This is a genomic window from Streptomyces sp. NPDC091371, assembly GCF_040684275.1.
Lineage (GTDB): Bacteria > Actinomycetota > Actinomycetes > Streptomycetales > Streptomycetaceae > Streptomyces.
On the sequence record NZ_JBFBFP010000017.1, the window covers coordinates 1 to 57,215 of the forward strand.

48 protein-coding genes and 1 pseudogene (1 of these 49 running past the window's edge) are annotated in these 57,215 nt (G+C 72.1%); 27 read left to right on the forward strand and 22 right to left on the reverse strand.

All coding sequences use genetic code 11. The features are described 5' to 3' along the window. Positions 1–523 precede the first annotated feature (523 nt). Together AB0O21_RS19820 and AB0O21_RS19825 are read left to right on the forward strand one after the other, a co-directional pair. Complete coding sequence (locus AB0O21_RS19820; RefSeq protein ID WP_365172436.1) at positions 524–1,165, forward strand: hypothetical protein; 642 nt, start codon at positions 524–526, stop codon at positions 1,163–1,165. After that, positions 1,162–1,968 carry a hypothetical protein gene (locus AB0O21_RS19825; protein WP_365172437.1) on the forward strand — a complete coding sequence of 269 codons (807 nt, stop codon included), beginning with the start codon at positions 1,162–1,164 and terminating at the stop codon, positions 1,966–1,968. Before AB0O21_RS19820 ends, AB0O21_RS19825 begins: the two co-directional genes overlap by 4 nt. A gap of 497 nt (positions 1,969–2,465) precedes the next feature. Here AB0O21_RS19825 and AB0O21_RS19830 read toward each other — a convergent pair whose 3' ends face one another. From AB0O21_RS19830 to AB0O21_RS19845, 4 genes and pseudogenes are all read right to left on the reverse strand, one after another. After that, on the reverse strand, positions 2,466–3,869 hold the full coding sequence (locus tag AB0O21_RS19830) for an FtsW/RodA/SpoVE family cell cycle protein (RefSeq protein ID WP_365172438.1): 1,404 nt from the start codon (positions 3,867–3,869) through the stop codon (positions 2,466–2,468). A 449-nt stretch (positions 3,870–4,318) separates the two neighbouring features. Then, positions 4,319–4,486, reverse strand: a pseudogene (locus AB0O21_RS19835) (RNA-guided endonuclease TnpB family protein); the annotation flags it as partial. A 265-nt stretch (positions 4,487–4,751) separates the two neighbouring features. Beyond that, complete coding sequence (locus tag AB0O21_RS19840) at positions 4,752–5,216, reverse strand: DUF6234 family protein (protein WP_365172439.1); 465 nt, start codon at positions 5,214–5,216, stop codon at positions 4,752–4,754. Positions 5,217–5,410: 194 nt separating this feature from the next. After that, the gene (locus AB0O21_RS19845; protein WP_365172440.1) at positions 5,411–5,890 is read right to left on the reverse strand and encodes a hypothetical protein; all 480 of its coding nucleotides are present in this window, start codon (positions 5,888–5,890) and stop codon (positions 5,411–5,413) included. 256 nt (positions 5,891–6,146) lie between these two features. Between AB0O21_RS19845 and groES the strand changes: the two genes are divergently transcribed. Together groES and groL are read left to right on the forward strand one after the other, a co-directional pair. Beyond that, on the forward strand, positions 6,147–6,455 hold the full coding sequence (gene groES / locus AB0O21_RS19850) for a co-chaperone GroES (protein WP_007265952.1): 309 nt from the start codon (positions 6,147–6,149) through the stop codon (positions 6,453–6,455). Between the two features lie 112 nt (positions 6,456–6,567). Then, positions 6,568–8,196 (forward strand): chaperonin GroEL, encoded by a 1,629-nt coding sequence (gene groL, locus AB0O21_RS19855; RefSeq protein ID WP_365172441.1) that lies wholly within the window; start codon positions 6,568–6,570, stop codon positions 8,194–8,196. A 90-nt stretch (positions 8,197–8,286) separates the two neighbouring features. Here groL and AB0O21_RS19860 read toward each other — a convergent pair whose 3' ends face one another. The 3 genes from AB0O21_RS19860 to AB0O21_RS19870 form a co-directional block, all read right to left on the reverse strand. Then, the gene (locus AB0O21_RS19860; RefSeq protein WP_365172442.1) at positions 8,287–8,979 is read right to left on the reverse strand and encodes an ester cyclase; all 693 of its coding nucleotides are present in this window, start codon (positions 8,977–8,979) and stop codon (positions 8,287–8,289) included. A 65-nt stretch (positions 8,980–9,044) separates the two neighbouring features. Next, the gene (locus AB0O21_RS19865; RefSeq protein ID WP_365172443.1) at positions 9,045–9,818 is read right to left on the reverse strand and encodes an SDR family oxidoreductase; all 774 of its coding nucleotides are present in this window, start codon (positions 9,816–9,818) and stop codon (positions 9,045–9,047) included. A 31-nt stretch (positions 9,819–9,849) separates the two neighbouring features. Beyond that, complete coding sequence (locus AB0O21_RS19870) at positions 9,850–10,536, reverse strand: MOSC domain-containing protein (protein WP_365172554.1); 687 nt, start codon at positions 10,534–10,536, stop codon at positions 9,850–9,852. 89 nt (positions 10,537–10,625) lie between these two features. On the opposite strand from AB0O21_RS19870, the gene AB0O21_RS19875 reads away from it, so the two are divergent. Continuing rightward, positions 10,626–11,525 (forward strand): LysR family transcriptional regulator, encoded by a 900-nt coding sequence (locus tag AB0O21_RS19875; RefSeq protein WP_365172444.1) that lies wholly within the window; start codon positions 10,626–10,628, stop codon positions 11,523–11,525. Between the two features lie 163 nt (positions 11,526–11,688). On the opposite strand, the gene AB0O21_RS19880 is transcribed toward AB0O21_RS19875, so the two are convergent. Next, positions 11,689–12,015 (reverse strand): WhiB family transcriptional regulator, encoded by a 327-nt coding sequence (locus tag AB0O21_RS19880; protein WP_030027725.1) that lies wholly within the window; start codon positions 12,013–12,015, stop codon positions 11,689–11,691. A 379-nt stretch (positions 12,016–12,394) separates the two neighbouring features. Here AB0O21_RS19880 and AB0O21_RS19885 point away from each other — a divergent pair, with 379 nt between their 5' ends. The 4 genes from AB0O21_RS19885 (at position 12,395) to AB0O21_RS19900 (ending at position 16,801) form a co-directional block, all read left to right on the forward strand. Next, entirely contained in the window at positions 12,395–13,006 is a 612-nt protein-coding gene (locus tag AB0O21_RS19885) for a response regulator transcription factor (protein ID WP_003948568.1), read from the forward strand. Between the two features lie 273 nt (positions 13,007–13,279). Next, positions 13,280–13,909: a sigma-70 family RNA polymerase sigma factor gene (locus AB0O21_RS19890; protein ID WP_266574431.1), complete on the forward strand. Its 630-nt coding sequence runs from the start codon at positions 13,280–13,282 to the stop codon at positions 13,907–13,909. Between the two features lie 123 nt (positions 13,910–14,032). Beyond that, entirely contained in the window at positions 14,033–15,532 is a 1,500-nt protein-coding gene (guaB, locus tag AB0O21_RS19895; RefSeq protein WP_365172445.1) for an IMP dehydrogenase, read from the forward strand. A gap of 144 nt (positions 15,533–15,676) precedes the next feature. Further along, a complete protein-coding gene (locus AB0O21_RS19900; RefSeq protein WP_365172446.1) occupies positions 15,677–16,801 on the forward strand; it encodes a GuaB3 family IMP dehydrogenase-related protein in 1,125 nt (374 codons plus the stop codon). A gap of 78 nt (positions 16,802–16,879) precedes the next feature. Here AB0O21_RS19900 and AB0O21_RS19905 read toward each other — a convergent pair whose 3' ends face one another. Both AB0O21_RS19905 and AB0O21_RS19910 read right to left on the reverse strand, forming a co-directional pair. Next, complete coding sequence (locus tag AB0O21_RS19905) at positions 16,880–17,350, reverse strand: hypothetical protein (RefSeq protein WP_365172447.1); 471 nt, start codon at positions 17,348–17,350, stop codon at positions 16,880–16,882. Between the two features lie 123 nt (positions 17,351–17,473). After that, complete coding sequence (locus AB0O21_RS19910; RefSeq protein ID WP_365172448.1) at positions 17,474–18,703, reverse strand: nucleotide sugar dehydrogenase; 1,230 nt, start codon at positions 18,701–18,703, stop codon at positions 17,474–17,476. Positions 18,704–18,975: 272 nt separating this feature from the next. Between AB0O21_RS19910 and AB0O21_RS19915 the strand changes: the two genes are divergently transcribed. The 7 genes from AB0O21_RS19915 (at position 18,976) to AB0O21_RS19945 (ending at position 33,341) form a co-directional block, all read left to right on the forward strand. Continuing rightward, positions 18,976–20,682: a glycerol-3-phosphate dehydrogenase/oxidase gene (locus AB0O21_RS19915; protein ID WP_365172449.1), complete on the forward strand. Its 1,707-nt coding sequence runs from the start codon at positions 18,976–18,978 to the stop codon at positions 20,680–20,682. Positions 20,683–21,332: 650 nt separating this feature from the next. Then, a complete protein-coding gene (locus AB0O21_RS19920; protein WP_365172555.1) occupies positions 21,333–23,276 on the forward strand; it encodes a serine/threonine-protein kinase in 1,944 nt (647 codons plus the stop codon). A 78-nt stretch (positions 23,277–23,354) separates the two neighbouring features. Continuing rightward, positions 23,355–26,210 (forward strand): protein kinase, encoded by a 2,856-nt coding sequence (locus tag AB0O21_RS19925; RefSeq protein ID WP_365172450.1) that lies wholly within the window; start codon positions 23,355–23,357, stop codon positions 26,208–26,210. 128 nt (positions 26,211–26,338) lie between these two features. Continuing rightward, a complete protein-coding gene (locus AB0O21_RS19930; protein WP_365172451.1) occupies positions 26,339–27,997 on the forward strand; it encodes a protein kinase in 1,659 nt (552 codons plus the stop codon). Between the two features lie 92 nt (positions 27,998–28,089). Beyond that, positions 28,090–29,721, forward strand: coding sequence for a succinic semialdehyde dehydrogenase (locus AB0O21_RS19935; RefSeq protein ID WP_365172452.1), 1,632 nt, complete (start codon positions 28,090–28,092; stop codon positions 29,719–29,721). A 12-nt stretch (positions 29,722–29,733) separates the two neighbouring features. Further along, complete coding sequence (locus AB0O21_RS19940; RefSeq protein WP_365172453.1) at positions 29,734–31,515, forward strand: GMC family oxidoreductase; 1,782 nt, start codon at positions 29,734–29,736, stop codon at positions 31,513–31,515. A gap of 185 nt (positions 31,516–31,700) precedes the next feature. Continuing rightward, on the forward strand, positions 31,701–33,341 hold the full coding sequence (locus tag AB0O21_RS19945; protein ID WP_365172454.1) for a peptidase: 1,641 nt from the start codon (positions 31,701–31,703) through the stop codon (positions 33,339–33,341). A gap of 270 nt (positions 33,342–33,611) precedes the next feature. Here the strand turns inward: AB0O21_RS19945 and AB0O21_RS19950 are convergent, their stop codons facing one another. Next, a complete protein-coding gene (locus tag AB0O21_RS19950) occupies positions 33,612–33,884 on the reverse strand; it encodes a chorismate mutase (protein ID WP_365172455.1) in 273 nt (90 codons plus the stop codon). A 289-nt stretch (positions 33,885–34,173) separates the two neighbouring features. On the opposite strand from AB0O21_RS19950, the gene guaA reads away from it, so the two are divergent. The 4 genes from guaA to AB0O21_RS19970 all read left to right on the forward strand — a co-directional run bounded on the left by guaA (position 34,174) and on the right by AB0O21_RS19970 (position 38,525). Continuing rightward, positions 34,174–35,760 (forward strand): glutamine-hydrolyzing GMP synthase, encoded by a 1,587-nt coding sequence (gene guaA / locus AB0O21_RS19955; protein ID WP_365172456.1) that lies wholly within the window; start codon positions 34,174–34,176, stop codon positions 35,758–35,760. A gap of 119 nt (positions 35,761–35,879) precedes the next feature. Further along, complete coding sequence (locus AB0O21_RS19960) at positions 35,880–36,641, forward strand: class II aldolase/adducin family protein (RefSeq protein WP_365172457.1); 762 nt, start codon at positions 35,880–35,882, stop codon at positions 36,639–36,641. 102 nt (positions 36,642–36,743) lie between these two features. Beyond that, positions 36,744–38,000, forward strand: coding sequence for a hypothetical protein (locus AB0O21_RS19965; RefSeq protein WP_365172458.1), 1,257 nt, complete (start codon positions 36,744–36,746; stop codon positions 37,998–38,000). 18 nt (positions 38,001–38,018) lie between these two features. Beyond that, the gene (locus tag AB0O21_RS19970) at positions 38,019–38,525 is read left to right on the forward strand and encodes a DoxX family protein (protein ID WP_365172459.1); all 507 of its coding nucleotides are present in this window, start codon (positions 38,019–38,021) and stop codon (positions 38,523–38,525) included. On the opposite strand, the gene AB0O21_RS19975 is transcribed toward AB0O21_RS19970, so the two are convergent. Both AB0O21_RS19975 and AB0O21_RS19980 read right to left on the reverse strand, forming a co-directional pair. Next, a complete protein-coding gene (locus tag AB0O21_RS19975) occupies positions 38,471–38,695 on the reverse strand; it encodes a hypothetical protein (protein ID WP_365172460.1) in 225 nt (74 codons plus the stop codon). The two genes, AB0O21_RS19970 and AB0O21_RS19975, sit on opposite strands and share 55 nt — an antisense overlap. Then, complete coding sequence (locus AB0O21_RS19980; RefSeq protein ID WP_365172461.1) at positions 38,682–39,983, reverse strand: PspC domain-containing protein; 1,302 nt, start codon at positions 39,981–39,983, stop codon at positions 38,682–38,684. Before AB0O21_RS19980 ends, AB0O21_RS19975 begins: the two co-directional genes overlap by 14 nt. Positions 39,984–40,114: 131 nt before the next feature. Between AB0O21_RS19980 and AB0O21_RS19985 the strand changes: the two genes are divergently transcribed. Genes AB0O21_RS19985 through AB0O21_RS19995 form a run of 3 tightly spaced genes read left to right on the forward strand, consistent with a single transcriptional unit; the run spans position 40,115 to position 43,263 of the window. Beyond that, complete coding sequence (locus AB0O21_RS19985) at positions 40,115–41,404, forward strand: PspC domain-containing protein (protein ID WP_365172462.1); 1,290 nt, start codon at positions 40,115–40,117, stop codon at positions 41,402–41,404. Beyond that, on the forward strand, positions 41,401–42,090 hold the full coding sequence (locus AB0O21_RS19990) for a response regulator transcription factor (protein ID WP_365172463.1): 690 nt from the start codon (positions 41,401–41,403) through the stop codon (positions 42,088–42,090). Before AB0O21_RS19985 ends, AB0O21_RS19990 begins: the two co-directional genes overlap by 4 nt. Positions 42,091–42,150: 60 nt before the next feature. Beyond that, the gene (locus AB0O21_RS19995) at positions 42,151–43,263 is read left to right on the forward strand and encodes an alpha/beta hydrolase-fold protein (RefSeq protein WP_365172464.1); all 1,113 of its coding nucleotides are present in this window, start codon (positions 42,151–42,153) and stop codon (positions 43,261–43,263) included. Here AB0O21_RS19995 and AB0O21_RS20000 read toward each other — a convergent pair. The 5 genes from AB0O21_RS20000 to AB0O21_RS20020 all read right to left on the reverse strand — a co-directional run bounded on the left by AB0O21_RS20000 (position 43,260) and on the right by AB0O21_RS20020 (position 47,223). Next, positions 43,260–44,303, reverse strand: coding sequence for an NlpC/P60 family protein (locus AB0O21_RS20000; protein WP_365172465.1), 1,044 nt, complete (start codon positions 44,301–44,303; stop codon positions 43,260–43,262). The two genes, AB0O21_RS19995 and AB0O21_RS20000, sit on opposite strands and share 4 nt — an antisense overlap. A gap of 116 nt (positions 44,304–44,419) precedes the next feature. Next, positions 44,420–44,773, reverse strand: coding sequence for a hypothetical protein (locus tag AB0O21_RS20005; RefSeq protein ID WP_365172466.1), 354 nt, complete (start codon positions 44,771–44,773; stop codon positions 44,420–44,422). A 21-nt stretch (positions 44,774–44,794) separates the two neighbouring features. Next, entirely contained in the window at positions 44,795–45,448 is a 654-nt protein-coding gene (locus tag AB0O21_RS20010) for a class F sortase (protein ID WP_365172467.1), read from the reverse strand. Between the two features lie 86 nt (positions 45,449–45,534). Then, complete coding sequence (locus AB0O21_RS20015; protein ID WP_365172468.1) at positions 45,535–46,068, reverse strand: hypothetical protein; 534 nt, start codon at positions 46,066–46,068, stop codon at positions 45,535–45,537. Between the two features lie 252 nt (positions 46,069–46,320). Beyond that, complete coding sequence (locus tag AB0O21_RS20020) at positions 46,321–47,223, reverse strand: alpha/beta hydrolase (protein WP_365172469.1); 903 nt, start codon at positions 47,221–47,223, stop codon at positions 46,321–46,323. A 110-nt stretch (positions 47,224–47,333) separates the two neighbouring features. On the opposite strand from AB0O21_RS20020, the gene AB0O21_RS20025 reads away from it, so the two are divergent. Then, positions 47,334–47,675: a helix-turn-helix domain-containing protein gene (locus tag AB0O21_RS20025; protein WP_365172470.1), complete on the forward strand. Its 342-nt coding sequence runs from the start codon at positions 47,334–47,336 to the stop codon at positions 47,673–47,675. Further along, positions 47,659–50,160, forward strand: a complete 2,502-nt coding sequence (gene pcrA, locus AB0O21_RS20030; protein WP_365172471.1) for a DNA helicase PcrA — start codon at positions 47,659–47,661, stop codon at positions 50,158–50,160. The genes AB0O21_RS20025 and pcrA overlap by 17 nt, the downstream gene beginning before the upstream one ends. A gap of 66 nt (positions 50,161–50,226) precedes the next feature. Here pcrA and AB0O21_RS20035 read toward each other — a convergent pair whose 3' ends face one another. Beyond that, on the reverse strand, positions 50,227–51,750 hold the full coding sequence (locus AB0O21_RS20035; RefSeq protein WP_365172472.1) for a M23 family metallopeptidase: 1,524 nt from the start codon (positions 51,748–51,750) through the stop codon (positions 50,227–50,229). A 221-nt stretch (positions 51,751–51,971) separates the two neighbouring features. After that, entirely contained in the window at positions 51,972–52,736 is a 765-nt protein-coding gene (locus AB0O21_RS20040) for an alpha/beta fold hydrolase (RefSeq protein ID WP_365172473.1), read from the reverse strand. Between the two features lie 203 nt (positions 52,737–52,939). Between AB0O21_RS20040 and AB0O21_RS20045 the strand changes: the two genes are divergently transcribed. Continuing rightward, complete coding sequence (locus tag AB0O21_RS20045; RefSeq protein WP_365172474.1) at positions 52,940–53,341, forward strand: cobalamin B12-binding domain-containing protein; 402 nt, start codon at positions 52,940–52,942, stop codon at positions 53,339–53,341. A 120-nt stretch (positions 53,342–53,461) separates the two neighbouring features. Here AB0O21_RS20045 and AB0O21_RS20050 read toward each other — a convergent pair whose 3' ends face one another. Beyond that, a complete protein-coding gene (locus AB0O21_RS20050) occupies positions 53,462–55,048 on the reverse strand; it encodes a DUF5691 domain-containing protein (protein WP_365172475.1) in 1,587 nt (528 codons plus the stop codon). Between the two features lie 273 nt (positions 55,049–55,321). After that, positions 55,322–56,665 (reverse strand): SWIM zinc finger family protein, encoded by a 1,344-nt coding sequence (locus AB0O21_RS20055; RefSeq protein ID WP_365172476.1) that lies wholly within the window; start codon positions 56,663–56,665, stop codon positions 55,322–55,324. Between the two features lie 134 nt (positions 56,666–56,799). On the opposite strand from AB0O21_RS20055, the gene AB0O21_RS20060 reads away from it, so the two are divergent. Further along, positions 56,800–57,215, forward strand: the 5' portion of a protein-coding gene (locus tag AB0O21_RS20060; protein WP_365172477.1) for an AAA family ATPase. It continues 691 nt past the right edge of the window; the window shows 416 of its 1,107 coding nt (coding positions 1–416); the start codon lies at positions 56,800–56,802; its stop codon lies beyond the right edge, outside the window.

Here is a 57,215-nt window from a genome sequence, read left to right on the forward strand (position 1 = left end):
GTTCGTCGCCCGCGAGATCTACCGCCACCTACCGCACACGACCCCCACCACCACAAAGCACCCACAGACCACTTGACGATCTATAGGAGCTTCAGGCCGGCCCGACACGGAAAGACAAGAGACTGCCGGGAAACCCCCAAAAGAACGGGCCGGGCAGAAAGAGGCAGAAGCGGGTCAGTCAGGGATGTCCGACCCCGTGGGCGAGGGGGCACGCCCCGCCTCGGGCCCTTCCGGGCCGGTTCCCGGACCTGGCAGGCGGCCAGCCTCCGCCAAACCTCGACCACACGGACCTCAGGGCCGGTGGGCGCGTCAAATCGCTACGCGCTCCTCATCGACGGCGTCTGCGACGGTCTGTGGCTGGTCATAGGCCGCCAACGATCGCTACGCGCTTCTCGACGATGGCGTCCGACGGCTGCTCCCGGGGAAGTAGTCCAACGGCCGCTGGCTGTAGGACGATCGCTGACGCTCCGGTCCGTAGCGTCCATGGCAACGCACCAGTCCGCCTGATGACGAGGAGCACGCCATGCGCACCGACGCCACGTCCGCCCCTGCCGCAGCCGTTTCCCGGACGGGAAACACGGCGCCCCGCCGGGCGCTTTTCGCCGGAGTCGGCTTCGCCGTGCTCTTCATCGGCGGGTTAGTGCTGTCCAGCCTGTTGGGAACGGGCATGTACCCGTCGCCGTTCGACTCAGAGGCGGTAGCCGCGTCCTACGTCGCCGCCAACGGGGGCACGGTTCTGGCCCAGGGCGTCATGCACGTGCTGGCGGCCGTCTCGCTGGCGCTGTTCGCGGGATCGGCGGGCAATCGGCGAGTGCGTACGGCGGGTTGGGCGGCTGCGGCCGCACTGGCCGCGTCGGGTCTGCTCAACGTGGTCATCCCGGCCGTCACCGGTGACACCCTGCACACGCTGCACTACCTGACCTTCCTCGCCGGCGGCCAGATCCATGTTCCGCTGCTCGGCCTCCTGGTCGCCGTGGGAACCCGCGCCGCGACGGGGCCGCGCTGGACCACGGTGCTGGGGGTGGTCGCGGCCGGACTGGCCCTGCTGTCGCTCGCCTCGTTCGCGACCGAGGCGGCCATGCTGCTGCTCCCGCTGGGCCGCTTCACCGCGATCCTGTGGATCGTGATCACGGCCGTACGCACCCCGATTACCATCGCCCGGTGATACTCGACGCGGCCTTGGCCGACCTTCAGGGCAAGGGCAGCTCGGAGACCGGTGTGGAACGGGTCCTCGCTGCCGTGATCGACCAGGGCGTGTACGTGCCGGTGCACGACAACGGCTCGCTGTACCTCCTGCTGCGCACCGAGGGCGGCGCTCCGACCCTGCCCGCCTGCGTGAGCGAGGCATGCTGCGCCGAGCACCTGCCGGATGCCGCGGGCAGCGTCTACTGCGACGCGCTGCGGCTGATGGACATCGCCCGGCAGACCGAGGCGGAGCACCTGCTGCTGTTCGCCTCGGACGGGTCGTCCGTCGCCCTCCCGGTCGCGTCACTGTTCCAGGCGATGGCCCAGCGCGGCCTGCAGGGCAACGGGCAGCGGCTCAAACTGACCTGGTCCACCCACCCGCTCGCCGTGGCCCTCCGGGACGCAGCCGCACGCCGACTGCGGGAGTTCCCGAACATCCACTGCGTCTGGGTCTCGCAGGCCCGTTGGCTGGACACCGGTATCGAGAACCTCATGGTGCACATGGCTGTGGACGATGAGCTCCCGTCACAGGCCTCGCAGCAGTTCATGCAGACCCTGCTGGAAGAGGAAGTGACGATGGGCGAGGGGGATCCGGCGATCTCGGCGCTCGCGCTCCATCAGGTCGCCCACGCGGCCGAGATCGCCAACGTCGACCGGAGGGGACTGGACACCATCCGGATCGACCATTCCAGCGGGCGCATCGAGGTGATCTCTCAGCAGTACGACGCCGAAGGGGCTCCCGAGGCCGAGCAGCCTCCGCGCCGTTGGTGGCGCCGGTCCTAGGGTGCGTTGCCGCGCGATCCCGATCGGCCACGGACGGCCGTCGGCCGCCGTCGTCGAGGAGCGCGTAGCGATCGTTGGCGGCTTATGACCAGCCACAGAGCGGTCGCAGACGCCTGATCGAGGAGCGCGTAGCGATTTGATGCGCCCACCCGCCTTGAGGTCCTTGTGGTCGAGGTTTGGCGGTGGTTGGCCGCCTGCCTGGTCCGGGAACCGGCCCGGGAGGGCCCGAGGCAAGGCGCGCCCCCTCGCCCACGGGGCCGGACATCCCTGACTGGGCCGTTGGTCTCTTTCTGCCCGGCCCGTTCTTTTGGGGGTTTCCCGGCAGTCTTCGTTTTTCCGTGGCGGGACGGTCGGTCAAGGGCGGCCGAAGGCCGTCGCGCAGCGACGCGAACGAAGTGAGCGCCCTTGAGGGACCGGCCCGACGCGGAAGGACGATGAGACTGACGGGAAACCCCCAGGACTTCTCTGATTCCGCCCGGCCCGGACCCCGCCAACCCCTACCCCGCCCCCGCCCCCACCACCGGGGTGATCGTGGTTTCCGCCGGGCCCCTTGCGTCCGCCTCGCGTTGGCGTTCCGCGCTGTCGCTGATGCGGAGGAGGAGGGCGATCATGATCCAGTTGGCCAGGAGGGACGAGCCGCCCTTCGCTAGGAAGGGGAGCGCCTTGCCCGTCAGGGGGATCAGGCCCGTGACGCCGCCCGCCACCACGAAGACCTGGAGGGCCAGCGCCGAGGCCAGGCCCACCGCCAGGAGTTTGCCGAAGGGGTCGCGGGCGCCGAGGGCCATGCGCAGGCCGCGTTGCACGAGGAGGGCGTAGATGAGGAGGACGGCCATGACGCCGGCCAGGCCGAGTTCCTCGCCGACCGTGGTGAGGATGAAGTCGCTGCGGCCCGCGAACGCGATGAGCTCCGGATGGCCCATGCCGAGGCCCGTGCCGGTGACGCCGCCCGTGCCGAAGCTGAAGAGGGCCTGTGCGGACTGGTCCGAGGTCACGCCCGGCGGGCGCACCTCCCAGTAGTAGGACAGCGGGTTGAGCCAGGCCGCGACGCGTGCCTTCACGTGCGGCTCCGTCGAGCCCACGACGAAGGCGCCCACCGCCGCCATGAAGAGACCGCACACGATCCAGCTCGTGCGCGCGGTGGCCACGTACAGCATCACCACGAAGACGCCGAAGAAGATCAGCGAGGTGCCCAGGTCGCGCTCGAAGACCAGGACCAGCATCGAGACGATCCACACCGTGATGATGGGGCCGAGCTGGCGCATCGGGGGCAGGCGCATGCCCAGGAACTTGCGGCCGGTGAGGGCCAGGGAGTCCCGGTGGATGACGAGGTAGCCGGCGAAGAAGACCGCGATCATGATCTTCACGAACTCGCCGGGCTGAAGTGAGAAGCCGAAGAGTTTGATCCAGCGCTTCGCGCCGTAGGTGTCGGCACCGAAGAACGCCGGTGCGATCAGCAGCACCAGCGAGACGGCCATCGTGATGTAGATGAACCGCTGCAGCAGCCGGTGGTCGCGCAGCAGGGCCAGCACCACCAGGCAGGCCGCGACCCCGACCACCGTCCACAGCAGCTGCCCGGGCGCGTTCGCGTCGGAGTTGTACCGCTCGATGTAGCCCTGGTCGAGGCGGTGCAGCAGCACCAGGCCCAGCCCCGTGAGCAGCATGGCGAGCGGGAAGATCAGCGGGTCCGCGTAGGCCGCGAACCGGCGCACGCCCAGGTGTCCCACCAGCGACAGCAGCGTCAGGCTGATGGTGAAGCCGGCCAGGTTGGGCGGCAGCTCGTCGTTCATGGCGAGGCCCGCCGCGGCATGGCCGAACACCGCGATGGCGACGACGAAGACGAGGAGCAGCGCCTCGGTGCGGCGGCGCGCGCCGGCCGAGGTGATGGGTTTCAGTCCACGCACGGGATGCCGCCACCGTCCCGGGGGGCGGGTGTCGCCTCACCCGAGGCCTCACCCGAGGCCTCACCCGAGGCCTCACCCGACGCCTCACCCGAGGCCGACGCCGAGGCCGGTGCATGGGCCGGCGACGGCGCCGGGCCCGACGGCGTCCCGGACGGTGCGGCCGGGGATCCGGATGCCTTGGGTCCGATCTGCTCGGCAATGAGGCGCTTTATCTTCATATCGTCTATGACGTTGATGTCCTCCCCATGGTTCCTGCCGAAGCGCTCGATGGGGAGTGTCTTGAATCCTCCCCCTCATGAATGAGGGGGATTCCTACCTCACGCTGCCTGGCGGACCGGCGGTCCGTCGGGTCTTCCGCGATCAGCGGTAGCCGGGGTGAGACCAGCCCGGACGAGCATCACGCGTGCGGAGTTCTTGTCCCTCGGGGAGACGACTCCGCACGCGGCGCACGTGTAATTGAGCGTCGGATCGGCGACCGCCTTCTTCTTGAACTGGGGCATCCCCGCCCGCCGCCGCATCGGCAACCGTGCCTTGATGTCCTTCAAGGCCTTGGCGCGGGAGGCGGCAAAGTCCCGGATGACTTGCTGCTGCGGCACACTGCCACCCGCGCGTAGCCACTCATTCTCACCACGCCAACAGGGCCGTGCCGGCGGCAGCCGACACGCGCAGCCGGAAGGTGCACCGGGCGCGCCCGCCCTCCCTGACCTCCGTCAATGCCCTCATGACGCCAACCTGGAGCCGCGGCCCCCTCCGGTCCCCGGAACCTCGACACGCGACCCGAACGAGTGACCGGCCATCCGCACAGGCCGGCGATCCCCAACCTCAGGAGCTTTCACCTGCCAGAGATCGCCCCAACTCGAGCCATGCCGGATTCCGGTTGGGTCAGCCGCCCGGGCACTCGCTGCTGTCGCCGCCGCTGCGGCACTGGCGGCTGGGCTCGGTGGCGGCGGGGTCGGGCGTCGGAACGCGCGGGAGGGTGGATTCGTACGAGGCGGTCGCCAGCACCAGCATCAGCAGGAGCAGCAGTACGGAGGCCAGGCCTTGCACCGCCGTGCAGAGCGGGGCGCGCAGCCGACGGAACCCGAAGGCGGCCAGCGTGGAGACGGTGCAGAGGAAGCCGAGGAAGAGGAACACCCCTGTGGTGGCGGGGATGCCCTCCCACTGGCGGGCGGTGCTGATGGTGGGTCCGAGCAGGCCGAACTCGGAGACGGAGGCGTAGAGGACGCCGACGATCAGGATCGCCGCCGAGGACGCGCCGGTGATGAGGGCGAGGATGAGGTCCGCGCCCCAGTGCATGGGCGCGCGGTCGCGCGGTGGCCGTGCCGGGTGCGCCGCCTGGTTCGTCATGCCGTGCAGTGTGGTGCGGGGCGGGCGGGGGCGCCAGAGTACGGGTACTCAGCTCGGGCGTTGGTGCGGCTGGCCCCCGCGCGGGCCACTGGGGCTCCGCCCCAGACCCCGCTCCTCAAACGCCGGAGGGGCTGGATTCGGCCGGTGTCGGAGGGTTGGGTGCGGGCCTCGGGGCTCCGCCCCGGGCGCGGGACTCAAACGCCGGAAGGGCTGGATTCGGCCGGGGTGGGTCGGTCGGGGCGGGACGCGTACGCGCGTACCGCCGATGCCGCCGCCCAGGTCGGGAAGGCCAGGGCGAGGGCGCCGGCGGCGCCCGGGCCGAGCCAGACCAGGACGTTGCGCCGTACGGCCGTATCCGCGTCCGGACCGCTGACGGCGACGGGCACCGGGCCGGTCGGCGGGGCGTCGAACACGGTGTCGACCTCGACGCTCCCCAGGGTGAACGAGCCGTCGGTCGCCGTGAAGCTCCCCGTGCAGGTCAGCGCCCGCTCGCCCGCCTGGTACGGGGCCTCCCGGCAGTGCTCCGCGCGGAACGCGCCCTCCACCCCGGTCAGCTGGGTCGCCAGCCGCGGCACCGCGCCCGACAGCAGGTAGATCCCGGCCGCGAGGCCGACGGTGATCGGGATCGCGCGCCGCCACCGCACGCCCGAGCCGCCCGGGCTGGTCCTGGTCATGGCGCGAGCGTAGTGATCCCGAACGCGCGTACGCCCTGCTTTCCGGGGTTCGGAGGCGCGATCCGCGCAACGCCCGACGGCGAGAATTGGCACTCCGCTTGACCGAGTGCTAATCACCGGAATAGTGTCGCACCTGGCACTCGCCCCGGGTGAGTGCCAACACAGCGACAGGCAGGTCCGGCACCCGCGACGACGGATCGACCTGGTCGCCACCTCAGACAGTTAACCCCGGATCTCCGAAGGGGGAGGTCGGATCGTGACGACCGCCAGCTCCAAGGTTGCCATCAAGCCGCTTGAGGACCGCATTGTGGTCCAGCCGCTCGACGCCGAGCAGACCACGGCCTCCGGCCTGGTCATCCCGGACACCGCGAAGGAGAAGCCCCAGGAGGGCGTCGTCCTCGCCGTGGGCCCGGGTCGCTTCGAGGACGGCCAGCGTCTCCCGCTGGACGTCAACGTCGGCGACATCGTGCTGTACAGCAAGTACGGCGGCACCGAAGTGAAGTACAGCGGCGAGGAGTACCTCGTCCTCTCGGCTCGCGACGTGCTCGCGATCGTCGAGAAGTAATTCGCTTCTCCAGTACTGCTTTGAGCTGCGCCCCTGGTCACCCCGCTGATTGCCGGGCGGCGAGGGGCGCAGTTCGTTAAACCCGAGTTTTCGAGAGGGCTGAACCGCTCCCATGGCGAAGATCCTGAAGTTCGACGAGGACGCCCGTCGCGCCCTCGAGCGCGGCGTCAACAAGCTTGCCGACACGGTCAAGGTGACGATCGGCCCCAAGGGCCGCAACGTCGTCATCGACAAGAAGTTCGGCGCGCCCACCATCACCAACGACGGTGTCACCATCGCTCGCGAGGTCGAGCTGGACGACCCGTACGAGAACCTGGGCGCCCAGCTCGTGAAGGAGGTGGCGACCAAGACCAACGACATCGCGGGTGACGGCACCACCACCGCCACCGTGCTGGCCCAGGCGCTGGTCCGCGAGGGTCTGCGCAACGTCGCCGCCGGCGCCTCCCCGGCCGCCCTGAAGAAGGGCATCGACGCCGCGGTCAAGGCCGTGTCCGAGGAGCTCCTCGCGACCGCCCGCCCGATCGAGGACAAGTCCGACATCGCCGCCGTGGCCGCGCTCTCCGCGCAGGACCAGCAGGTCGGCGAGCTCATCGCCGAGGCGATGGACAAGGTCGGCAAGGACGGTGTCATCACCGTCGAGGAGTCCAACACCTTCGGCCTGGAGCTGGAGTTCACCGAGGGCATGGCCTTCGACAAGGGCTACCTCTCCCCGTACATGGTCTCCGACCAGGAGCGTATGGAGGCCGTCCTCGACGACCCGTACATCCTGATCAACCAGGGCAAGATCTCGTCCATCCAGGACCTGCTGCCCCTGCTGGAGAAGGTCATCCAGGCCGGCGGCTCCCGCCCGCTGCTGATCATCGCCGAGGACGTCGAGGGCGAGGCGCTCTCCACCCTCGTCGTCAACAAGATCCGCGGCACCTTCAACGCGGTCGCCGTCAAGGCCCCCGGCTTCGGTGACCGCCGCAAGGCGATGCTCCAGGACATGGCCACCCTCACCGGTGCCACCGTCATCGCCGAGGAGGTCGGCCTCAAGCTCGACCAGGCCGGCCTGGACGTGCTCGGTTCCGCGCGCCGCGTGACCATCTCCAAGGACGACACCACCATCGTCGACGGTGGCGGCAGCCACGACGAGGTCCTCGGCCGCGTCAACCAGATCAAGGCCGAGATCGAGTCCACCGACTCGGACTGGGACCGCGAGAAGCTGCAGGAGCGCCTGGCGAAGCTCGCCGGCGGCGTCTGCGTCATCAAGGTCGGCGCCGCCACCGAGGTGGAGCTCAAGGAGAAGAAGCACCGCCTCGAGGACGCCATCTCGGCGACCCGCGCCGCGGTCGAGGAGGGCATCGTCTCCGGCGGTGGCTCCGCGCTCGTCCACGCCGTGAAGGTGCTGGAGGACAACCTGGGCCTGTCCGGCGACGAGGGCACGGGTGTCGCGGTCGTCCGCCGCGCCGCCGTCGAGCCGCTGCGCTGGATCGCCGAGAACGCCGGTCTCGAGGGTTACGTCATCACCTCGAAGGTCGCCGAGCTCGACAAGGGCCAGGGCTTCAACGCCGCCACCGGCGAGTACGGCGACCTGGTCAAGGCCGGCGTCATCGACCCGGTGAAGGTCACCCGCTCCGCGCTGGAGAACGCCGCCTCCATCGCCTCCCTGCTGCTCACGACCGAGACCCTGGTCGTCGAGAAGCCGGCGGAGGAAGAGGCCGAGGCCGGTCACGGCCACGGTCACGGCCACAGCCACTGACGCTGTCGCACGGACAAGAAGGCCCCCGCACCGCCGTTTCGTACGGCGGGGCGGGGGCCTTCCCGTTGCCGGTGGCCGGGTGAGCGGTCGTCAGGACTGCATGCCCAGCTGTCGCATCAGGCCCATGGCGTCGTAGTGCCACCAGGCTTCCTTGATCATGCCGTCCTCACATCGGAAGACAGTGGTGCCGGTCATCGTGCAGGTCTTGCCGGTGGGGGCCATGCCCATGAACTCGCCCGTGTGCTTGCCCGTGAAGGTCCACAGCGTGGTGACGTAGTCGTCCTGCGCCATCTGGGCGTCCTTGGTGAAGCTGAAGTCGAAGGCGCTCCGCCACATCTCGCTGTCCTCGCGGATGGCCGCGTGGCCCATCTTGTCCACGGGGTTGCTGATGTCGTGGTCGTGGTAGTCCTCCGCGAAGATCTCCGGGATGACGGACATGTCGCCCTTCATTGCGATGTCCTCGAACATCCGGTTCACGAGCATCGTGTTGGTGTGCTCGTCCCGTACGACGTCCAGGTTGGTGAAGGTCGGCATCCCGTCGCAGAGGGCCACCATCTCCTTGAACATTCGGTCCGTCTCGGGGAGGTTCGAGTTCTTCATGGCCTCTTCGTACGACGGGAACTCGACCACGTCGACGTAGTGGTTCTCGGACTCGCGGTCCTTCCCCACGATGCTGTGGGTCAGCGTGCGCTTCCCCTGGCTCTGCGCGACGTACTTGTCGAGGAGCGCGTTCAGGGCCTCGGGCTGCTTGGTCTCGTAATCGACTATCTGTACGAATGTCATGGTGTCTCCCGGGCTGGATGGGGCACATCCAGTTTAGGGAGAATCCACCCATTCGGCCCGGTTTGTCACTGGGGTCCGTACTTGCGCCCCGTACGCGAGGACACCCCGCCGAGCAGCCCGCGCGGGGCCAGCTTCACCACGCCCATCAGCGCCTTGTAGCGGGGGTCCGGGATGGAGACCGTCTTGCCCCGGGCCAGGTCGGCCAGGGCCGCAGCCACCAGCTTGTCGGCGTCGAGCCACATCCAGTTGGGGATGTTGTCGGTGCCCATGCCGGCCCGCTGGTGGAACTCGGTCCGTACGAATCCAGGGCACAGCGCCATCAGCCGCACCCCGGAACCCGCCAGGTCCTTCGCCGCGCCCTGGGTGAACTGCACGACCCACGCCTTGCTGGCCCCGTACGTGCCGCGCGGCACGAAGGCCGCGACCGAGGCCACGTTGATCACGCCGCCGCGGCCGCGCGAGCGCATCGATTCCGTGGCCGCCGAGGTCAGGCGCAGCACGGCCTCGATGTGCACCTTCAGCATCGTCAGTTCGTCGGCCATGGAGACTTCGAGGTAGCGGCCCTTGTTGCCGAAGCCCGCGTTGTTGACCAGCAGGTCGACCGGGTGCTTGCGGTCGGCCAGCCGCGCCTCGACGGCCTCGATGCCCGCCTCCGTGGAGAGGTCGGCGGTGAGCACCTCGGCCTCGATGCCGTGCCGGTCGTGCAGTTCGGTGGCCTGTTCGCCGAGCCGCTTGGTGTCGCGCGCCACCAGCACCAGGTTGTGCCCCTGGGCGGCGAGCCGCCTGGCGAAGGCGGCGCCGATGCCCGCCGTGGATCCCGTAATCAACGCAGTCGTCATAGGCGCAACCTAGCGGCCCCGGGTGACGGCTCTACGGCGCCCCGTCACCCGCCCCGTACTTCTCCATGTACGCGCGCACCTGGTCGTGGGACTCCGGATCCATCGCCTCGCCCGCGGCCAGGGTGCGGGGCATCAGCCCGCGCTCGGTGGTGAAGGCGCGGAACCAGAACTCCACGGTCACCTCGTGGTCCGGGCGGTGGATGATCTCGATGGGGTCGCCGGGGGAGACCGAACCCTCCTCGATCACGCGCAGGTACGCGCCCGGCCGCCGCTCCTGGGTGAACCTCTTGACCCACGAGCTCTCCCCGACGGCCCCCTGGAAGGTCCGGCACGGGACACGGGCCGAGGCCACCTCGAGGACGAGGTCCGCGCCGACCCGCCAGCGCTCGCCGAGCAGCGCGCCGGTCACGTCGATGCCGGAGGTGGTGAAGTTCTCGCCGAAGATCCCGCCGGGCAGCTCGCGGCCCAGCGCGGCCTCCCACAGGTCGAGGTCCTCGCGGGCGTACGCGTAGACGGCCTGGTGGTCGCCGCCGTGGTAGCGCCGGTCGCAGACGGCGTCGCCCTCCAGGCCGCTGCCGAGGCCGGTGGCCATCGGGCCGGGGGCGAAGACGCGGACCGGCCCGGGGACCGGGCGCTTGCCGTGGCCCGTCACCCCGCCTTCGGCGTCGGTGTAGTCGACGGCCGTCGCGCGGCCGAGGTTCACGGAGATGAGCTGCATGGGACCCATGCCGAACACGCTAGCCGAGCAGACCCAAAGCGTCACGGGGATATGCGCGCGACGACCAAAGCGGGGCTTATGCTCGAAGGGTGATCGAGGCTCGTCATCTCCGGGTTCTGCGCGCCGTCGCCGGGACCGGTTCCTTTTCCGCCGCCGCCCGCGAACTGGGCTGCACCCAGCCGGCCGTCTCCCAGCAGATGAAGGCGCTGGAGCAGTCGGCCGGCACCCCGCTGCTCATCCGCACCGGCCGCGAGATGCGGCTGACCCAGGCCGGTGAGGCCCTGGTCCGGCACGCCGCCGGCATCCTCGCCGGGCTGACGGCGGCCGAGGAGGAGGTCGCGGCCATCGCCGGGCTGCGCGCGGGCCGGGTCCGCCTCGTCTCCTTCCCCAGCGGCAGCTCCACGCTCGTGCCGACCGCGCTCGCGGCGATGCGGGCCGAGCACCCGGGCACCCGTATCTCCCTGGTCGAGGCCGAGCCGCCGCGCTCGGTGGAGATGCTGCGCGAGGGCGACTGCGACCTGGCGCTGGCCTTCCGGTACGGCGGGGCGGCCGGGTCGGCCGCGGAGTGGGCGGACCTGGTGGTGCGGCCGCTGCTCACCGACCGGCTCGTCGGGCTGGTCCCCGAGGGGCACCGGCTGGCCGGAGCCGAGCGGGTGAGCATGGCGGAGCTGTCCGACGAGCCCTGGATCGCGGGCTGCCCGCGCTGCCGCCGCCATCTGGTGGAGGTGTGCGAGGGCGCGGGCTTCACCCCGCGCATCGACTTCGCCACCGACGACTACCCGGCGGTGGTCGGCCTCGTCGGCGCCGGGCTGGGCGTCGCGGTGCTGCCGGAGCTCGCGGTGGAGTCCGTACGGGCCAAGGGCGTGAGCACGCTGGCCGTGGAGCCCGCCGTCGAGCGGGAGGTCGTGGCGCTGACCCTGCCCGACCTGGCCAGGGTGCCGGCGGTGGCCGCGACCCTGGCCGAGCTGGAGCGGGCCGCCACGCGTTGACCGTACGCGCGCGGATGCGGTGCGTACGGCCGAACGCGTGGGGTGCGGGCCCGGAGTCGCGACACGCCCGGGCATGATCAGTCGTTCGGGGGGATTCGGAGGATCCGGGCGGGCCCGGCGGATTCGAAGAAACGTTCCTTCGGACGCTTCGGCTCGTGTGCCGTCAGTGCGGCGCGATCGGTCCGATCGCACTCGACGCGGGGATCAGGCGATGCCGGGCGCGGCCCATCAGTTCCTCGCGCTCGTCCTCGGTGAGGCCGCCCCACACTCCGTAGGGCTCGCGGACGGCGAGTGCGTGCGCGGCGCATTCCGAACGCACCGGGCATCTCATGCAGACCTCTTTAGCCGAGGCCTCGCGCGCGCTCCTGGCCGCGCCCCGCTCACCTTCCGGGTGGAAGAAGAGGGAGCTGTCGACCCCGCGGCAGGCGGCGAGCAGCTGCCAGTCCCACAGGTCGGCGTTCGGTCCGGGGAGGCGGGAGAAATCTGCCATTGGGAGTCCTCTTGGTGCCGGTACTGAGGCGGATACGGTCCATGTCTCCACACCTACTGTCGTAGTAGATGTAAATATGACTCATTGGGAATCTAGCCTCAGACATGCGCCAAAGGGAAGGAAAGCCGCCAAATAGGGCATAGCTCCAGATGGAGGACAGATGGCTTGTGGCGCCCGTGTCGTGATCGGTTCCTCACGTAGAGTGCCGAAGGTGTCCGTCCGACCCGTAACTCTTTCGAGTGACCATCGTTGAGAGAGCGAGTGCGGTTGAACCAAGAAGTTCCCGGACAGATGTCCGAGGACGTCGACCGCACAGGTGACGATACGTACCAGCCTGGAGGCTCAAGGTGACGCGCATCAGCAGCTGCGGAGGGCGGTCATGACTTCCGTCCTCGTCTGCGACGACTCCCCGCTTGCCCGAGAGGCGCTCCGTCGCGCGGTTGCCACCGTGCCCGGCGTCGAGCGTGTGACGACGGCTGCCAACGGCGAGGAAGTCCTCCGCCGCTGGGGTGCCGACCGCTCCGACCTGATTCTGATGGATGTACGGATGCCCGGGCTCGGCGGTGTGGAGACGGTTCGCCGGCTGCTCTCGGCCGACCCCGGCGCCCGCATCATCATGCTGACGGTCGCCGAGGACCTGGACGGCGTGGCCCTCGCGGTCGCCGCCGGCGCCCGGGGCTATCTGCACAAGGACGCCTCGCGCGCCGAACTGCGGGCCACGGTCACCCAGGCACTCGCCGACCCGACCTGGCGACTGGCCCCGCGCCGGCTCCGCTCGGCCGAGATGGGCGCCGCGCCCACGCTCACCGCGCGCGAGATCCAGGTGCTGGAGGGCATGAGCCACGGCCGGTCCAACGCGGAGATCGGGCGCGAGCTCTTCCTCTCCGAGGACACGGTCAAGACGCACGCCCGCCGGCTGTTCAAGAAGCTCGGCGCCTCGGACCGCGCGCACGCCGTTGCGCTCGGCTTCCGCTGGGGCCTCGTGCGCTGACCGACCCCGACGATGACGAGCCCCGCCGTACCCGGTGCGCACCCGGGGGTTGGCGGGGCACAATCCGGGGGACGTGTCGCTTCGTGCGCGATGCCGCATCCTTGAGGGTGTGCCGCATTCTTGGAGATGTGGGATCCCCGTCCTCGGGGATCATTCGGCCGAGCGGGAGGGGAGGGCGCAAGCATGAGTTCAGGCGCACCCGCTCATAACGCTTCGACGCACGAAACGGGCCGCGGTGCCACGGATCCCCCGGCGCCAAGGCACCATGGATTGATGCGCGACGACGAGGCCCTGGGGTCACCCGCGGCCACAGGCCCCACCGGCGCCGCCAAGGGCGGCAGTGCCGGGGCCGTCAGCGCGCTCGTACGCCGGGCCGTGGAGGGCGACGAGCAGGCCACGCACGACCTGCTCGCCTTCGTGCACCCCCTTGCCATCCGCTACTGCCGCACCCGGCTCTCGCGGCTCCCGGGTGACGCCCGCCACTTCGTCGAGGACCTCGCGCAGGAGGTCTGCGTCGCCGTCCTGATGGCCCTGCCCCGCTACCGGGACACCGGTCGGCCCTTCGAGGCCTTCGTCTTCGCCATCGCCGCGCACAAGGTCGCCGACCTCCAGCGGGCCGCCATGCGGCATCCGGGCAGCACGGCCGTGCCGTCCGACGAGATGCCGGAGCGGCCCGACGACTCGCTGGGGCCGGAGGAGCGGGCGCTGCTGAGCAGTGACGCCGCATGGGCCAAGAAGCTGCTGGCCAACCTGCCGGAGAACCAGCGCGAGCTCCTCGTGCTGCGGGTGGCCGTCGGGCTGACCGCGGAGGAGACCGGGCAGATGCTCGGCATGTCCCCCGGCGCGGTGCGCGTGGCCCAGCACAGGGCGCTCAGCCGGCTGCGCGCGCTCGCCGAGCAGTAAAACCCGCCGCAAAACTTGTAGCAACATACGAAAATCGGCGTCGATCTTCATCGTGGAATGAGACGCGACGGGATCCCGTTAGCATGGACATCCGCGCTGAGCAAGACCATTTGGGAAGGTGTCATGACTGCCGACGGAGTGCCCGACAAATTCGCCACGCTCGGACTGACCTACGACGACGTGCTGCTGCTGCCGGGCGCGTCGGACATGGCCCCGGACGAGATCGACACCTCTTCCCTCATCTCGCGCAACGTGCGCGTGAACGTTCCGCTGCTCTCCGCAGCCATGGACAAGGTCACCGAGTCCCGGATGGCCATCGCGATGGCCCGCCAGGGCGGCGTCGGCGTCCTGCACCGCAACCTCTCCATCGCCGACCAGGCCAACCAGGTCGACCTGGTCAAGCGCTCCGAGTCCGGCATGGTCACCGACCCGATCACCGTGCACCCGGACGCGACCCTGCGCGAGGCCGACGAGCTCTGCGCGAAGTTCCGCATCTCCGGCGTCCCGGTCACCGACCCGGCCGGCAAGCTGCTGGGCATCGTCACCAACCGCGACATGGCCTTCGAGTCGGACCGCAGCCGCCAGGTGCGCGAGGTCATGACCCCGATGCCGCTGGTCACGGGCAAGGTCGGCATCTCCGGCGTGGACGCCATGGAGCTGCTGCGCCGCCACAAGATCGAGAAGCTTCCGCTGGTCGACGACGCGGGCATCCTCAAGGGCCTCATCACGGTCAAGGACTTCGTCAAGGCCGAGAAGTACCCGAACGCCGCCAAGGACAAGGACGGCCGGCTGCTCGTCGGCGCCGCCGTCGGTGTCGCGGGCGACGCGTACGAGCGCGCCCAGGCCCTGATCGAGGCGGGCGCCGACTTCATCGTCGTCGACACCGCCCACGGCCACTCCCGGCTGGTCGGCGACATGGTCGCGAAGATCAAGTCGAACTCCTCCGTCGACGTCATCGGCGGCAACGTCGCCACCCGCGACGGCGCCCAGTCGCTGATCGACGCCGGCTGCGACGGCATCAAGGTCGGCGTCGGCCCCGGCTCCATCTGCACCACCCGCGTGGTCGCCGGCATCGGCGTCCCGCAGGTCACCGCCATCTACGAAGCCGCCCTCGCCGCCAAGGCCGCGGGCGTCCCGGTCATCGGCGACGGCGGCCTCCAGTACTCCGGCGACATCGCGAAGGCCCTGGTCGCCGGCGCCGACACGGTGATGCTCGGCTCGCTGCTCGCGGGCTGCGAGGAGTCCCCGGGCGAGCTGCTCTTCATCAACGGCAAGCAGTTCAAGTCGTACCGAGGCATGGGCTCGCTCGGCGCCATGCAGACCCGCGGCGACCGCAAGTCCTTCTCCAAGGACCGCTACTTCCAGGAGGGCGTGGGCGGCGACGACAAGCTCATCCCCGAGGGCATCGAAGGCCAGGTGCCCTACCGCGGCCCGCTCGCGGCGGTCGTGCACCAGCTGGTCGGCGGCCTGCGCCAGTCGATGTTCTACGTCGGCGGCCGCACCGTCCCCGAGCTGCAGGACCGGGGCCGCTTCGTCCGGATCACCTCGGCGGGGCTCAAGGAGAGCCACCCGCACGACATCCAGATGACCGTGGAAGCACCGAACTACTCCCGCAAGGGCTGAGTGACGTACGGCTGAAGGGGCGGGCCCGCGCGGGCCCGCCCCTTCGCCGTGCCAGGCGGTACGTCCGTACAGCGGTCACGGGAACGCGGCTCTCCGGGGTTCGGGGATACTGGACGGGCAGACCCAGAGGAAAGGCCACCACACGTGACTGAGATCGAGATCGGGCGCGGCAAGCGCGGCCGCAGGGCGTACGCGTTCGACGACATCGCCATCGTCCCGAGCCGGCGTACCCGGGACCCGAAGGAGGTCTCGATCGCCTGGCAGATCGACGCGTACCGCTTCGAGCTCCCCTTCCTGGCCGCCCCCATGGACTCGGTCGTCTCCCCGCAGACCGCGATCCGCATCGGCGAGCTCGGCGGCCTCGGCGTGCTGAACCTCGAAGGCCTGTGGACCCGGTACGAGGACCCGCAGCCGCTGCTCGACGAGATCGCGGAGCTGGACGAGGCCACCGCCACGCGCCGCCTCCAGGAGATCTACGCCGCCCCGATCCAGGCGGACCTGATCCGGCAGCGCATCAAGGAGGTGCGCGACTCGGGCGTCGTCACCGCCGCCGCGCTCTCCCCGCAGCGCACCGCCGAGTTCTCCAAGGCGGTCGTCGACGCCGGCGTGGACATCTTCGTGATCCGCGGCACCACGGTGTCCGCCGAGCACGTCTCGGGCGCCGCCGAGCCGCTGAACCTGAAGCAGTTCATCTACGAGCTCGACGTCCCCGTCATCGTGGGCGGCTGCGCCACCTACACGGCGGCCCTGCACCTGATGCGCACCGGCGCCGCGGGCGTCCTGGTCGGCTTCGGCGGCGGCGCCGCGCACACCACGCGCAACGTGCTCGGCATCCAGGTCCCGATGGCCACCGCCGTCGCGGACGTGGCCGCGGCCCGCCGCGACTACATGGACGAGTCCGGCGGCCGCTACGTGCACGTCATCGCCGACGGCGGCGTGGGCTGGTCGGGCGACATCCCGAAGGCCGTGGCCTGCGGCGCCGACGCCGTGATGATGGGCTCCCCGCTGGCCCGCGCCACCGACGCGCCCGGCCGGGGCAACCACTGGGGCATGGAGGCCGTCCACGAGGACGTGCCGCGCGGCAAGAAGGTCAACCTCGGCACGGTCGGCACCACCGAGGAGATCCTCACCGGCCCGTCGCACACCCCGGACGGCTCGATGAACATCTTCGGCGCGCTGCGCCGCTCGATGGCCACGACCGGCTACAGCGAGCTCAAGGAGTTCCAGCGGGTCGAGGTCACGGTCGCGGACTCGCAGCACAGCCGCTGACCGTTCTTCCGTACGTACGCCGGAGGGCCGGCACCCCGTGTGGGGTGCCGGCCCTCCGGCGTGTGCGGGGCCGCTGCGTCAGCTGCCGGCCTTGCGGGCGGTCTGGAACGCCGCGTATGCGCCGAAACCGTAGAACAGGACCGAGATCGGGTCGAAGTTGTCGATGTAGTACTGGTTCAGGTTGGCGAGCTCGCTGGTGAACAGCTCGGCAATCGGGATCGCTTCGTGCTTGGAGACGTAGATCGCCGCGGCGAGGAGGTAGCCGAAGTAGACGCCGCCGAGCGTCAGCAGGGCGCTGATGACGGGGAGGATCGGGTTGCGGCCGCCGAGGCGGACGGCGACGAGGCCGACGAGGAGTCCGACAGCGGCCGCTGCGTAGCCGATCTGGTACTCGATGGCACCCATGAGGCCGCCGTATGCCGCGCCCGCGGCAAGCGCGGTCACAGCGGCCGCGGCGATGCCGAGGCCGATGTTGCCGGGGCGCGCGGCCGGGGCGGCGGGCGCCTCGGTGAAGGAGTCGGGCGCCGGAGGCTGGAAGTTCTGGCTCATGAGAGATCCCCCCCAGGGAATCGTGGGCACACGTGTCCTGGGGGACGTATGTGCGAGATAAGGAAGTGACGCCGCAGGCTAGCAGCAGCCCATGACGTCCGTGAGGGGGAATTTTCGACGGGTTCAGAGCCGGTGGGCCGCGCCCGCGGGGCTGGCGCCGCGGGTGTCCAGCAGCAACTGGGCCTTCACCGCGAGGCCTTGCAGGTCGTACGTGCGGTGGTGCTGCAGCAGGATCGTCAGGTCGGCGTTGGCGGCCGCCTCGTACAACGATTCGGCCCGGGGGACCGGCTGGTCCCGCACCCGCCAGCCCGCGACATACGGGTCGTGGTAGCTGATCAGCGCACCCAGGTCGAGGAGGCGGCCGGCGATCTCGCGGGCCGGGGAGCCCTCCTGGTCGGCGAGGTCGGGCTTGTAGGTGACGCCCAGGAGGAGGACGCGGGCGCCGCGCGCGGACTTGCCGTGCTCGTTGAGCAGGGTGGCGGAGCGCTGGATGACGTACTGCGGCATCCGGTTGTTGATCTCCTGCGCCAGGCCGACCATGCGCAGGGGGTGGCCGGGGGTGCGGGTGGTGTGGGGGAGGTAATTGGGGTCGAGGGGGACGCCGTGGCCGCCGACGCCGGGTCCGGGGCGGAACGCCTGGAAGCCGTACGGCTTGGTCTCGGCGCACCGGATGACGTCCCACAGGTCGACGCCCAGGTCGTGGCAGAGGACCGCCATCTCGTTCATGAGGGCGATGTTGACGTGCCGGTAGTTCGTTTCGAGCAGCTGGACCGTCTCCGCTTCGCGCAGACCGCGGGCGCGGACCACCTTCTCGGCGAGGCGGGCGTAGAAGGCGTGCGCGGACTCGGTGCAGGCGGGGGTGAGGCCGCCGATCACCTTCGGGGTGTTGGAGATGGTGTGGGTCCGGTTCCCCGGGTCCAGGCGGCTGGGGGAGTAGGCCAGGTGGAAGTCCCGGCCGGCCCGGAGTCCGGAGCCCGCTTCGAGGATGGGGCGGAGGTATTCCTCGGTGACGCCCGGGTGGACGGCGGATTCGAGGATGACCGTCGTATGCGGGCGCAGGCGGGCGGCGAGCGCGCGGCCGGCCTCGCCGACGGCCGAGAGGTCGAGGGCGCGGTCTGCGCCGAGGTGCGTGGGGGCGCAGATGACGGCGGTGCGGACCCGGCCGAGCTCGGCGGGGTTGGTGGTGACCCGGAAGCCCGCCGCCGACATGCGGCGGATCTCGGCGGCGGTGAGGGTGGAGTCCGTGACCGGACCGCTGTCGTAGCCGACCGTCTCGATTCCGGCGGCGACGGCCGCCTGGGCGAGGGGGAGGCCGAGGTGGCCGAGTCCGATGACGGCGAGGTCTGCGGGCATGGGGGTGCCGTCCCTTCCCTGACACGAGGGGGATGTGCGCCGGGGGCCGGTGGACGGAAAGGCCACGCAGGAGCTGGCGCAATGTCAGACTAGGCGTATATATGACAGATATGTCGCATTCCGGGGTGAAGGTCGCCGTGTGTTGTCCACAGGCGGTGGCTGATGTGGGTGCGGCCGGTCAGAATCGTGAAAACGGGGATGTGAGCGGGATCACCCGCACTGCGCGGGCACGTCCGCATGACGCGGGAACACCGCACCAACGGGAGGCAGCCGTGAGGACAGCGACACTGGGGCCGGTGCAGCGCGCCGAGGCCCTCGCCCGGATGGCCGAACGGGAACTGGACGTCCTGGTCGTCGGCGCGGGCGTGGTCGGCGCAGGCACCGCGCTCGACGCCGTGACCCGGGGCCTGTCGACCGGCCTGGTGGAAGCCCGCGACTGGGCCTCAGGCACGTCCAGCCGCTCCAGCAAGCTGATCCACGGCGGCCTGCGGTACCTGGAGATGCTCGACTTCGCCCTCGTCCGCGAGGCGCTGAAGGAGCGCGGCCTGCTGCTGGGGCGCCTCGCCCCGCACCTGGTGAAGCCGGTGCCGTTCCTGTACCCCTTGCAGCACAAGGGCTGGGAGCGGTTCTACGCGGGCTCGGGCGTCGCGCTGTACGACGCCATGTCCGTCTCCAGCGGCCACGGGCGCGGCCTGCCCGTGCACCGGCACCTCTCGCGCAAGCGGGCCCTGCGGGTGGCACCGGCGCTGCGCAAGGACGCGCTGGTGGGGGCCCTGCAGTACTACGACGCCCAGATGGACGACGCGCGGTACGTCGCCACGCTGGTGCGCACGGCCGCGGCGTACGGGGCGCACTGCGCCAACCGGGCGAGGGTGGTCGGCTTCCTGCGCGAGGGCGAACGGGTGGTCGGCGCGCGGGTGCGGGATGTGGAGGGCGGGGGCGAGTACGAGGTCCGCGCGAAGCAGGTGGTGAACGCGACGGGCGTGTGGACGGACGACACCCAGGCGCTGATCGGGGAGCGCGGGCAGTTCCACGTGCGGGCCTCGAAGGGCATCCACCTGGTCGTGCCGAAGGACCGGATCCATTCGAGCACCGGGCTGATCCTGCGGACCGAGAAGTCCGTGCTGTTCGTCATCCCGTGGGGCCGGCACTGGATCATCGGGACCACGGACACCGACTGGGACCTCGACAAGGCGCACCCGGCGGCGTCCAGCGCGGACATCGACTACCTGCTGGAGCACGTCAACTCGGTGCTGGCGGTCCCGCTGACGCGGGACGACGTCCAGGGCGTGTACGCGGGCCTGCGGCCGCTGCTGGCCGGGGAGTCGGACGCGACGAGCAAGCTCTCGCGCGAGCACACGGTGGCCCACCCGGTGCCGGGGCTGGTGGTGGTCGCCGGCGGCAAGTACACGACGTACCGGGTGATGGCCAAGGACGCCGTCGACGAGGCGGTGCACGGGCTGGACCAGCGGGTCGCGGAGTGCGTCACGGAGGACGTGCCGCTGGTGGGGGCCGAGGGGTACCACGCGCTGTGGAACGCGCGGGCGCGGATCGCGGCCCGGGCGGGACTCCATGTGGTGCGGATCGAGCACCTGTTGAACCGGTACGGGTCGCTGACCGAGGAACTCCTCGACCTGATCGCCGCCGACCCGGGGCTGGCGGATCCGGTGGCCGGCGCGGAGGACTACCTGCGCGCGGAGATCGTGTACGCAGCCTCGCACGAGGGGGCGCGGCACCTGGACGACGTACTGACCCGGCGGACCCGGATCTCGATCGAGACCTTCGACCGCGGGACGCGGTCGGCGCGGGAGTGCGCGGAGTTGATGGCGCCGGTGCTGGGGTGGGACAAGCAGCAGATCGAGAAGGAAGTGGAGCACTACGAGAAGCGGGTCCAGGCGGAGCGGGAATCGCAGCGCCAGCCGGACGACCAGACGGCGGACGCGGCGCGGCTCGGGGCGCCCGACATCGTTCCGTTGTAACTCCGCGATGCGGAAGGGGGAACCGCGGACCCGGGGCGCCCGTCCGTTGCGGAGTGAGGAAGAATGAGGTTTCTGCCGGGGCGGGTTACGACGGACCCCGGCGGCTTCCGGGGCAGTCGGGGCAGGCTGCAGGAACGCAGAGGGGACGCATGTCGAAGCCGGAGCACGGGACCGGGACGCCTGCGGCGAAGCCCGACGATGAGGGGGCTGCGGCTCCGGCCGCGTCGGCGGGTTCGCCTGCCGGGGCGCCTGCGGCGTTGCCCGAGGGTGCCGGGACGCCTGCGGCGGGCCTGAAAGCCGGGGCCGAGCCGGAGGACGCTCCCGCGCCGGGCGCGGAACCCGAGGATGCGAAGCCTGCTGACGGTGCGAAGGCCGCGTCCAGTGGGGCGCCTGCGGCTCCCGCGGGTGCCAAGTCGGCTGCTGAGCCCGGCCCGGACAAGGGCGCGCCGGCGGCGGAGCCTGCGGATGCGAGGCCTGCGGCTGCCGCGGGCGGGAAGGTGGGCCTCGCCGAGGCCGGGTCCGTTCCCGCCGCCAAGGTGAAGCTGGGCAAGGCCGCTGGAGCCGCGGCCGGCCCCGGCGAGGGCGCGCCCGCGAAGGCGGCGCCCCCGGTGGGCGAAACGGTCAACCCCGTCGTCGAGAAGGCCGATGCCATGGCGGCGGCCGTCAAGGCGGCGGCCGCCAAGGCCGCGGCGACCGGGGAGGACGAAGGGCGGCTGCTGGCCGGGCGGTACCGGCTCGGTGCCGTGCTCGGCAAGGGCGGCATGGGCACCGTCTGGCGCGCCCAGGACGAGACCCTGGGCCGGACCGTCGCCGTCAAGGAACTCCGCTTCAACACCGGCGTCGACGAAGACGAGAAGCGCCGCCTCATCACCCGCACCCTCCGCGAGGCCAAGGCCATCGCCCGGATCCGCAGCGGCGGTGCCGTCACCGTCTACGACGTCGTCGACGAAGACGGCCGGCCGTGGATCGTCATGGAGCTCATCGAGGGGCCCTCGCTCGCCGAATTCGTACGGGAGAACGGCCCGCTGACCCCCCGTCGCGCCGCCGAGGTCGGCCTCGCGGTGCTCGACGTGCTCCGCGCCGCCCACGGGCAGGGCATCCTGCACCGCGACGTCAAGCCGTCCAACGTGCTCATCGCCGCCAACGGCCGCGTCGTCCTGACCGACTTCGGCATCGCGCAGGTGGAGGGCGACCCCTCCGTCACCTCCACCGGCATGCTCGTCGGCGCCCCCTCCTACATCTCCCCCGAGCGCGCCCGCGGCCAGAAGCCGGGCCCGCCCGCGGACATGTGGTCGCTCGGCGGCCTGCTGTACGCGTCCGTCGAGGGCGTGCCCCCGTACGACAAGGGATCCGCGCTCGCCACCCTCACCGCCGTGATGACCGAGCCGGTGGACCCGCCCAAGAACGCGGGCCCGTTGACCGACGTCATCTACGGCCTGCTGGTCAAGGACCCCGCGCGGCGCCTCGACGACGACCGCGCGCGGGCCATGCTCACCGCCGTCGTCAACGCGCCCGAGCCCGTCGAGGCGCCGGTCGTGGCGCCGAACGCGGAGGAGACCCGGCAGATATCGCTGGCCGACGCACAGGAGGCGGCGGAGAAGGCAGCCGCCGAGAAGGCGGAGAAGGCGGCCGAGAAGGCGGCGAAGAAGGAGCGCGAGCGCCGGGAGCGCGAGCAGCGCGAACGCGCCCGTGCCGCGCTGAAGACGGCCCGCAAGGAAGCGGCCGCGGCCGCCGCTGCCGCCGCGGCCGTGCAGACCGCCTCGGCGGCCGAAGCCCCGGCCTCCACCAGGCCCGCGCCCGTCGCCGCCCCGCTCACCGACGTGCTGCCGCGCCGCACGATGGTGATGGCGGTGGCCGCCGTGCTGGTCGTGCTGGCGGCGATCGGTTCGCTGATCGCCTACGCGGTCGGCGGCGACGACGAGAACGGCACCAAGGAGCAGGGCAAGAACGGCGGCAAGGCCACTCCGGGCGTATCCGCCAACCCGACGCCGGGCACGGGCGGGAACGGGAAGAGCACCCCGCAGAACGCCTCGCCGAACACGCCCCAGAGCTCCGCCCCCGCCTCCCCGAAGGCCGGCGAGCCGGGCATCACCAGCCAGGGCCAGGGCGCATCGCCCGGCGGATCGGGCGGCGGACTCCCGCCGGGGTACGCCACGGTGACGGACCCGGGGTTCCACTTCTCGATGGCCATGCCCGCCGGCTTCCACCAGACGGGCATAGCGGGCGAGAAGTCCGGCGCGATATACAGCCGTGACGGCGGCTTCCCCCGCATCCAGGTCGACTACAACAACAGCCCCCGCAACGACGCGCGCAAGGCCTGGCTGGAGCTGGCCCCGAGCGTGGCGGGCAGCAGCAGGGGCTACAGCCTGATCGGGATCAACCTGGTCAACTACCGGAACTACCCGACCGTCGCGGACTGGGAGTTCGAGCGGGAGCAGGACGGCATCAGGGTCCGCGTGCTCGACCGCGGGTTCAAGATGGACGCGACGCACGGCTACGCCATCATGATCAGCTGCGCGGCCGACCAGTGGGACGGCGCGGAGTGCACGCAGATGCGCAACACGGCGTTCGAGACCTTCCAGCCGCTCGGCTGACCTCGGGACGCGGGCGGCCCCGGCGACGTATCGTGTCAGCGGGGCCACGGGGGACCCGGCGCACTCGGGGGAGGCGATGTGGAGGAGTACGCAGGCCGGATCCTGGCCCACCGCTACCGCCTGCCGGTGCCGCCGCCGGACTACGCCGAGTACGAACTCGTCGAGACCCGGGCCTTTGACACGCGCAGCGGGCAGGAAGTCCTCGTACGGCAGGTGCCGTTGCCGGAGGTCGTGGACGCCGAGCTGATGGACGGGCCGTCGCCGGAGGAGCTCCCGGCGGGTGAGCTGCCGGCGGTGCGGCGCGCGATCGAGGCGGCGCAGGCGGCGGCCGCGATCCCCGACCACCCCCGGCTGGACCAGGTCTTCGACGTGTTCGCGGAGGACGGGTCGCTGTGGATAGTGAGCGAACTGGTCCCGGCCAGGCCGCTGGCCGCGCTGATCGCCGATGAGCCGCTGAGCCCGTACCGGGCGGCGGAGGTGGCGTCGGACGTACTGACCGCGCTGCGGGTGCTGCACGCGCACGGGTGGACGCACCGGAACATCACCGTGCGGACGGTCCTGGTGTGCGAGGACGGCCGCGTGGTCCTGACGGGCCTGGCCGCGGGCGCGGCGGAGGAGGCGCTGTGCGGGTACGACCCCGTCCCGGCCGCGGCCTCCGGCGATGCGGAGTGGTCCCCGGGCGGCGACGCCGGTGCCTCCGGCGGTGCGGCGGGTGTGAGTGCGGTCGCGGGTGGCGTGGAACAGCGTGGTGATGCGTGGGGTGGTGCCCCTGGCGGTCCCTCCGGGGCGGTGCCGGGTGTGGCTTCCGGGGCCGCGGCGCCCGCGGAGGAGCCGCGGTATGCGCCGCTGGTGGCTCCCGGGTACGACACCGGGCCGCGGTACACCGATCACATCACCCCGGAGCGTGCGGAGGACCGGCCGGACCCCCAGGCCGCGGCACGGGCCGGGGTCATCGCCGCGTACCGGGCCGGATCCCGGGCGGCCGCCGCCCGGGTCACCGAGCAGCGCCAGGCCGCCGAGGCCGAGCGGGGCCCCGCGCCGGAGCCGGAGCCGAGGCCCGAGGGGTCGAACCTCCCGGAGGGGTACTCGTACCCGTACGGCGGCCCGCGGTCCGCCGCCGCCTGGCACGGCGCCACCCCGCGCCGCCAGGCCCTCCCGCCGGCCGGCACCCCGCAGCCGCAGCCCGAGGCGGAGCCGCAGCAGTCCACCTGGCCGCAGGGCGCCCCCGGGCGGACCGGGTTGCCCGCGCAGCCGGTCGGGCCGCAGGCCGGGCCCGGGCAGGCGCAGCAGCGGTCCGGGTGGTCGCAGGGTGACGAAGGGCGGACCGGTGAGCCCGCGCAGCCCGTCCGGCCGCAGGCGGGGGCCGGGCAGGCGCCGCAGGGGTCCGGGTGGTCGCAGGGGGATGCGGGGCGGACCGGGTTGCCCGCGCGGCTCGCGTTGCCGCAGGGGTTCCAGCAGGCCGATGCCCCCGCCCCGGCGCAGCCGCGGTCCGCAGGCGGCGGCGCGCCGCAGGGGCCCGGCCCCGGGTACGGCGCGGCTCCGCGGCCGCCCGCGCCGCGGGGTTACGGGCCGGGGGAGGCCGGCGGGCCGCGGCCCGCGTCGGAGCCAGGGCCGGGGGGTCACGGGTACGGCGGTGCCGGCCGGGTGCCCGCTCAGCAGGGCGGCCATGGCCCGACGCAGGCAGGTTCGGGGGGTCTTCGCCCCGGGTACGCGCAGCCGCAGGCGGGTGGGCCCCGGAGCGGGCTGGACGCCGAGCGGGCGCGGCAGACCCGGATGGCCGTGGTCGGGGCCGTCACCGAGCGGTGGGCCCCCGAGCAGGCCCGGAGCGTGTCCGGGCCGTGGCAGCTGGCGGCTCCCGTCGGCCCCGCCACCGACCTCTGGGCGCTCGGCGCGCTGCTGTTCCGCGCCGTGCAGGGGCACGCCCCGTACCCCGAGGACAGCGCGGCCGAGCTCGTCGAGCTGGTCTGCGCCGAGCCGCCCGCCTTCGCGGAGGAGTGCGGCGCGCTGCGCCCGGTCGTGGAGTCGCTGCTGCGCCAGGACCCCACCGAGCGCCCCGACTTCGAGGAGCTGCGGGGCTGGCTGCGCTCGCTCGTACGGTCGGCCCCCGAGCCGGACGCCGGCGCCGGGTTCGCCATGCTCCCGATGGCGGAGCCGGATCCCGCGCGCCTGCCCGTCGTACGCCGCCGCGGCGAACTGCACGGCCGGCACCGCAATCCCGCCGCCCCCCGCAAGGCCCGCGCGCCCCGCGCCCTCGGCCGGACGCTGCTCGTCGGCATCCTCGTGCTGCTCGCCGGGGCCGTGGCGTACGCGATGCTGTTCATGCCCCGGGCGGGCGAACAGGGCGCCCAGAAGCCGGCGAACACCGCGCCGTCCGCGCCGAAGCAGAGCCAGGGCCCCTCCCAGGTGCCCACGGGAACCCCCGAGTCCAGGCCGGCGCCCCAGACGACCGCGCCGGCGACCGCGGCAACCCCGCAGGCCCCGGCCCCGCCCGGCTACACGGCCCAGCAGGACCCGGAGCACTTCGAGATCGCGGTCCCCGACGGCTGGGAGCGGCGGAGCGTGAACGAGGCCGGTCAGGTGCGCTTCGTCAGCGGGCAGTTCGTGCTGACCGTCGTCCCCGGCCGGGACAAGGTCGAGGGCAATCCCGACCCGGCGGCGTACCAGAAGGACAAGGAGCAGGAACTGGCCCCGTACCGCACCTCCACCTGGTCCTCCGTCAGCGACGTGAAGACCACCAAGGTCGGCCAGCAACTCCGCGCCACCGGCCGCTACACGTGGATCGACGGCACCGGCCGCAACGTCGTCGCCCGCAACTTCGTCGTCGCGCTCGCCGGCAGCTACCACGTCGTCATGGTCACGGGCCCGGAGGGCGAACAGGGCAAGGTCACCGAGGTCTTCGAGAAGGCCACGGCGAGTTACAAGTCCGGGGGATGAGACCGTACTGACGACTGATCAGTACGGCGATTGCGTCACAGTGCTGCCATTCGGGGCCCGCTCGGTTCCGGCAGCACCCGTGGGCTCCGTAATCTGGCGGCCTGAAGTGTGGAGAGCGGCGGGATTTCGTGGAACAGCAGACAGGTGGGGGCACCGTGCTCGCGGGCCGGTACCGGCTCGTCGAGCCCATCGGCCGCGGCGGCATGGGCAAGGTGTGGCGCGCGCATGACGAGCTGCTCCACAGGACCGTCGCCGTCAAGGAACTGACGGCGGGTCTGTACGTCGCCCAGGCCGACCGGGACGTCATGCACGCCCGTACGCAGAAGGAGGCCCGGGCCGCGGCCCGGATCCAGCATCCGGCGGTCGTCACCGTCCACGACGTGCTGGAACACGACGACCGGCCCTGGATCGTCATGGAGTACATCGACGGCCCCTCTCTCGCGGACGCGGCCAAGGCGTCCGGCCGGATCGAGCCCCGCGAGGCGGCCCGGATCGGCCTGCACGTGCTGGGCGCGCTGCGCGCCGCGCACGCGGTCGGCGTACTGCACCGGGACGTGAAGCCGGGCAACGTGCTGCTGGCCAAGGACGGCCGCGTACTGCTCACGGACTTCGGGATCGCCGCGATCGAGGGCGACTCCTCCATCACGCGCACCGGCGAGATCGTCGGCTCCATCGACTACCTGGCCCCCGAGCGGGTCACCGGCGCGACCCCCGGCACCGCCTCGGACCTGTGGTCGCTGGGCGCCACCCTCTACACGGCGGTCGAGGCCCGCTCGCCGTTCCGCCGCACGTCGCCGATCTCCAGCCTCCAGGCCGTGGTCAACGACGAGCCGCCGGCGCTGCGCCAGTCCGGGCCGCTGGGACCGGTCATCACGGCCCTGCTGCGCAAGGACCCGGCGGAGCGCCCCTCGGCCGAGGAGGCCGAGCGGATGCTGCTCGAGGCCATGGAGGGCCGCGCACCGAAGGCGGCGCAGGCGTACGTGCCCACGCGCGCGGTGACTCCGGAGGAGCTCGCACCGGCACAGCAGCCGCCGGAGGAGCCGGCCCCGCGGGGGGACAGCGCACCGACGGCCGCGCTGCCGGAGTCGCCCGCGTCCGGGACGGTGTCCGCGTCCGCTCCCGGGCACGGGCACGGGACCGAGCCTGCCGACCAGGGCGGCGGCTGGCTCAAGCGCGCCGCGGTGGTGGCGCTGGTGGCGGCGCTGCTCGGCGGCGGAGGTGTGTTCGCGGTCCTCAAGTACACCGGGGACCCGGGGGCGGACGACAAGGTCGCGAGTGCGACGGGCGGGCAGTCGGGCGACGACGGGAAGCCGCGGGCGGCGGCCGCGCCGGCCGGCTACGACAAGGTCGTGGACCCCATCGCCGGCTTCACCCTGTTCGTGCCGAACGGCTGGACGCGCGAGACCAACGGCAACCAGATCGACTACACCCCGGACAGCGGGAAACACCTGATCCGGATCGCCGTCGATGCCACCCCGGACTACGAGAACCCGTACATGCACCTGGTCGACCTGGAGAAGCAGGTGAAGAAAAGGACGGACTACAAGAAGCAGCTGCTGAACCAGAACACCTTCCGGGACACCGTCCGCGCCGCGCTCTGGGACTTCTCGTGGACCGAGAAGCAGAACCACCCCGGTCCGCGCCGGGCGAGGGAGCAGATGTACATCGCCCCGGACGGCACCGAGTACGCGATCTACATGTCGAGCCCCGCCGCCGACTGGGCCGCGACCCAGCAGCAGTTCGACGTCCTGCTCAGCGGCTGGGAGCCGCCCGCCGCGAAGCACTGATGCGGCATTCCGCCAGCAATCACTGGCGGAAATCCCAAAATCCGGTTACCCACGGGTACCCAAAGGTCCGCGGGAGCAATACGCTCGCGGGCATGACGGACTCGCAGGCCCCCGCCGCCCCCCTCCGGACCGCACCGCAGCCCACCAACCCGGTCGCCCCCGCCCCGGCCGGCGCGCGGACCGCCGCCGACGTGGTCACCCCCGACCTGGTCGCCCGGCTGACCCGCGGAGTGATCGGCTCCGGCCGCACCGCCAACCACACCCCCTTCAGTGGGGACCGGCTCGCGGAGCTCCCTGAGGCCACCCGTGAGGACGTTGCCGAGGCCTTCGAGCGGGCCCGCGCCGCCCAGGGCGCCTGGGCCGCCGTCCCCGCGCGCAAGCGCGCCGCGGTGCTGCTGCGCTTCCACGACCTGGTGCTGGACCGCCAGGCCGAGGTGCTCGACCTCATCCAGCTGGAGACCGGCAAGGCCCGCCTGCACGCCCACGAAGAGGTCCAGGCGGTCGCCGTCGCCGCCCGCCACTACGGCCGCAAGGCCCCCGCCTACCTGCGCCCCAAGGGCCACACCGGCGCCATGCCCACCCTCACCAAGGTCACCGAACTGCGCCAGCCCCGCGGGGTCGTCGGCCAGATCGCCCCCTGGAACTACCCCCTGGAGCTGTCGGTCGGCGACGCCCTGCCCGCCTTCGTGGCCGGCAACGCGCTGGTCATGAAGCCCGACACCGAGACCGCGCTCACCGCCCTGTGGGCCCGCGACCTGCTCATCGAGGCCGGACTGCCTGCCGAGGTCTTCCAGATCGTCCTCGGCGAGGGCCCCGTCGTCGGCCCCGAGGTGGTCCGGCACGCGGACTACGTCTCCTTCACCGGCTCCACCCGTACCGGCCGCGAGGTCGCCCGGGGCGCCGCCGACCGCCTCGTCGGGGTCTCCCTCGAACTCGGCGGCAAGAACGCCATGCTCGTGCTGCACGACGCCGACATCGAGAAGGCCGCCGCCGGCGCCGTCCGCGCCTGCTTCTCCTCCGCCGGCCAGCTGTGCATCTCCATCGAGCGGCTCTACGTCCACGCCTCGATCGCCGACGCCTTCGTCGAGCGGTTCGCCGCCCGCACCAAGGCCATGCGGCTCGGCGCCTCCCTCGCCTACGGCGCCGACATGGGCTCCCTGGTCGGCGAGCGCCAGCTGGAGACCGTGACGCGGCACGTGGACGAGGCCGTCGCCAAGGGCGCCACCCTCGTGGCCGGCGGCACCGCCCGCCCCGACATCGGCCCCCTCTTCTACGAGCCCACCATCCTCGACGGCGTCGAGGCGCCCATGGCCGTCTGCGGCGAGGAGACCTTCGGCCCGGTCGTCTCCATCTACCGCTTCACCGACGAGGACCAGGCCATCGCCGAGGCCAACGCCACCGCCTACGGCCTCAACTCCAGCGTCTGGACCAAGGACTCCCGCCGCGGCCACGCGGTCGCCGCCCGGCTGCGCACCGGCACCGTCAACATCAACGAGGGCTACGCCCCCGCCTACGGCAGCGCCCAGGCGCCCATGGGCGGCATGAAGGACTCCGGCCTCGGCCGCCGGCACGGCTCCGAGGGCATCCTCAAGTACACCGAGGCCCAGACCGTCGCCCACCAGCGGCTGCTGCCGATGGCGCCCTCGCTGGGCATGGACGACGAGAAGTACGCGGCGTTCATGACCCGCAGCCTCAAGGTCATGAAGGCTCTCCGACTCCGCTAGGGAGGCACAGCAGTGTCGTACGACTACGACGTCATCGTCATCGGATCGGGCTTCGGGGGGTCGGTCTCGGCACTGCGCCTCAGTGAGAAGGGGTACCGGGTCGGCGTCCTGGAGGCAGGGCGCCGCTTCACCCGCGCCGGCCTGCCGAAGAACAGCTGGGACCTGCGCAACTACCTGTGGGCCCCGGCCCTCGGGCTGTACGGGATCCAGCGCATCCACCTGCTCGGCAACGTGATGGTGCTCGCGGGCGCCGGCGTCGGCGGCGGCTCGCTCAACTACGCCAACACCCTCTACGTGCCGCCCACGGCCTTCTTCGAGGACCGCCAGTGGGCCTCCATCACCGACTGGCACGAGGAACTCGCCCCGTACTACGACCAGGCCAAGCGGATGCTGGGCGTCCGGCTCAATCCGACGATGACCTCCTCCGACGTCCACCTCAAGGCGGCCGCCGAGAAGATGGGCGTCGGGGACTCCTTCCACATGGCGCCGGTCGGCGTCTTCTTCGGAGACGGGGACGACGCCGAGGGGCAGCCGAAGGTCCGGCCCGGGGACGAGGTCGCCGACCCCTACTTCGGCGGCGCCGGCCCCGCCCGCAAGGCCTGCACCGAATGCGGCGAGTGCATGACCGGATGCCGGCACGGCGCGAAGAACACCCTGAACGAGAACTACCTGCACCTCGCCGAGCGCGCCGGCGCCGTCATCCACCCCATGACCACGGTCACCGCGCTCTCCGACCACCCCGAGGGCGGCTACCGGGTCCGCACCGTCCCCACCGACCAGCGCCGCAGGGGCGTCAAGGACCGCGTGAAGGTGCTCCGCGCCCGCTACGTCGTCGTCGCCGCGGGCACGTACGGCACGCAGACCCTGCTGCACACGATGAAGGACCGCGGCGAGCTCCCGCACCTCTCGGAGCGGCTCGGAGACCTGACCCGTACCAACTCGGAAGGACTGGTCGGCGCCCAGACCGACGACCGCCGCTACCGCAGGCGCCACGGCGCGGGGCAGCGGGCCGACTTCACCCGCGGCGTCGCGATCACCTCCTCCGTGCACCCCAACGCCGACACGCACATCGAGCCCGTCCGCTACGGCAAGGGCTCCAACGCCATGGGGTTCATGACCGTCCTCCAAGTGCCCTACGACAAGCACCGCGTCCGGGCCTGGCTCGCGCGCACCGCCAAGCACCCGGTGCAGCTGCTGCGCTCGCTGTCCAACCGGCGCTGGTCGGAGCGGACCATCATCGGCCTGGTCATGCAGTCGCTGGACAACTCCCTGACGACCTACCGCAAGCCCGGCGGCATCGGAAAGGGCCTGCTCACCGCCCGCCAGGGCCACGGAGCCCCCAACCCGGTGCAGATCGAGGAGGCCACGCAGGCGGCGACCCTGCTCGCCGAGGAGATCAACGGCTTCCCTGGCAGCAACGTCGGCGAGCTGATGGGGACCCCGCTGACCGCGCACTTCCTCGGCGGCTGCCCGATCGGAGCCTCGCCCGAGGAGGGCGTGGTCGACCCGTACCACCGGCTCTACGGACACCCGGGCATCTCCGTGGTGGACGGCGCAGCCGTCTCGGCGAACCTGGGGGTCAACCCGTCGCTGACGATCACGGCGCAGGCGGAGCGGGCGATGTCGTACTGGCCGAACAACGGCGAGCAGGACCCGCGCCCCGCACAGGGCGCGGCCTACGTACGCCTCGCGGCGGTGGAACCGGTCCGCCCGGCGGTGCCGAAGGAGGCCTTCGGCGCGCTGCGGCTGCCGTTCCTCGCGGTCCCCGAGGTGCCGCCGAAGCGCGACAGCTGAGCCGGGCACCCTGAAACCGGCCGGGCCGGTACCGCGCTCCCCCTCCGAGCGCGGTACCGGCCGCGGTACATGAGTGACAGGTGGTCAGTGCGGATGGTTGTACCGGAACCGGCCATGCCGGGCTGTGGCGTCCGTCACGTGGTGAAGCGGGCAACCGCCTGACCGGTACGGCGGTCAAGGGGAGCATGAGAAAGCGCATCTCCCTGCTGGCGGCGACCGGCCTCGTGGCCGTGGGCCTGGCCGCCACCCCCGCGAACGCCGCGGATCCCGTCTTCACGCTCACCAGCCCGGCGGAGATCGGCCTGCGCCCCCACCCCGGGCAGAGCGGGAAGCCCCAGAAGACCTCGGTCGAGTTCCGCGTTGAGAACGAGACCGGGAAGGTCTTCGACAAGCCGAGCACCTACACCATCGACCTGAGCGTGCTCAAGGGAGTCGCCGACGTCGCGCTCAACACGGAGCGCTCCTTCGGCTGCACCCTCGAAGCGGCGAAGGTGACCTGCAAGGACTGGTCGATCTGGACCCACGGCAGCGGTGTCGCGACCCTGGACCTCACCGCCGCCAAGGACAGCGAGATCGGCAAGGCCGTCGACCTGACGATGACCGGCACCGCCGAGGGCGCCACCTTCAAGCCGGCCACCACCAAGGTCAAGGTCGGCGGCCCCGACCTGGTCCTGGAGGAGGCCCCGCTCAAGGCCAAGCTGGTCCCGGGCGAGACGCAGCCGCTGCCGATCGTCTTCGGCAACGAGGGCACGGAGTCCGTCAACGGCGTCGCGCTCGAAATCCGGACCACGCACGGCATCGGGCTGGTCGAGCGCTACGACAACTGCTCCTACAGCGACCTCGGCGACAGGGGGCAGCCGTGGAACGCGGGCTGGTCCACCGCGGTCTGCATCCTCGACGGCGAGTACGAGCCCGGCACCGTCTACGAGGTGAAGGGCGGCGCGCTGACCCTCAAGGCCGCCCCGCACGCCTTCATCGACGGGATGACCTACGCGGTCCACGCGGCCGGCGACCAGCCGCAGACCGCGCAGAAGCTGACCAAGCCCGGCACGGGCAAGAAGCTGACCGTCACGAAGCAGGCGCCCAAGGCCGCCGGGCTGAAGTCCGCGGAGATCGACCCGCGGAACAACATGCACGAGTTCGACTTCCAGACCAAGAACGGCGCCGACTTCGTGGCGGGCGCCGTGTCCCTCAAGGGCAAGGCCGGCGAGACGGTGAAGGCCGACTTCGGCTTCGAGAACAAGGGCCCGGCCTGGGTCGCCTACCTGCGCTCGGGTGAGGACGTCGCCCGCACGGACATCGTGATCCCGCAGGGTGCGAAGGCCACGAAGGTCCCGGACCAGTGCCACGCGGTCAACGCCGACGGCAGCCACCGCGAGGAGAAGCTGGGCGCCCCGCGCTACTTCTGCGGGACCACCCACGTCGTGGGCGAGAAGCAGAAGATCTCCTACCCGTTCGAGCTGAAGATCGAGAAGGTCGTCGCGGACGCCACCGGCTCCGTCACGGTCGGCCAGTGGACGCCCGAGGGCACCCAGGCGCACCGGTTCGACCCGAACCACGCCAACAACAAGGCCGCCGTCGTGATCAACGCCAAGGACGCCGGCACCACGCCGACCCCGGGCCCGACGACCACCGGCAGCCCGTCGCCCACGGCCTCCGCGACCCCGTCGCCCACGCCCGCCACGACCGCGGGCGCCAAGCCGAACGGCGGCCTCGCCAGCACCGGCAGCACCCCCGGCCCGCTCCTGATCGCCGGCGCGGTGCTCGTCGCCGCCGGCGGCGCGCTGGTCCTGGCGTTCCGCCGCCGGGCCGCCGGGCGCGCGTGATCCCGTAACACCGGGGTCGGAGAAAAAGAACGGCCGGTCCGGGGCGTCCCCCGGGCCGGCCGTCCTTTTTGGGGTGACCGGGCTGCTGTCCCCTGCCGTCCGGTCACGCGAAGGAGCGAGGTCCCACGACGCGCGCTCCACGGGGCGCCCGTCTCATCGCTCCAGCGGAGCCACGCGTGGTGTTGCGGTCCCGCACCTGGCTGGCACGGACAACCTCACCAACGAAGACCCCCGGGGGCCGTCACGGTCCGGACGAGTGACGAACAGGCGTCACACCCGGCCCCGGCACAGCTCCAGCAGCGTCATGGCGAGGGCTGTGCCGGGCTTCCCGAGGGCGTCGCTCCAGTGCGACAGCACCTCCATCTCGCGCGACAGGTGCACCCGCCGCCCGCCGGATTCGATCCGGGCCTCCTGGATCACCGTCGAGACGGCCATCCGCTCCTGGATCAGTCCGATGATCCGGTCGTCGATGGCGTCGATGCGGGTCCGGGAGTCGGCGATCAGCTGCTCGGGGGTGGTGGTGATCGTGGTCATGGTCTTCATCTCCTGTGGGTGGGGCCCGCAGGACCGGACGAACGCCAGAGCGCCCCGGTCCTGTCGGACCGGGGCGCTCTGGGAAGTCAGCGGCTCAAGCGAGCATCACGATGACCCATGGCGACCGGACCGGCCGGTGCCATAGGTAAAGAGGAAGCTCAGCTGCTTGCGCATGTTGGGGATTATTGCCTTCCGTCCCGCTCGGGGCCAACCCGATTCGGATGGTGAGACGAAGAGGGGCTTACATCCCCCGTTAGAATCGACAAAGAAACCACCTCTTCCGCCGGAAGGCCGCCCCGTGCCAGAAGCACCCTCCGCCGCCCACGACAGCGCCCCGGACACGGTTCTCGTCGTCGACTTCGGCGCCCAGTACGCCCAGCTCATCGCCCGCCGCGTCCGCGAGGCACGGGTCTACAGCGAGATCGTGCCGAGTTCGATGCCCGTCGACGAGATGCTGGCCAAGAACCCCAAGGCGATCATCCTCTCCGGCGGACCGTCCTCCGTGTACGAGGAGGGCGCCCCGCAGCTCGACCGCTCCCTGTTCGAGGCCGGGGTCCCCGTCTTCGGCATGTGCTACGGCTTCCAGCTGATGGCGACCACCCTCGGCGGCCAGGTCGACAACACCGGCGCCCGCGAGTACGGCCGCACCCCGCTGGCCGTCTCCAAGGCCGGCTCCACCCTCTTCGAGGGCACCCCCGAGAACCAGTCGGTGTGGATGTCCCACGGCGACGCCTGCTCCGCCGCCCCCGAGGGCTTCACCGTCACCGCGTCGACGAACGTCGTCCCGGTCGCGGCCTTCGAGAACGACGAGAAGAAGCTGTACGGCGTGCAGTACCACCCCGAGGTGATGCACTCCACGCACGGCCAGCAGGTCCTGGAGCACTTCCTCTACCGCGGCGCCGGCCTGGAGCCCACCTGGACCACCGGCAACATCGTCGAGGAGCAGGTCGCGGCCATCCGCGAGCAGGTCGGCGACAAGCGCGCCATCTGCGGCCTCTCCGGCGGCGTGGACTCCGCGGTCGCCGCGGCCCTCGTGCAGAAGGCCATCGGCTCGCAGCTGACCTGCGTCTACGTCGACCACGGCCTGATGCGCAAGGGCGAGACCGAGCAGGTCGAGAAGGACTTCGTCGCCGCCACCGGCGTGCAGCTGAAGGTCGTCGACGCGCAGGAGCGCTTCCTGAACGCGCTCGCCGGCGTCTCCGACCCGGAGACCAAGCGGAAGATCATCGGCCGCGAGTTCATCCGCGTCTTCGAGCAGGCCCAGCTGGAGATCCTCCAGGAGGAGGGCCCGGCGGTCGCCTTCCTCGTCCAGGGCACCCTGTACCCGGACGTCGTCGAGTCCGGCGGCGGCACCGGCACCGCGAACATCAAGTCCCACCACAACGTGGGCGGCCTGCCCGACGACATCGAGTTCGAGCTCGTCGAGCCGCTGCGCCAGCTGTTCAAGGACGAGGTCCGGATGGTCGGCCAGGAGCTCGGCCTGCCCGACGAGATCGTCCAGCGCCAGCCCTTCCCGGGCCCCGGCCTCGGCATCCGCATCGTCGGCGAGGTCACCAAGGAGCGCCTGGACCTGCTGCGCGAGGCCGACGCCATCGCCCGCCACGAGCTCTCCGCGGCCGGCCTGGACCGCGAGATCTGGCAGTGCCCGGTCGTGCTGCTGGCCGACGTCCGCAGCGTCGGCGTGCAGGGTGACGGCCGTACCTACGGCCACCCGATCGTGCTGCGCCCCGTCTCCTCCGAGGACGCGATGACCGCGGACTGGACGCGCATGCCGTACGAGGTGCTCGCCCGGATCTCCACCCGCATCACCAACGAGGTGCCGGAGGTCAACCGCGTGGTCCTCGACTGCACGAGCAAGCCCCCGGGCACCATCGAGTGGGAGTAGGGGGCCCCGCCCCCGTACGACGGCGCCGCCGCTCAGCCCGACTGAGCGGCGGCGCCGTCGTTTCTCTGGCCACTTGACGGTCGCGCCGGTACCTTGCGCCGCGAACCGAAGGAGGGGCCATGCCCGATCAGCCCGTACCCGTGCCCGTGGAGCGGCTCGGCTTCGAGATGCCGCCCGTGCACGCCACCGCCGAGGAGGCACGCGAACACCGCAAGGACCGCCTCGCCGAGGCGCTGCGGCTGCTGGGGCGGCTCGGGTACGAGGACGGGGTGGGCGGGCAGATCACCGCGCGGGACCCCGAGTTCGGGGACTGCTACTGGGTGAATCCCTTCGGGCGGGCCTTCGCCGGCCTCACCGCCGACGACCTGCTGCTGGTCGACGGGGACGGGCGGGTGCTCCGGGGCGGCCGCCGGGTCAACGAGCTGGCCTTCGCCGTGCACGCCGCCGTCCACCGGGCCCGGCCCGGCGCGGTGGCCGTCGTGCGCGCGCAGGCCCCGTACGGCCGCGCGCTCGCGGCGCTGGGCGAACTGCTGGCCCCGATCAGCCAGGAGGCCTGCGCCTTCTACGAGGACCACGCGCTGCTGGACGAGTACACCGGGGCGGACGATCCCGGCCGGACCGCGCACGCGCTGGGCCCGTACAAGGCGCTCGTCCTGCGCAACCGGGGGCTGCTGACGGTCGGGGACTCGGTGGACGCGGCGGTCTGGTGGTTCATCGCGGCGGAGCGGGCGGCGCAGGTGCAGCTGATCGCCCGGGCGGCCGGGAAGCCGGTGCCGGTCGACCACCGGGCGGCGGTCGCCACCCGGGAGCGGTTCGGGTCCGATCTGGCCGCGTGGGTGAGCTACCAACCCCTCAGGGAGCAGGTGGCGTCAACATCATGAACGGTTAATCACCTGCTCTGACATCGTGCGCAATCCGGAGCACTGCCGCAGTGGTGCACAATTCGCTGGCATTGCACCGTAGTTCAGAGAGGCGGCACGCACGTGGCTGTCCAAGAGATGTCCCGGGGTACGCATACGGCCGCCTGCGGCTGCGAGGAGTGCGCACGGGAGGGGCACCGCCGCGCGGTCGCCGCGTTCCTGGAGAAGCGCGACGAGTTCGCCTCCGGGCAGGGCGTGCCCGCCGCCGTCGCGCACTCCCTCGGCGCCTCCCGCCAGTGGGTCTCCGACGAGCTGACCCTGTCGGCCCGCACGGCCGCCGACCGGGGCCGGGAGGCCGGGAACTCCTGGCTGTACCTGTTCTCCCGGCGGGCCGTCCTCGCCGTGTGGATCGCGGCCGGGGTCCTGCTGCTGGTCCAGGTCGGCACCGCCCTCGGCACCGGCTGGTCCACCGCCCGCACCGCCGGGCTGCTGGCCGCGCTGGTGCTGGCCGGGCTGCTCACGGTCGCGGCGCGCGCCCAGTCGGTGCGCGGCGGGCTGCTGGCCCCGCTGGTCGGCGAGGACAACCGGCTGTCCACCTCGAAGGCGGCGGCGAGCGCCTGGGTCGTGCTGACGGCCTTCGCGACGCTGCTGCCCGCGCTGCGGCTGGCGGCCTCCTCGCCCGGCCCGGAGCGCCAGGCCCTGTACGCGGGGCTCGCGCTGGACCGGGCGCTGCCGCTGCTGGCGGTGGTGTCGCTGACCTCGGCGGTGGCGGTGCTGGTGCGCCGGGTGGTCTCCGTACGGATCATGGGGCAGCGGCTGCAGAAGCTGCCCGCCGACCGGCCGCGCGGGGTGGACCTGCTGACGGACGACGCGGGCCGCGGCAGCTTCCCGGACGCGCAGTACGTGCTGGTGTCCACGGTGGTGCTGGGCTACGCGGCGGTGTCGCTGGCCCGCTTCCCCGAACGGCTCCCGCAGCTGCCGTGGGCGCTGGCCCTGCTGGTGGCGCTGTCGGCGGCGGTGTACCTGGCGGCGAAGTACGCCGAGGGCAGCCGGCCGCTCGTGCTGTCGGTGGTCCGCAGACGGGAGCCCGGGGACCTGGACGCCGCGGTCCGCCCTGGGGACGACATCGAGATCCGGGGCGTGGGCTTCGTACCACCAGGGGCGCAGACGCCGGAGATGCTGGCGCGGCTGGTGGTGCGGATCGGGACGGTCCACGTGCACGTGCCGCTGGTCCCGGTGGCGGGCGGGTTCACCAACCCCTCCGACGCGGTGCTGACCGTGCCGGTGCCGGCGGAAGTGGAGCCCGGGCGGATCGACATTCAGGTCATCACGGCCGCGGGGGTGGAATCCAACCGATGCACCATCGACGTCGCCGAGTGATGGGGGTACACATGTCGCGTGACCCATACCCGAACTGACGTCCCGACCGGAGCGGAGGGGCTGCGCGCCCTGGCCGCCCGCCACGCGCTGCTGCCCCTGAGGATCTTCCTCGGCGTGACCTTCGTCTACGCGGGGCTGGACAAGCTGACCGACTCCGCGTTCCTGTCCGCCACCGGCCCCGGTTCCATCGGCGAGGTGATGAGCGGGGTGCGCGACTCCTCCGCGATCCCGGCCCTGGTGGACCTGTCCCTGAAGTCGCCCGTCGGGTTCGCCGTGGCCATCGCCATCGGCGAGCTGCTGGTCGGCCTCGGTGTGCTGGCCGGCCTGCTGACCCGGATCGCGGCCGTCGGCGGGGCGCTGATCTCGCTCAGCCTGTGGCTCACCGTGTCGTGGGCCGTGACCCCGTACTACTACGGCAACGACCTGATCTACATGATTGCCTGGACCCCGCTGATCCTCGCCGGGGCGCCCTACCTGTCGCTGGACTCGCTGATCCGGTCCCGGCGGTCCCTGCGCACCGCGTAGGTCACCAGCCCCACCAGGGCGGCGAGGCAGAGCCCGCCCAGGGCCATGGGGATGACCAGGAACCACGGCACGTCGGCCTCGCCCGCCGCGTCGAGCAGGTACACCACTCCCGCGGTCAGCAGCACGATCCCCGCGAGGAGCCGTCCCGGCTGGAACTCATGACGCGGCACGGGCCACCTCCACCTGTCCCACACCCGCGTTGAGGTGCAGCTCGATCGTCCCGCCGGCCTCGGTGCCGGCGGCGGGCGGCAGCGTCGCCTCCTGGGTTTCGCCGCCGCTCTTGATGCGTACGCCGGTCTCCCCGGGCATGTGGATGTCGCCCAGCTCGACCGAGACGTCGGCCCGCGCCGTGACCTCCCGGGGCACGATCACCTTCAGCCGCCCCGCCTCGATGGAGGCGCGGACCGACACGGTGGCGCCCTTCGGGACGTCCAGCCGGCTCAGGTCCAAGGTGGCGAGCCCGGTGCCCGCCTCGTACACGGGCCGTACGTCGGCCACCGCGGCCGGCCGCCAGTCGACCTGCTTCCAGTCGGTGCCGATCTCCCGGGGCAGCGCCGAGGCGCCCGCCAGCAGTCCGGCCGTGACGACGGCGAGCAGGATGGTGCCGAAGCCGGTGCGGCCCTTGACGGAGCTGACCGCGAGGCCGAGGCCGAAGACGGCCAGCGCCGAGGCGAGCCCGATCTGCAGGGCGTGGCTGAGGGTGCTGCCCTCCCACACGGAGGCGGTGGAGATCGTCCCGGCCAGCAGCGCCAGGACGAAGACCCGCCCGCCGATCCCGCCGCGCGGGCGGGCCGGTGCGTAGGCCGGTTCCTCGGGAGCCCGCGGAGCCTTGGCGCGCGGGGCCGTGTCGTCGGCGTACTCCGTGTCCGCGGGCCCCCACAGGTACCCGGTGGCCCCGACCGGGCCGGTGGTGCCGTCCTTGACCAGCGGGTCCCGCCACCAGGACGGGCCGCCGGGGGCGGGCGGCGCCTGCGTCTCCGGCGGGGCCGGCGAATGCGCGGCGGGCGCCTCGGCCTCCGGGGCGTGGGCCCGGCGCCGCTGCGACCAGTGCGAGGCCCCGCCCAGCGCCAGGATGACCAGTACCGAGAAGACCGCCAGCCCGCCGTTGGTCAGCATCGACAGGAACAGCGCGCAGCCGACCAGGGCCGTGAACACCGCCGCCAGCGTGGCCCCCTCGACCCGGCCCGTCAGCAGCCGCTTCGCCTCGCTGTCCTCCTCGCCCTCCTGCGGGAGCAGCAGCCACGCGAAGCCGTAGAAGATCAGGCCGACACCCCCGGTGAAGGTGAGCACGCCGATGACGATCCGGAAGACCACCGGATCCAGGTCGAAGTACCGGCCCAGGCCCCCGCACACGCCCGCGAGGACCTTGTCGCGCCTGCTGCGGCGGAGCGGCGGCCGGGCGTCGGGAGGCTGCGGAGCCCCAGCGTCTGCCGACGGGGCGTCGTGTACTTCGGTCATGTGTCCATGGTGACGGCCTGGGGCGGCCCCGGGCATCGGGCCCAACCCTGGCGCAACCCTGATATCCCCCGGGCCGGAATGGGGGGATGCCCTGATGCCCGCCCGCCTGCCCGCGTGTGACCCTTGGTGACATGCCCGTAGCAGCCGTTCCCCACCACGTACCCGATTCCGACGAGGCGCCGCCGCGCAAGCTCTACCGCAGCGCCGACGGCCGGATGCTCGGCGGGGTCGCGCGAGGTCTCGCCGGGCACCTCGGCCTGCCCGTGATCTGGGTCCGGCTCACCTTCCTCGGCTTGTTCATGTTCGGGGACGGCCTCGGCGTGATGCTGTACGCCGCGTTCTGGGTGTTCGTACCGCTCGGCGTCGGCGGCCGCACCGAGAACCGCTCCTTCTTCGAAACCCTCGCGGACGGCAGCCGGCACCTGCGCAGACCCGACAAGGGGCAGGTGCTCGCGCTGATCGTCCTTCTCGTCGGCGTGTGGATCTTCATCGCCAAGCTTGAGATCGGCGGCACCTCCGGCCGCTACGTGTGGCCGACGGTGCTGGTCGGCGCGGGCGTGGTCCTCGTATGGCGGCAGGCCGACAACGCCCGCCGCGCCCACTGGGGCGATCCGGCAGGCGGCCGCGGCCGGCTGTTCCAGGCCGCCCGGGCGCTCGCCGGAGTCGCCCTCGTCGGTGTGGGCCTGACCGTCTTCATCGTCGTACGGGGCTCCGCCGCGCAGCTCGGCAACGTGCTCACCGCCACCCTCGCCGTCCTCGTCGGCGTCGCCCTGCTCGCCGGGCCCTGGCTGATCCGGATGACCCAGGACCTCTCCGAGGAACGCCTGATGCGCATCCGCGCCCAGGAGCGCGCCGAGGTCGCCGCCCACGTCCACGACTCCGTCCTGCACACCCTCACCCTGATCCAGCGCAACGCGGAGGACGTCGGCGAGGTCCGCCGCCTCGCCCGGGCCCAGGAGCGCGAACTGCGGAACTGGCTGTACAAGCCCGAGGGCACCGGCAAGGACGAGGCCGACGCGCCGGCCACCCTCGCGGACGCCGTGAAGAAGACCGCCGCCGAGGTCGAGGACCACCACGGGGTCCCCATCGAGGTCGTGGTCGTCGGAGACTGCCCCCTCGACGAGAAGCTGGCGGCACAGATCCAGGCCGCGCGCGAGGCGATGGTCAACGCCGCCAAGTACGGTGGCGACGGCGGGCCGGTACAGGTGTACGCCGAGGTGGAGGGGCAGACGGTGTTCGTGTCCGTACGGGACCGGGGACCGGGCTTCGACATCGACGCGGTACCGGACGACCGCATGGGCGTACGAGAATCGATCATCGGCCGGATGCAGCGCAACGGCGGGACCGCACGACTGCGGTCCGCGCCCGACGGCGGCACGGAAGTCGAGCTGGAGATGGAGAGGGCGGCGAAAGCGGCATGACCGAGGACAGCGCTGAGAAGGAGACCCGCAGGGTCCGGGTCGTGCTCGTCGACGACCACCGGATGTTCCGCGCGGGCGTACAGGCCGAGATCGGCGAGACCGACCGGACCGGGGTGGAGGTCGTCGGCGAGGCGGCCGACGTCGACCAGGCCGTCACCGTCATCACCGCCACCCGCCCCGAGGTGGTCCTGCTCGACGTGCACCTGCCCGGCGGCGGCGGGGTCGAGGTGCTGCGGCGCTGCGCCCCGCTGATGGCGGCGGCCGAGAACCCGGTGCGCTTCCTGGCGCTGTCGGTGTCCGACGCGGCCGAGGACGTCATCGGGGTCATCCGGGGCGGCGCCCGCGGATACGTCACCAAGACCATCACCGGCACCGAGCTGGTGAACTCGGTCTTCCGCGTCCAGGACGGGGACGCGGTGTTCTCGCCGCGCCTGGCCGGTTTCGTGCTCGACGCCTTCGCCTCGACGGACGCCCCGCCGGTCGACGAGGACCTGGACCGGCTCACGCAGCGCGAGCGCGAGGTGCTGCGGCTGATCGCGCGCGGGTACGCGTACAAGGAGATCGCGAAGCAGCTGTTCATCTCGGTGAAGACGGTCGAATCGCACGTCTCGGCGGTGCTCAGGAAGCTCCAGCTCTCCAACCGCCACGAACTGACCCGCTGGGCCACGGCACGCCGGCTGGTGTGATCCACACCGCATCCTGACCGCGCAACCGGTACATGTCAGGCCGCCCTCTTGGGTGGCGTGATGAGCCTGACGGGGACACCCTTCTTCGTGACGGCGATCGCGCTCACCGCGATCGCCGTCATCCTTCCGCTGGCCGTGTGGAGCAAGGTGCGCGGCCCCGCGGCCGTGCGCGTGCTCACGCGCGCGCTCATGGTGGTGTTCGCGCAGGTCACCGCCGTCGCGGTGGTGTTCGTCGCCGTCAACCGGGCCGAGCACTTCTACACGTCCTGGGGCGACCTCTTCGGCACCGGGAAGTACGTCACCGCCGCCCCCGACCTCGGCCCGGACGGGCTCGGCGGGAAGAAGGCGGAGGAGGTCAAGAAGGCGCCGAAGGTGCTCCAGGAGTTCCACCCGGTGGACGGCCTCGGCGGGCGGGTCAAGAAGACCGAACTCGACGGCAAGATCTCCGGGGTCAGGGGCGACGTCATGGTGTGGCTGCCGCCCCAGTACGACGACCCGGCCTACAAGAACAAGAAGTTCCCGGTGGTCGAGCTGATCCCCGGGATCCCCGGGACCGGCAAGTCCTGGTTCCAGGGGCTCAAGGCGCACGAGGTGCTGGAGCCGCTGATGAAGAGCGGCAAGGTGCAGCCCTTCATCCTCGTCTCCCCGCGCGCCATGCTGCTCGGCAACGGCGACACCGGCTGCGCCAACATCCCCGGAAAGGTCAACGCCGACAGCTGGTTCAGCGTCGACGTCCGCAAGATGGTCGTCGACAACTTCCGGGCGTCGGAGGACTCCCGCACCTGGGGCGTCGCCGGCTACTCGGCGGGCGCGTACTGCGCCGCCAAGCTGGCCATGGCCCACCCCGACCGCTACAGCGCGGCCGTCTCCCTGTCCGGCTACAACGACCCGGGCCAGGAGCCCTCCTCGCTGGTCGCCCAGGACCCGGAGCTGCGCCGTACGCACAACCTGAAGGCCGTCCTGCAGGCCGCTCCCCAGCCGCCGGCGGTCTCGCTGTGGATGTCGGGCGCCGAGCACGACGGCTACCTGTCCGGCATGGACCTCAAGGGCCTGGCGAAGGCCCCGACCGTGGTGCACGCGGAGAAGGTGGTCGGCGGCCACAACCTCGAAGCATGGTCCAAGCAGCTCCCGCAGACCTTCGGCTGGCTGAGCGGCATCGTGAAGGCCCCCTAGGCCGGGCGGGAGGCGCCCGCCCACGGCATCGAGTCGATCGGGGCCACGCGGACCGTGGAGCCGGGGCGCGGGGCGTGGATCATCTGGCCGTTGCCGATGTACAGCCCGACGTGGGTCACCCCGGAGTAGAAGAACACCAGGTCGCCCGGGGCCAGTTGGTCGCGGGAGACGCGCTGCCCGGCGTTGATCTGGGTGTAGGTGGTGCGGGGCAGCGAGACCCCCGCCGAGCGCCAGGCCGCCTGGGTCAGTCCCGAGCAGTCGAAGGACCCCGGGCCCGTCGCGCCCCAGACGTACGGCTTCCCGATCGCCCCGTGCGCGAAGGCCACGGCGCGCGCCGCGCGGGAGCCGTCGGAGGGCGGCAGCGGGGTCGTGGTGCGCGGCCCGGCGGGGGCGGCGCCGGCCGACTGGGCCTCGTACGCGGCCCGCTGCTCGGCGGTGAGCCGGGCGAGCAGGCGCTTGGCGGTGCCGAGCTTCCCCTCGATCGCCGCCTTGTGCTCGGCGAGTTCGTCCTGCCGGGCGCGCAGGTCGGCGAGCCGGCCGGCGGCCTGCTCCCGCAGCTTGCCGACCTCGTCGAGGTGGCGGCGCACGGTGCTGATCCCGGCGGCGTTGCGGTCCTGGGCGCGGCTGATGAAGGAGGCCTGGTCCAGGTACTCCTGCGGGTCGGCGGCCAGCGCGAGCTGCACGGCGGTGCCGAGGGAGCCGCTGCGGTACTGGCCGGCGGCGAGCGAACCCAGTGCGCTGCGGGCGGTGTTGAGCTGGTCGGTCTTGCGGGCGGTCTCCTCGCGCAGGGCGGTGAGCGCGCGCTCGGCCTCGTCGGCCTTCTCCTTCGCCCCGTTGTACCGCTCGGTCGCCGCCTCGGCCTCCTCGTAGAGCCGGTCCACCTCCGACTTGACCTGGGAGGGGGTGGGCTGGGGATCGGCCTGGGAGGTGCCTTCGAAGGCGGTGGCGGTGGCAGCGCCCGCGAGGGCGAGGGTGGCGGCGGTCGTCCGTACCGTGCCGCCGGAGAGCGGGCGCTGCCTGGGCTTTCGATGACTGGCCACGAGGGCCTCACGTCCTTCCCCTGTCGGCTGGGTCTTGGGGGAGGACGCTAAACCTGAAAGTAACGGGCGAATGACGAGATGATCCGAAGTGATCGGATGTGGTGGATCGGGCGTCGTCAGTGCCAGAGAACGGCGATAAAGATATTGGCGATGGTCAGTCCGCCGACCGCGCCGAACACCGCCTTGTCCACCGTCTCCTCGTCGCGCTTGACGTAGACGAGGGCGAGGATCACGAAGAGGACGGCGAGCTTCACGCCGATCTTGATGTGGTTGACGGGGCCGCCGTCCATCTCGCGGAAGCCGACCAGGAGCACGCCGGTGACGAGCATGGTGAGCGCGCCGTGCAGCATCGCCGGCACGAAGCGGGCGGTGCCCGCGCTCATCGCCTTCATCTGCGTGAGGAACCCGCCGAGGAGCGAGGCGATCCCGATGATGTGCAGGCCGACGAAGACATTGATGAGGACAGTCATGGCCCCGAGCGTACGGGGTGGCTATGCGCGGACTTCGGTCAGGCGGGCGAAGACGACGACGTTGCCGTCGTAGCCCGTCTTCTTCGAGAAACCGCCGCCGCAGGTGATCACGCGGAGCTCGGCTTCGCCCTTGGGGCCGTATACGCGGGCGGCCGGGAAGTCGTCCTTCCCGACCACCTCGACGCCGTACACCGTGAACACGGCGGTACGGCCGTCCGCGCGGTCCACCTCGATGCGCTGCCCCTGCTTGAGGGAGCCGAGTTCGTAGAAGACGGCGGGGCCCTGCTTGTTGTCGACGTGGCCGTCGAGCACGGCCGTGCCCAGGGAGCCGGGGGTGGGGGAGCCCTCGTACCAGCCCGCGAGGTTCCGGTCCTGCGGGGGAGGAGCGTCCACCCAGCCCTCCGCGTCGAGCCCGACGCGGGTGACGGGCGCGTCGATCCGCAGGGCGGGGATGCGCACCCGCCGCGGGGCGGAGGCCTTCAGGGGCTCGGGGGCCGGCGGCAGGGCGCGGGCCGCCGCGTCGTGGGCCGGGTCGCTGACCAGGGTGGCGGCCTGCGCGGGCTGCGGGGGGCCGCCGCCCGCGTCGAGGCCGTTGCCGAGGAGGTAGATGCCGCTGAGGGCGACGACGGCGACGACGCCCCAGCCGCTGCGGGGCTTGGTACCGGGGCCTGCCATGGGCCTTCTCCTTGTGCTTCTGCGGGGGCATGGCCCGGGCCCGTCCCACAGCCAGGGGCGGCCGGACGGGCCCGGGAGTCTCGGGGTCAGGCGCGGCCGTCGGCGCGGCGGCGCATCAGGACCACGCCGCCGCCGACGGCGCCCACGAGGAGGGCGGAACCGACCGCGACCTCCGTGGCGTTCAGGCCGCCGGCGCCGCCGCCGAGGCCGGCCTTCACGCCCTTGTGGGGGGCCGTGCTCTCAGCGGGCTCGCCGGGCTTGGTGGTGGCCGCGCCGGCGACGGTGAGGGTGGTGGTGCCCTTCTCGCCCTTGCAGTCGAAGGTCACCTCGTACTGCGCGCCCGGCTTGGCGTCGGCGTCGACCTTGGCGGTGGCGGGCTTGCCCTCGTTGAGCTCGACCGCGTCGAAGATGCCCGAGGAGACCTTGACCAGCGGCTCCTGGCAGCCGGTCGCGTTCAGGGTCACCGTCCCGCCGGCGGCGACGGTGGTGGGGGAGACGGTGAAGCCGAACGACGTGACGTTGGGCGTGGTCCCGCCGCCGTTGGCCGAGGCCAGCGGCGCGGCGAGCGCGAGCGTGGCGGTGGACAGCAGGGCGACGGACGCGGCACGTATCGCACGCATGGTGAATCCTCCTGGCGGAAAGATCGGGGCGAAAGGTGCGAAATGCACCCCGCTCGGCTCGACGCTAGGTGGGCTCGGCCGAAGCGGCGACTCGTGTGCCACGAACGGAGGAGTGGGGGCGGCGAGTTGAGGGCGCGGTCCTCAACTCCCGCTGATACGCAGGGTGAGCGCGGGGTGCGCGCCACGCCGGGGCGCCCGGCGTGGCGCTGGCGCTGCGTGACCGGCGCCGAGTGCTGCCCGACGACACGCCGGTCAGCCGAAGAATCGAGTCAGCTCGGCCAGAACGAACTCCGGCTGCTCCTCCGCCACGTAGTGGCCGCTGCCGTCGACGCGGACGACCCGGGTGTCGGTGCCGAGCGCCGGGACGGAGGCTGCCAGCGACGCGTAGTTGCTGTACTCGCCGCCGAGGGCGAGCAGCGGCGCGGTCACGGGGGCGTAGCCGGCGAGGTCGGCGATGTCCTGGGCGAAGGCGCGGTACCAGGCGTTGCCGGCGCGGATCGCCTCCGGGGAGTCGTACGCGCGGGCGTACACCGCGCGGGAACGGGCGTCGATCGAGGCCTGGTCGACGGACGCGTTCGCGAACAGCCAGTCCAGCAGCAGGTGGTAGCGGCCCGCCAGGAGCTGCTCGGGCAGGCCCTCCACCTGGTTGAAGGCGAACCACCACAGGTGGTGCAGGCCGGGCCGGGGGAGCAGGGGCATCTGCGCCCAGCTCTCGTCGGGGTGGGAGACGTCGAGCAGGGCGATCTTGCGGGTGGCCCCGGGGTGGTTGGCGGCGAAGGCGTAGGCGACCATCGCGCCGATGTCGTGGCCGGCGATGTGCGCGGATCCGATGGCGAGGTGGTCGAGGAGGCCGCGGAGGTCGGCGGCCATCGTCTTCTTGTCGTACCCGCCCTCGGGCTTGGCGGAGCCGCCCATGCCGCGCAGGTCTACGGCGATCACCCGGTTGCGGCGGGCCAGTGCGGGCATCACCTTGTTCCACTGCCACCAGGTCTGCGGCCAGCCGCCGAGGAGGACGAGTGGTTCGCCGCTGCCGCCCTCCACGTAGTGCAGGCGGGTGCCGTTGACCTCGGCGTGGCGGCTGGTGAAGCCGCCGTCGAGGGAGGCGGCGAGGGCGGCGTCGTCGAGGGCGGCGGTGTCGGGGGCGGTGGCGGGCATGGGGTGTCCTCACGTCGGAATGACCGTACGAAGATCTCGTACGGTCACGACAGTACGAGATCTTCGAACGGTCTGGCAATGTCCGTACGAGAACTGCGTACAGTTGGGGCATGGCTGCTGAGCTGACCCACCCCGCCACCGACCGCATCGAGCTGGTCGACGTCCTGGCGGCCCTCGGGCACCCGGCCCGGCTGGAGATCGTCCGCAAGCTCGCCTCGGGCGAGGAGGCCTTCTGCGGCGAGGTGGTGCCCGACCTGCCCCGGTCGAGCGTGACGCACCACCTCAAGACGCTGCGCGAGAGCGGCGTGATCTGCCAGCGCCCCCAAGGCCGCAAGCTCTACCTGGCCCTGCGCCGCGACGACCTGGACCTCCGCTTCCCCGGTCTCCTGGAACTCGTGCTCGGGTGTCGGTCCCGCCCCCTAGACTCGGAATGCGATGAGCAGCCTCTTTGACGACAGCTTCCTGGCCGACCTCACCCCCTCCGACGAGGTCCCGCCGCCACCCGAGGACCACGCCGCCCCCGAGTCGGGCGCGGACGATCTCTTCGGGGGCAAGTTCGACATGCCCATGAGCGGAGACGCGTACTACCGGGACGGCGCCCCCAAGCCCGTCATCGACCCGGCGACGCTCCTGGACGGTCTGAACGAGCAGCAGGCCGCGGCCGTGGTCCACGCGGGCTCCCCGCTGCTCATCGTGGCCGGCGCCGGCTCAGGCAAGACCCGCGTGCTGACGCACCGCATCGGGCACCTGCTGTCCGCGCGGAACGTCCACCCCGGCCAGATCCTGGCGATCACCTTCACCAACAAGGCCGCCGGTGAGATGAAGGAGCGCGTCGAGGGCCTGGTCGGCCCGCGCGCGAACGCGATGTGGGTCTCCACCTTCCACAGCGCGTGCGTGCGGATACTGCGCCGCGAGTCCAAGCGGCTCGGCTTCACCTCCTCGTTCTCGATCTACGACGCGGCCGACTCGAAGCGCCTGATGGCGCTCGTCTGCCGGGACCTGGACCTGGACCCGAAGAAGTTCCCGCCGAAGTCCTTCAACGCCAAGATCTCGAACCTCAAGAACGAGCTGATCGACGAGGACGCCTTCGCGGCCCAGGCGGCGGACGGCTTCGAGAAGACCCTCGCCCAGGCGTACGCGATGTACCAGGGGCGGCTGCGCGAGGCCAACGCGCTCGACTTCGACGACATCATCATGACCACGGTCCACCTGCTCCAGGCGTTCCCGGACGTCGCCGAGCACTACCGGCGCCGCTTCCGCCACGTCCTGGTCGACGAGTACCAGGACACCAACCACGCCCAGTACACGCTCGTGCGCGAGCTGGTCGGCACCGGCTACCCGGACCTCGGCCCGGCCGAGCTGTGCGTGGTGGGTGACGCCGACCAGTCGATCTACGCCTTCCGCGGCGCGACCATCCGCAACATCCTCCAGTTCGAGGAGGACTACAAGGACGCGACGACGATCCTGCTGGAGCAGAACTACCGCTCCACGCAGACGATCCTCTCCGCCGCCAACGCGGTCATCGAGCGCAACGAGAACCGCCGCGCGAAGAACCTGTGGACCCAGGCCGGCACCGGCGCCACCATCACCGGCTACGTCGCCGACACCGAGCACGACGAGGCCCAGTTCGTCGCCGACGAGATCGACCGGCTGACGGACGCGGGCGACGCCAAGGCGGGCGACGTCGCGATCTTCTACCGGACCAACGCCCAGTCGCGCGTGTTCGAGGAGATCTTCATCCGCGTCGGACTGCCCTACAAGGTCGTCGGCGGCGTCCGGTTCTACGAGCGCAAGGAGGTCCGCGACGTCCTCGCGTACCTGCGCGTCCTCGCGAACCCCGAGGACAACGTCCCGCTGCGCCGCATCCTCAACGTGCCCAAGCGCGGCATCGGCGAGCGCGCCGAGGCGATGATCGACGCGCTCGCGATGCGCGAGAAGATCACCTTCCCGCAGGCGCTGCGCCGCGTGGACGAGGCCTTCGGCATGGCCGCGCGCTCGACGAACGCGGTGAAGCGGTTCAACGTGCTGATGGAGGAGCTGCGGACCATCGTCGACTCCGGCGCCGGTCCCGCGGTGGTGCTGGAGGCGGTGCTGGAGCGCACCGGGTACCTCGCCGAGCTCCAGGCCTCCACCGACCCGCAGGACGAGACGCGCATCGAGAACCTCCAGGAACTCGCGGCCGTGGCGCTCGAGTTCGAGCAGGCCCGGGAGGCGGCGGCCACCGAGGCGGCCGAGACCGGCGCCCCGGCCCCCGGCCCCGGCACGCTCGCCGAGTTCCTGGAGCAGGTCGCGCTCGTCGCCGACTCCGACCAGATCCCGGACGAGGACACCGACGGCACGGGCGTCATCACCCTGATGACCCTGCACACGGCCAAGGGCCTCGAGTTCCCGGTGGTCTTCCTGACCGGCATGGAGGACGGGGTCTTCCCGCACATGCGGGCGCTGGGCCAGACCAAGGAGCTGGAGGAGGAGCGCCGGCTCGCCTACGTGGGCATCACGCGGGCGCGCGAGCGGCTGTACCTGACCCGCTCCAGCATGCGCAGCGCGTGGGGCACGCCCTCGTACAACCCGCCGTCGCGGTTCCTGGACGAGATCCCGGCGCAGTACCTGCACTGGAAGCGCACGGGCGCGGCGCAGAAGCCGGCCGGGCCGATGCGGAGCCTGGGCGGCGGCAAGGCCTCGTTCGGGACCTCGCCGGAGTCGTTCCTGTCCTCGTCCCGTACGAAGTCGGGTCCGTCGGGATTCGCGACGCGCCGGGCCGCCGACAAGCCGGTCATCGGGCTCGCGGTCGGGGACCGGGTCACGCACGACCAGTTCGGGCTGGGCACCGTCATGGAGGTCAAGGGCGCGGGCTCGGACGCGCAGGCCACCATCGACTTCGGGGACGACAAGCCGAAGCGGCTGCTCCTGCGCTACGCGCCGGTGCAGAAGCTGTAGTTGTAGCGGTAGCAGCCCTGCTCGGCGGGGGCCCCTGTAGCGGGGGCCTTAGCGGAGGGGGGTTGTTCAGCGGGGGTCCAGGCCGTGGCTGCGGAGCCACGACAGGGGGTCGATCGCGCTGCCGCCGCCGGGCCGTACCTCGAAGTGGAGGTGCGGGCCGGTGGAGTTGCCGGAGTTGCCGGAGTACGCGATGACGTCGCCCGCCTTGACCTTGCCGCCGCGGATCTTGGTGCTGCTCAGGTGGCAGTACCAGGTCTCGGTGCCGTCGGGGGCGGTCACTATGGCCATGTTCCCGTAGGCGCTGTTGTACTGCGTGCGCACGGTGCCGTCGGTGGCGGCCATGACCGGGGTTCCGTAGGAGACCGGGAAGTCGATGCCGGTGTGCACGGACATCCACATGCCGCCGGCCTGCCCGAAGCTGGCGCTGAGGCCGTGCTGCGAGACGGGGACCGCGAACTTGGGGCGGGCCGCCTCCTTGGCCGCCGCCTCCTCCGCCTTCTTCTTCTTTTCCTCTTCCTGACGCTCGCGCAGGTCGATGCGCTCCTGCGTGCGGCTCGCGCGGTCCGCGAAGTCGCCGGCGTCGGCGCTGAGGGCCGCCAGCTGGGTGTCGAGCTTGGTGTTCGCCGCGACCGGCTTCACCGAGGCCGGGTCGGGCGCGGCCATCGTGGTGGTGTCCTCGGAGGACTTCTCGGCGCCGGTGAGACCGCTGACGGAGGCGGCGGCGATACCCGCGACGCCCATCACGCAGGCGGAGGGCACGGCCACGGTCAGCAGGGCGGAACGCTTCGCCGGGGTGCGGCGACGGCTGTTGCCCGCCTTGGCGTTGCCCTTCGCGGCGGCCTTCGCGTTGCCCTTGGGGGCGTTGCGGCGGGCGGAGCGCGGGGCGGAGGTCACCGGCATGGCCTGGGTGGGCAGGTCGTGGACGGCGGGCGCTTCGTCGAGTGGCGCGTCGAGGTCCAAGTCGAGGTCGAGGTCGAGCTCGCCGTCGACGACCTCGAAGACGGAGGTCTCGACGTAGCCGTCGGCCTCGGCGACGGGGGCGACGGGCACCTCGTAGGCGTAGCCGACCGTGGTCGCCTCGTACGCGTACTCCTGGTGCTGCTCTACCTGCTGCGTCTGATGCGCCTGCTGCTCGGTTGCGTAGCCGGAGTAGTCCGAGTAGTCGGCGGTGGTGCCGGCCGTGTTCCAGGCGGTGGCGTCGTATGCGCCGGTCTCGGTGCCGTAGCCCGGCATCGCCCAGTGCCCGGTCTGCTCGGCCGAGGTGTCGTAGCCGAAGGAAGACGCCGACTGGTAAGCGGAGTAGTCCGTGCTCGGGGTGCTCCAGGCGCTGGAATCCCACTGGCCCGTGCCCGCCGTGTCCGCGGGGATGCTCTGGGCCGGGATCGTGGACAGGTAACCGTCCTGAGAGGTCCACGCAGTGGTGTCGTACGCGCCGGTCTCGTAGGAGCCGTAGCCCGCATAGTTGAGCCCAGATGCGGAGCCGCCCTGCGTTTCATAGGAAACGTAGGGCGAGTCACCAGCGAAAGTGGTGGTGCCGAGGCCGTCGTACCCGAGATCCGGGTACTGGCCCGACGAGGGGCGGTCGTTCACCAACTTCTCTTTCGCCTCGGCAGTGGGGGCCTGGGTGGCCGGGAACCGGAGGTTCACCGGAGGAGAGCAGTGGCGTGACTGTACCCGGCGGTTACTCGCATCGACAATCTTCTGCGGGTTTCCGCATCGCAGGAACCGGGCATTCGGCCGCCTTTCGGTCGCCGAAAGACGCACCCTTGGCCTTGAGTTCGAAATTCGTTCGACTCCAGGTCGCTTTGTGGCTATGCGACCGACGCGGCTCCCGGGCCCTCGGCCACCGCCGCGCAGGGCCCGTCGAGGGCCCGCCGGACGGCGGCGATCACGGTGGGGTGCGCGGGCAGGGCGAGGTGCCCGATACCGGTGACCTGCACGTTCTCCGCGAGCAGATCGGGGTGTTCGATCCGGGCCGCGCCCACCGGGGCCATCAGCGCGTCGAACTCGCTCCAGAACGCGACGCATCGAGTGGCGCAGCCGGGCGCGGGCAGGGCCAGTTCGGCCAGCACCTCGGAGTCCGGCCGCATCTGCCGGACCAGCGGGTGCGCGTCCATGAAGGGGGCGACCGCCGTGCCCGCATGCGGGGTGCCGAGCGTGACGAGCGTGCGGACGCGGGCGTCACCGCCGAGGCGCTGCACGTAGTACCGGCCGACCAGCCCGCCCAGGCTGTGCCCGACGAGGTCCACGCGGTCCTGCCCGGTGCGCGCGCACAGCTCCTCGACGCGCCGGGCGAGATGGCGGGCGGTGACGCGCAGGTCGCGGGTGAAGGGGGAGTAGTTGTACGCCTCCACGTGCCGCCGGCCGCCCGCCCCGAGGGCGCGGCGCAGCAGGACGAAGACGGAGCGGTTGTCCGTGAACCCGTGGAGGAGGAGTGCGGGCGGCCGAGCCGAAGGCGGGTCGGGGGCGATCTTCTCCTGGCGCACTCCCGTGGGATAGAGGAGGAGGTGCCCGCCGAGCACGACCACCTCGAGGGCGCCGGCCCTCAACGCGGCACCCGTGGTGGGTATCGACATCGCAGGAATGGACAGCCCCATCGCGGCCTCCCCTGGCCTCCCCTGAGCCTTCGGGACCGCGGCAGGTGGCGCCACCGTGCCGTGCGGCTGTCGGCACGGTGGCGCAATGCCGTCCCACGTGTGATTTCCCCCTCGTGGTTGACCGTGAAACGGTGGCGTGCGCGATGCTGTACTTAACGTTCGTTCACTCGGGAGGCAGTGCGATGGGTGTGACCGGTCCGATCCGTGTGGTGGTGGCCAAGCCGGGTCTCGACGGCCACGACCGAGGGGCCAAGGTGATCGCGCGGGCGCTGCGGGACGCCGGCATGGAGGTCATCTACACGGGCCTGCACCAGACCCCCGAGCAGATCGTGGACACCGCCATTCAGGAGGACGCCGACGCGATCGGCCTCTCGATCCTCTCCGGCGCCCACAACACGCTGTTCGCCCGCGTCCTCGAACTGCTCAAGGAGCGCGACGCGGAGGACATCAAGGTCTTCGGCGGCGGCATCATCCCGGAAGACGACATCGCCCCGCTCAAGGCGAAGGGCGTGGCCGCCATCTTCACCCCCGGTGCGACGACGACCGCGATCGTCGACTGGGTCCGCGCGAACGTCCGGCAGTAGGCGAATCCAGCCCCGCCAGGGGGCACCTCCCAGCGGTAGCTGGGGGAGTTTGAGGAGCGGGGTCTGGGGCGGAGCCCCAGGTTGTCGAGCCGCACCGGCCCACCCAGCCCCCGGGAGGGATCAGGCGGCCGGGGCGAGCTCCGCGAGCATGGCCTCGCGCAGCCGGAGCGTGGCGACGAGCCGCTGGAACGCCTCGGCCCAGTACGCGGCAGCCCCCGGCACCGCGTCCTGCGGATCCTCCGCGGCCGCGGTCAGCGCCTCCAGCCGCCCGGCTTCCGCAGGGTCGAGGCAGCGCTCCGCGAGCCCCATCACCCCGCTGAAGCTCCACGGGTAGCTGCCCGCTTCCCGGGCTATGTCGAGCGCGTCCACGACGGCCCGGCCCAGCGCCCCCGCCCACGGCACCACGCACACCCCGAGCAGCTGGAACGCCTCCGACAGCCCGTGGGCGCGGATGAACTCCGCGACCCAGTCCGCCCGCTCCCCGTCCGGCAGGATCGACAGCAGCTTGGCCCGCTCCGCCAGCGAGGCCGTGCCCGGGCCCGCCGCTGGTGGCGCGGAGGCGGGGCCCAGCAGCGCCCGCGACCACTCCGCGTCGCGCTGGCGCACCGCCGCCCGGCACCACGCCGCGTGCAGTTCCTCGGTCCAGCCCTCGCCCTCGGCGATGGGCAGGGCCACTATCTCCGCCGGGCCGAGGCCCCCGAACCGCTCCGGCCAGCACGACAGCGGGGCCGCCTCCACCAGCTGCCCGAGCCACCAGGCCCGCTCCCCGCGCCCGGCCGGCGGCCGCTTGACCACCCCGTCGCGGAGCATCCCCGCATCGCACTCGGCCGGCGGGGCCACCCCCTCGGGGCCCACGCAGGCCAGCGCGCGCTCCGCCATCCGCCGCGCCAGTGCCGAGCGGGGCAGCGCCGACAGCAGCTCGGCGGCCGTCGCGCGGACATTGCGGCTGCGGTCGCCGAGCGCCGCCTCCAGGAACGGCTCGTCCCCGTCCGACAGGCCCAGCCTCAGCGAGTCGAGGAACATCAGCCGGTCCTCGGCCCGTTCGGTGCTCCAGGTCGTCTCCAGCAGCCGTGGCGCAGCCGCCGCCTCATGGGCTCGTACGGCACCCAGCAGCGCCACCCGTTCCGCGAACAGCCCTTCCTGCCACAGCCGTTCCACCCCCGCCGGGTCCGTCACGTCCGGGAGCTCCCCGGCGCCGCCCGTCCCGCCGCGCAGGGCGAACCGCCAGTCCGGATTCAGCCGGGCCAGCCACAGCCCCCGCACCCCGGCCAGGGCCAGGGCGTGCGGCCGCAGGTCCGTGCGCGCCCGGGCCGCGTCCAACAGTGCGGGCAGGAGCGCGGCCGGCGAGCGGTAGCCGTGGCGTCGGGCGGCGGCCAGCCACTGGGGCAGCAGCTCCGTCAGATCCGGGGCGGCCCCCCGCCGCCCGCCACTGCCGGCCGCATTCGAACGGCCCGCCAGCAGCTGCGCGAGCCGCCGCCGGGCCGCCTCCGGCGGTGCCGGACGCGGGTCCCGCGGCGCGGGCTCCGGGCGGGGGGCGGCCTCGGCCGGCCGCAGCCCGGCCCGGCGCCGTACGGCGTGCACCGCCGCCGCGTCCAGCAGCGCCTCCGCGGAACCGGTCGGGCCCCCGCCCCCGCGCCGGTCGGTGCCCAGCAGCGCCGCGCCGACCAGCTCCTCCCAGTCCCCGTACCCCTCATCGCCCTTGTCCATCGCGCCCCTCCCTCTTCCCGCTTCCCGCTGCGTGTCCTGCGCCCCGGTCCCGCCCCCTCCGCGGGACCGGAGCCGTCATGCCCCGTTCGACCTGCTCGACCTGTCCGGCTCGTTCGACTGCGTTCAACTGGCGTGGTTGTCGTTCATGCAAGCCCCCCGGCTTCTCGTCACCACACGCCGGCGCCCCCGCGCCGCCGCGTACTCCCCGCCGTCCTCGGAAAAGGACACAGGACCCCCCAGGCCCCCAGCGTTCGCTCTTGTTTCCCGGCCCGATCAGGCCAGGGGCACCGGTTCGGGCGAGCCCGGCTGCCAGGCGGTCAGCGGGGTGAACCCCCGGTGACCGCATTCGCCGAACACCGTCACCGGGCCCCCGCCCGACAGCGCGGCCAGCTGCCACAGCCCCCCGCGCGAGCGGCTGCCCGCCCCGGTGAGGGGCACCGGCAGCGCGGAGGTGCCCTCCGCGTCCGCCAGCTGCCAGCCGAGCTCTCCCGGTATCGGGACCACCGGGCCCAGCACCACCGGCCAGGACTCCAGCCACGGGTCGTCCCGCAGTGCCGCCCCGTACGCCTCCAGCGCCGCCCCCGTGCTCACCCCGGCCGGAACCTCGGTGCACGGCACGGCCGCCGCGAACCTCTCGCCGAGATCCGCCCGCAGCCCCGCGGACCCGGGCCGGAAGCGGATCTCCGCCTCCAGCACCAGCCCCACGGGCAGCGCCAGCCCCGGTGGCCGCCCGGGCGGTCCGAAGTCGAGGACCAGGGCAGGCCGCCCGCCCTCCAGCCCGCGCAGCCATATCCGGCGGGTGGTGAGCCGGCCGTCCGGTGACGCCGAGTCGTACTGGGCCAGCACCAGCCAGCGGTCCCGTACGGCCTCCCCCTCCCCGGAAGCCGGCAGTCCCACTCGGCTGCGCACCGTCGCGGCCAGCTGATCGGGCAGCCCGGCCACACCGAGCCAGGCCCGGTCCAGCAGGTGCAGCAGCGCCGCCTCCTCCAGCATCCGGGCGGGCCAGCCGGGGCCGCAACTGGGTATCGTCCCCAACTCCCGGACCCTGCCCGCCAGTCCGGGAGCCTGGGCGTCCACCATCCGGGCCGCGGTCTCCTCCCACGCCGCGTAACCGGCCTGCTCCTGGCCCGCGAGCCCGCCGCGCAGCAGGTCGGCCAGCCGCTGCTCCAGCTCGGTGACGCCCGCGCCGATCCGCGACGCCCGCCGCTCGGCCCGCTTCCGCGCCGCCTCCGCATCCGCCGGGCCACCCGACCCGGCGGCCGGGCGGGCGGCCTTCGCCGCCCGGTCCGCCAGCCACTGCGCGGCCCAGTCCGGCGCCTCGCCCGGCTCGCCGGCCCCCTCGGCGGACCAGAGCAGCAGCAGCCCCAGCGCGTGCTTGCACGGGAACTTCCGGCTCGGGCAGGAGCACTTGTACGCCGGTCCCGTCAGGTCCACGACCGTCCGGTACGGATTGCTCCCGCTGCCCTTGCACAACCCCCATACAGAACCGGAAGCGGAACCTCCGATCTGCGACCACGGCCCCGCCCCGCCGAGTCTGCTTCCCGCCTTGCGTGAGGCATCGTCAGGAGCCAGAGCCAGTACCTGTTCCGCCGTCCAGCGGACCCCCTGCTCAGTCATGGGAACAACCGTAGAGACCCCCACTGACAATCGCTCTGACCTGCAACAACGCCTCGAACAGGGGGCGTTGTCAGTGGTGTGGTGCACCTTGGATCCAGCAGCCGGAAGCGGCTGTCGAGCATTGGAGGGGGACCATGACCGAGCACGAGAACGGCAGCGGCACCGAGGCGCTGCGACCGCACGCCGAAGACGCCTTCGCGCACGAACTGAAAGCCCTGGCCGCCGTCGACGACCGGCCCCGCCCGACCCGCTGGAAGCTCTCCCCGTGGGCCGTCGCCACCTACCTGCAGGGCGGCACCCTCGCCGACGGCACGGTCATCACACCCAAGTACGTGGGGCCGCGCCGGATCGTCGAAGTCGCCGTCACGACCCTTGCGACCGACCGCGCCCTGCTCCTGCTCGGAGTCCCCGGCACCGCGAAGACCTGGGTGTCCGAGCACCTCGCGGCCGCCGTCAGCGGGGACTCCACCCTCCTCGTCCAGGGCACCGCCGGCACCCCCGAAGAGGCCATCCGGTACGGCTGGAACTACGCCAGGCTCCTGGCCCACGG

Excerpts from the sequence above, each read along its gene's own strand:
- AB0O21_RS19865 (WP_365172443.1), bottom strand. The coding sequence starts at position 9,818 with ATGACGACTGCGTTGATTACGGGATCCACGGCGGGCATCGGCGCCGCC.
- AB0O21_RS20045 (WP_365172474.1), top strand. The coding sequence starts at position 52,940 with ATGGGTGTGACCGGTCCGATCCGTGTGGTGGTGGCCAAGCCGGGTCTC.
- AB0O21_RS20055 (WP_365172476.1), bottom strand. The coding sequence starts at position 56,665 with ATGACTGAGCAGGGGGTCCGCTGGACGGCGGAACAGGTACTGGCTCTG.
- AB0O21_RS19985 (WP_365172462.1), top strand. The coding sequence starts at position 40,115 with ATGCCCGTAGCAGCCGTTCCCCACCACGTACCCGATTCCGACGAGGCG.
- AB0O21_RS19920 (WP_365172555.1), top strand. The coding sequence starts at position 21,333 with ATGGCGGCGGCCGTCAAGGCGGCGGCCGCCAAGGCCGCGGCGACCGGG.
- AB0O21_RS20050 (WP_365172475.1), bottom strand. The coding sequence starts at position 55,048 with ATGGACAAGGGCGATGAGGGGTACGGGGACTGGGAGGAGCTGGTCGGC.
- AB0O21_RS20040 (WP_365172473.1), bottom strand. The coding sequence starts at position 52,736 with ATGTCGATACCCACCACGGGTGCCGCGTTGAGGGCCGGCGCCCTCGAG.
- AB0O21_RS19885 (WP_003948568.1), top strand. The coding sequence starts at position 12,395 with ATGACTTCCGTCCTCGTCTGCGACGACTCCCCGCTTGCCCGAGAGGCG.
- AB0O21_RS19860 (WP_365172442.1), bottom strand. The coding sequence starts at position 8,979 with ATGACATTCGTACAGATAGTCGATTACGAGACCAAGCAGCCCGAGGCC.
- AB0O21_RS19870 (WP_365172554.1), bottom strand. The coding sequence starts at position 10,536 with ATGCAGCTCATCTCCGTGAACCTCGGCCGCGCGACGGCCGTCGACTAC.
- AB0O21_RS19890 (WP_266574431.1), top strand. The coding sequence starts at position 13,280 with ATGCGCGACGACGAGGCCCTGGGGTCACCCGCGGCCACAGGCCCCACC.
- guaB (WP_365172445.1), top strand. The coding sequence starts at position 14,033 with ATGACTGCCGACGGAGTGCCCGACAAATTCGCCACGCTCGGACTGACC.
- AB0O21_RS19945 (WP_365172454.1), top strand. The coding sequence starts at position 31,701 with ATGAGAAAGCGCATCTCCCTGCTGGCGGCGACCGGCCTCGTGGCCGTG.
- AB0O21_RS20025 (WP_365172470.1), top strand. The coding sequence starts at position 47,334 with ATGGCTGCTGAGCTGACCCACCCCGCCACCGACCGCATCGAGCTGGTC.
- pcrA (WP_365172471.1), top strand. The coding sequence starts at position 47,659 with ATGAGCAGCCTCTTTGACGACAGCTTCCTGGCCGACCTCACCCCCTCC.
- AB0O21_RS19990 (WP_365172463.1), top strand. The coding sequence starts at position 41,401 with ATGACCGAGGACAGCGCTGAGAAGGAGACCCGCAGGGTCCGGGTCGTG.
- AB0O21_RS19980 (WP_365172461.1), bottom strand. The coding sequence starts at position 39,983 with ATGACCGAAGTACACGACGCCCCGTCGGCAGACGCTGGGGCTCCGCAG.
- AB0O21_RS19960 (WP_365172457.1), top strand. The coding sequence starts at position 35,880 with ATGCCCGATCAGCCCGTACCCGTGCCCGTGGAGCGGCTCGGCTTCGAG.
- AB0O21_RS19905 (WP_365172447.1), bottom strand. The coding sequence starts at position 17,350 with ATGAGCCAGAACTTCCAGCCTCCGGCGCCCGACTCCTTCACCGAGGCG.
- AB0O21_RS19820 (WP_365172436.1), top strand. The coding sequence starts at position 524 with ATGCGCACCGACGCCACGTCCGCCCCTGCCGCAGCCGTTTCCCGGACG.
- AB0O21_RS19840 (WP_365172439.1), bottom strand. The coding sequence starts at position 5,216 with ATGACGAACCAGGCGGCGCACCCGGCACGGCCACCGCGCGACCGCGCG.
- AB0O21_RS19935 (WP_365172452.1), top strand. The coding sequence starts at position 28,090 with ATGACGGACTCGCAGGCCCCCGCCGCCCCCCTCCGGACCGCACCGCAG.
- AB0O21_RS20010 (WP_365172467.1), bottom strand. The coding sequence starts at position 45,448 with ATGGCAGGCCCCGGTACCAAGCCCCGCAGCGGCTGGGGCGTCGTCGCC.
- AB0O21_RS19995 (WP_365172464.1), top strand. The coding sequence starts at position 42,151 with ATGAGCCTGACGGGGACACCCTTCTTCGTGACGGCGATCGCGCTCACC.
- AB0O21_RS20015 (WP_365172468.1), bottom strand. The coding sequence starts at position 46,068 with ATGCGTGCGATACGTGCCGCGTCCGTCGCCCTGCTGTCCACCGCCACG.
- AB0O21_RS19845 (WP_365172440.1), bottom strand. The coding sequence starts at position 5,890 with ATGACCAGGACCAGCCCGGGCGGCTCGGGCGTGCGGTGGCGGCGCGCG.
- AB0O21_RS19950 (WP_365172455.1), bottom strand. The coding sequence starts at position 33,884 with ATGAAGACCATGACCACGATCACCACCACCCCCGAGCAGCTGATCGCC.
- AB0O21_RS19910 (WP_365172448.1), bottom strand. The coding sequence starts at position 18,703 with ATGCCCGCAGACCTCGCCGTCATCGGACTCGGCCACCTCGGCCTCCCC.
- AB0O21_RS20005 (WP_365172466.1), bottom strand. The coding sequence starts at position 44,773 with ATGACTGTCCTCATCAATGTCTTCGTCGGCCTGCACATCATCGGGATC.
- AB0O21_RS20020 (WP_365172469.1), bottom strand. The coding sequence starts at position 47,223 with ATGCCCGCCACCGCCCCCGACACCGCCGCCCTCGACGACGCCGCCCTC.
- AB0O21_RS19880 (WP_030027725.1), bottom strand. The coding sequence starts at position 12,015 with ATGGCAGATTTCTCCCGCCTCCCCGGACCGAACGCCGACCTGTGGGAC.
- groL (WP_365172441.1), top strand. The coding sequence starts at position 6,568 with ATGGCGAAGATCCTGAAGTTCGACGAGGACGCCCGTCGCGCCCTCGAG.